Genomic DNA, 40,640 nt, shown 5'->3' on the forward strand with positions numbered 1-40,640 from the left:
GGTTTTGTTCGCATCAAAAGCAACTCGCGAAGTATGATTCAAGGCATCGCGATAAGCCAAGGTAGTCTGAGACACCAGAGCTTTTTGCTCGGCATTCAGGTTTAGCTTTAACTTGGCGGTGATTATTTGAGGCATTACTTTCACGAACTATGGGAAAATTCTATCTCGTGAAGACACCAAAAGCAAGTGGTGTAGTAAAAATCATCTGTTCGCTCATCGACCGCCCCTCACCTTCCGACACATAAAGTCATCGGTTTGGTTCGGGGCGGCTCTCTTCGCTCACGCCAATTCCTCCCGACGCTCACCTGGGTACAGGTAGAGCGCGGGACTCCTTTGGGTTTAGTTGAAATACGAGAGAAAATGTGAGGTTCCGGGGCAGTCTACACAAAGACTAAAAACCCGGTTTCTGGGGAGAAACCGGGTTTTTAACCTCAAATTTGGTGTTTTCCATTCTTTTAACGAGTTTACTGGTCGTAGCTGCCGCCGACGCCGATTTGGGTATTGTAGATTTTTGCATCAGTGATGGTCATATCTTCCATTGATGCGCCCGATACGTCAGCGGTGTTAATGATAGCCGCGGTCAGATTTGCCCGATCGAGGTTTGCGTCATTTAAACTAGCATTAGTCAGGAAAACTTTAGTTAAGTTAGCACCCGTCAAGTCAGCACCCGTCAAGTCAGCACCTTCGAGGTTTGCCTGAGATAGGTTTGCTCCTCGTAAATTTGCTTCTCTCAAATCAGCACCAATTAAATGAGCTCCCGTTAAATCGGCTCCCGACAAGTCGCACTTAAAACAGTGCCTGGTTGACAATAACTGTTCGACGTGAACGGGATTTTCAGCGCGAGCCGGGCCTGCCAACACTAGGGGAGCAATTAAAAAAGTAGCGGCTAATAGATTGCGTTTCATAATCTCTTTTCCTCACAGACTCTGTATTCAAGTTCTTGTCTTGATATCTACAATCGTACCATGGTTGTTTTCGCAACTTGCGATCTAATTCACACATTGGCTGTGATATCGATTGCCCTCAACAACGCATACATGGTCTCGACCAGCTTGCCAAACTTAATTTTGCAAAACTTAACACTGCCGAACTTAATACAGTGCCTTTTTGTAGTAACCTTTTCTAGGTTAGCTAATACAGCAAACAGATGCGTCTTTCTGAAGAGGGAGATGATTCGCAATGCTATGGATGATTTTAGCCGGTAATCTTATCGCAAAAAGTTCACAACAAATACATTATTTTTAATAAATGTGTCACGGGATAGAAAATTTAACTTAAAATAAAGATAAGCTTCTAACTTTATAGGTAGAAGAAAAGCAGTCACTGGCCCGATCCCCAGCCCAAGCTCTGCTGCATTTTTAACAATAAATTTTAATTAGGTCTCACCAGCGCCGTAAAAATCCACCTAGTGCTTGGAAATCAGCACTTTTTTGGAATGTCGCAGAGTCCACGCGATCGCAAAACTCAATTAAATATGCTCAAAAACGATTCATCCAAGTATCTGCCAACCTTAGCTCAAGTAATAGACCGCTACCCCTTGACAGTGGCGCCCGATACCCCACTAGCAGAAGTAATTACCCTGATGGGCCAACGGCGCCCAAGTTGCTCTCTAAACGCAGTCATTCCAACCGATATCTATCAGCCACTAACAGAAATCGTAAATCCGCCCACTAAGAGTGCATTCAGAGACGCGACAGGTGTCTGCGTCTTTGTCGTGGAAAAATCACTCTTAAAATTATCCTCGCCTTGTGCTCCACATTCTCAATTGCAAGGAATCTTCACAGAAAGGGATCTTGTCGATTTGATTGCCTCGGGCAAAAACTTAAAAGGTGTCACCATCGCACAAGTGATGAGGCAGCCGACAGCAACTCTGACAAAATCCGAGACTCAAGACATTTTCAGCGCCCTAATTCTGCTGGGGCAACGAAGAATTAAGCATCTGCCAATATTGGATAGTGAAGGTCAACTCTTAGGAGTAATTACGCCGGAAAGCATCCGCCAAGCCATGCTCAAACCGGCAAATATCTTAAAAATGCGGCGCGTGAAAGAAGTAATGACCGCACAAGTCATTCAAGCACCTCGCTCCGCGTCAGTTAGGAGTTTAGCTGAGTTGATGGCGCAGCACCGCGTTAGCTGCGTGGTAATTACAGAATCAACAGAATTATCGATGGATTTACCGTTCCCCATTCCAGTAGGTATAGTCACAGAACGGGATATTGTGGAATTTCAAGCTTTAGATATAGATTTGTCGCAAACGATCGCCCAAACTGTGATGAGTACCCCCTTATTTAGCCTCAAGCAAGAAGACTCGCTGTGGGTAGCTCATCAGGAAATGCACCAGCGTTTAGTCCGCAGGTTGGTAGTAACGGGAGAATGCGGAGAACTGCTGGGAATAGTTACTCAAACCAACATACTGCGCGTACTTGACCCGATGGAAATGTCCGGGGCGATCGATGTTCTGCACGATTCAGTGGCAGAAAGAACTAGGGAATTGGAAAAAGCGATCGCATCCCTCAGCTTGACTAACGCCAGACTAGAAAGCGAAATTGCTATCCGCGTTAGGGCCGAGGCCAGACTCCACCTTTTAGAATCTGCTGTAGTGAACGCTAACGACGCAATCGTGATTATGGATGCCGGAGACAGCGATATCTCCGACCCCACCATCATCTATGCCAACGAAGCTTTTACCCAAATGACGGGCTACCTACCCCAAGAAATCATCGGACAAACCCCCAGTTGCTTGCGCGGCCCAGAAAGCGACCCCACCCAAGTCGCTAAAATTCGCCGTGCTTTCTCTCGCCGAGAACCCCTACGCCTAGAATTGATTAACTACCGCAAAGACGGTTCAACTTATTGGGTGGAACTCAACAGTGTACCCATTGCCGATACCTCCGGGAACGTTACCAACTGGGTGTCGGTGCAGCGAGATATTACCGATCGCAAGCGCATGGAACAAGCATTTTTTGAAGAAAAAGAACTCGCGTTTGTTACTCTACAATCGATCGGCGATGCCGTCATCACTACTGACGCCGACGGCTGTATTTCCACCCTGAATCCAGTTGCCGAAACACTCACGGGTTGGTCTACCTCGGAAGCTAAGGGTTTGCCCCTGGCCAGCGTGCTGAGAATAGTTGACGAAACTACCAGGCTGCCGATCGAAAATATCGCCGAAATCGCTTTGTGCGAAGGTCGGATTGTTGACCAAGGGCGCAACAATTTGCTGATTGCCCACAACAACACCGAATTTGCGATCGACCACTGCGTCGCCCCCATCCACGCTAGCAGCGGCGAAATTGTCGGGGCCGTTGTTGTGTTCCGAGATGTCACCCAAGTGCGAACTCAAGCGCGGCAACTCACCTGGCAGGCAACTCATGACCCCCTGACGCAATTAGTCAACCGCCGGGAATTTGAGTACCAGCTAGAGCACGCCCTACACGGCGCTCAAGGTTACGGCCAAGAACACGTGATGCTTTACCTGGATCTCGATCGCTTCAAAATAGTTAACGACACCTGCGGTCATGCTGCTGGGGACGAACTGCTGCGCCAAGTCAGCCAGCTATTTAAAAGCAATATCCACAAAACCGATATTTTGGCGCGTCTCGGCGGCGATGAATTTGCCGTACTCCTGTACAATCGTCCCGTCGAACGAGGATTGAATGTTGCGGAAACGCTGCTGCGAAGCATTCAGGGCTTCCGCTTTGCGTGGCAGGACAAAACTTTTTCGATCGGCGTCAGTATTGGTTTGGTAGCAATCAATCCCAAAACAGCCTCGACATCTGCGATTTTGAGCGCCGCCGATATGGCCTGCTACGCTGCTAAAAATAAAGGTCGCAACCGGGTACAGGTTTATCAAGCCGGCGATCAAGAATTAATCAAACAGCACGGCGAAACCGAGTGGGTGGTGCAAATTCATCAAGCTTTAGAAGAGAATCGCTTTTGCTTGTACTCTCAGCCGATCGTACCTTTGCTCAATTCTCCAACCACCGGAACCCACTGCGAAATCCTCCTGCGCCTCCAGTTGGAAACTGGTGAGTTGGTGTCGCCGATGGCGTTTATTCCGGCTGCAGAACGCTACAACTTAATGCACGCGATCGACCGCTGGGTAATTAGCACGTTATTTAGCAATTTATCTAAAATTTTCACGGCAAATTTATTAGTTCAAAACCCCGGGGTAGGCAGCGATAAAATAGTTACCTTCCCTGCTTGCTCTCTTTTGTCTGATCTGCAATCGTCATTTGGCAAATATCCTAACCTTTATTCAATTAACCTTTCTGGGGACAGCCTCAACGAAGAAAAGTTTATCGAGTTTATTCAGGAACAGTTTTCTATCCATCAAATACCGCCGCAAATAATTTGTTTTGAGATTACCGAAACCGTGGCGATCGGTAATCTCAGCAAGGCAGCCAGCTTGATTTGGCAACTTAAGGAACTAGGCTGCCAGTTTGCCTTGGACGACTTCGGCAGCGGGATGTCTTCCTTTGCTTACCTGAAAAGCTTGCCGGTTGATTATCTCAAAATAGACGGCAATTTTATTAAGCATATTGTAGACAATCCTATTGATGTCGCCATGGTGGAAGCTATTACCAAAATCGCTCACGTCATGGGAATTAAAACTATTGCCGAGTATGTTGAAAATCAAACAATTATGGATAAACTCAATGAACTTGGGGTAGATTACGCTCAAGGTTATCATTTGGGCAAGCCTCAACCTTGTAACTTCACATCTCCGATTTTAGAGGAAGTTTTGGGGGAGTTTCCTGTTAATTCTTTGGCTTTTGAGGCTAAGCTGGCTTGTTGAAGAAGGATGTGGGGCAATCGATTGTCTAACGGATTTAACAGATGGATGTTGAGGGAAGAAGGAAAAGGGAGATGTTAAGTTGTGATCTCAATTCCCCATTCCCCATTACCCATTACCCATTACCTTCTACAATTGTTTCTGCCGCTTCAATGTACTGACTGTCTAACAGAAAAGCACCTTTTTCAAAGCGAATTCCCCAATAATTGCCGGGACGCCGATCGATCACAACGCCTTCAGCGCCGATCGCAATTAAATTCGCAGGCCGCAGCATCGGCATCGGTTCGGCAGTTTTGACGTAAGGCGGCATCGCCACAACTCTGACTTTTTGACCGATTGTAAATTCTTTTTCCATGAGTTTTATTCCTTTTGCCGATCGGCATAATCTAATCGTAACTGGGAGTGCGATCGAGAGCGATGAAATTTCAGACAGTATCTTTCATGCGTTTAGCCAACAAACAATCCTCAAAGCTAAAGGATTCTTCGTCTAAAAAGCTGGAGATTGCCATTTCAATCGCGGCTTCGAGAGAACATTCAAGTTCAGCGGACTTGGACAAGAGGGCAGCTTTTATATAGTCAGGCAAATAATCGACCAACTGATGAATAGCTTCTGGAGAAAGGTGTTGCGTGGCGATTGTTTGATTCATGATTCTCTGATTTCAAGTTCAGATTCTTTACTTGCCTCGCCCCGGTTTGCAATCGGCAAAACCAAGTGCTTCGCTATCGAGGAAATTAGCAATTGCCATTTCCACAACAATTTCGATCGGATATTCAATTTCCGCAGCATGGGCGATGAGGGCGGCACGAATTCGTTCTGGAAGGTATTTTAGGATGGCTTCGGCATCGGCAGCAGATAGTTGTTCCAGAGTTGTCGATCGCATGAGTCTAGTTTTCCGGTGGGATTGGAACGTTTTAGGGCGGCTCAGTTGCTCTCAGAATAATGGCTTCTAGCTCTAATAATAACGCAGGGTTGCTCCATGTTTCAGTCCCAGCACAAGAAAAATATTGTGTATGACTTTTTATTTTAAATATTCCTGCAAGAATTTCCAAGCCATTTGAGTACCCTCGCCTGCGTTGACTTTCCCAAAATCTACATCTTTTCTCAAAACTACAAAACCCACACCTTCTTTGATTTCTATTTGCTCAAAATTCCTAATCCTAGCCAAAAATAAGTGATTTTCCTGTATAACTTTTTGATTATTTTGGGTTTTTTGGTGTAGAAAAGTTGTGATAAATTCTATTGTGTAATTGGTTTCGAGGCAAGTTTCTTCCTCCAGTTCTCGCACCGCTGCCTGCTTTGGACTTTCTCCAACGTCCACGCCACCACCAAAAGTAGAAAGCATCCCTTGACTTGCAATACCTACAATATTATCTCGCAGTTGTGCCACAATCTGACCGTTGGGGAGAATTAGAAAAATGCGAACAATTGACTTAGGAATATTCATATTAGATGTTTTAAAATGTATAGTTTAGTTAAACTTGGTTTACTTTGTTTCAGTCCCCTCGCCGGCAAAAAGTAGAGCATAACACGGATGAACACGGATACACGGATGACTTGAGTCATCTGACTGTTTGCACAATTGGCTAACTTGACTATCCTCCTTGTATTCGTGTGCATCCGTGTCGTGCTGATTCTCATTTTTTCCCCTGATCGCCCGTAAAACCCCTGACCGATCGCGCTACAATTATGGATCGGGATAAAAACGGCTGATTAGGAAAGTAGGGGATAGTTTCTATGGCTACAAATCGTCGCATTGAGCGTGTAGCTTCACTGATTAAACGGGAAGTCAGCCTGATGTTGCTGAATGGAATCAAGGACGACCGTGTAGGTGCTGGTATGGTTAGCGTTACCGACGTAATTGTTTCGGGAGACCTTCAGCATACAAAAATTTTTGTCAGCATCTACGGTACTGATGAGGCAAAGGCAGAGACTATGGAGGGTTTGAAATCTGCTACTAGCTACGTCCGCAACCAGTTGGGTCAACGGGTGCAACTGCGCCGGACACCGGAAGTGATATTTCTAGAAGACCGTTCTTTGGAACGGGGCGATAAAATGTTGATACTGCTGAATCAGCTTTCTGCCGATCGCAAACCGGATACTTTAGATCCCGATGAAGAATTCGCTGAGGATGAAAGTCCCGATTGAAGCGAGAAGGAAGAAGGAAGAGGGAAGAAGGAAGAGGGGAAGAGAAGGAGATAGGGAAAATTCCCAATGCCCGATTCCCGATTCCCGATTCCCGATTCCCGATTCCCAAATCTAAAATCTAAAATCTAAAATCTAAAATCTAAAATCTAAAATCTAAAATCGAATGATTGACAATCTTTCCTTACCAGAACTGGTGGCCCAGATGTTCGTGGTGCGCGCTTCTGGCTGCTTGTTCGACCACCAAATTCGCTATCGGGAATGGGAACCAACTGCTAGCAAACTCCGCTATTATCTGGAAAATTTGGGCGTCGGTGGGGTGATTTTGGTGGGGGGAAGTGCTGCGGAGTTGGCAGTTCGATCGCACCAATTGCAGTCTTGGGCCAAGTTTCCGCTGCTGCTGGCGGCTGATATTGAAGAAGGTGTCGGCCAGCGGTTCGCGGGGGCGACTTGGTTCGGGCCGCCGATGGCGATTGCCGAGGTGGCGCGACAGGATGCAGGTAAAGCCGATCGATATGCTGAACAAATGGGCGCTGTCACTGCGATCGAAGCTAGGGCGATCGGTCTAAATTGGATTCTCGCACCGGTGGTTGATGTTAACAACAATCCCGACAATCCTGTGATTAACGTCCGCGCTTTTGGCGAGACACCGGAAATTGTCGGGAAATTAGCCGCTGCTTTTATCCGGGGCGCAGGCCAACACCCGGTTTTGACTACAGCTAAGCATTTTCCTGGTCACGGGGACACGGCGGTTGATTCTCACTTGGAATTGCCGGTTTTGCCGCATTCCCCAGCGAGATTAGCCCAGATTGAGTTGCCTCCTTTTGTTGAGGCGATGGCTGCTGGGGTAGATGCTGTGATGAGTGCTCACTTGCTGATTCCGGCTTGGGATGCGGAGTTTCCTGCTACTCTTTCTCGCAAAATTTTGATCGGGAAGCTGCGAGAAGAGTTGGGATTTGAAGGTTTGATTGTGACGGATGCTTTGGTGATGGGTGCGATCGCCAATAAGTACGGCGCTAATGAAGCTGCTGTTTTGGCTGCTGAGGCTGGTGCTGATGTTTTGCTGATGCCGCTTGACCCGGAAGGGGCGATTTTGGCTGTCTGCGAAGCTGTCACTCAAGGGCGGATTTCCATATCACAAATTAAGGAATCTGTCAAGCGGATTTGGTCGGCTAAAGCTAAAGTCGGTTTGTTAGTCAAGGAAAAGGAAAAAGCAGTAAATTCAACATTGATCGAGTCGATGATCGATTTAAGTTTGCTGGCAACTCCTGATGCCAGGGCAACTGCTGCCGATATTTTGCGAGATTCTTTGAAATTTGGCGGCAATATACCTTTGCAGGTTGCAAAACCCGCAGAAAACCAGCTTTTGCGGAATTTGATTGTTGTAGATGATGTTTTGGGGTGCGAGTTTTTGGGCAACCACACTCCGGCGATCGCCATTCCCGAACAGTTTGGTTACGAATTGCAACTGATTGACGATCGCACAGGGGCGATCGCTGAAAATACAGGTGCAGAGCATTTTTCTCCGACACTGCTGCAAATTTTCATTCGCGGCAATTGCTTCCGAGGCAGTGCTGGTTTGACCCAAGCAGCTCAAGATTGGTTTAAGAAATTATTAAAAACGGGAGAACTGCAAGCTGTGTTAATTTACGGCAGTCCCTACGTTTTAGAGCAATTTTTGCCACACTTGCCTCCGAGTCTTCCTTATGTATTTTGTTTTGGCCAGATGCCGACAGCGCAATCTCTCGTTCTAGAAGTGCTATTCGGCATTGACGCCACTGGTAATGATTGAGTTGCGCGACTTCTGAATCTTTCCTTTGCTGCTTGCTGCGTTAGGAGTTAAATTTATCAACCCGGTTTCTCGCGAGAAATTCTGCCTTTGGTGGCGAAGTATCCAGAAACCGGGAATTGGAGGCGGGTTCCTAAGTTCTCAATAGAGCTTTCCAGCAGATCCGCTTGCTACTGAGGAAAATGTGCTGCGTCTGAAAATCCCAAGACTGATCCCATCACTTACCGATCATTCCTATAATTTTTTTAAATGGACGGCAGTGAATTGTATAGCTGTATACGGACAAAATTTAACTTCCATATTCGTAAGTTTGGACTATATTATTACCAGGGCCATAAATTTTTTTAGTAAAACATTGAGGGCGCATTATGATTCACTCCACTATTCCCCAAATCCAATACTCTTTAGATGTGATCCAAGATGAAGCGCGTCACCTTGTCCACGAGGGTGTGCTGAGCCGCCAACAGCCTATCTACACGCTTTGCCAATTCATTCCGCCTCGGGAATGGGCTTGTGTAGAGTGCGAATTAGAAAAATGCGACTTCTTGCTGCGCGATCGCATCGCCGACCTGATCGGTTCTGAAAAATGGGACAATGACTAAAGTTTGGTTCTGTTAAATTAAGTTGGCAAGTAAACTCCGGCTGTGTTAAAGACTCTTGATTCTTTAATACTGGGAATTTTCGGCGCGCAAATTTTCCAACTCGGCCCTTAGCGCTGCCATCTGTGCAGTTAATTCTTGAATCTCTAGCTTTACGTTAGGCTGTACAACCGACTCGGGAGGAGCATCAGTCGCTGCATCTGATTGCTTGGGCGAGACAGATTCACTGTCTGCATTCTCCCGATCGCCCGGTTGAGAGAAAATAGTATCTACAAAATTCCGGGCTTCTCGCTCAGTCATTTCTCCTTTTTCCAGCAGATCATCGGCTAGCTGGCCAAAATCTGACTTCAGTTTGTCAAGATTTTCTTCTCGCTTCAGAGGATCTTGCAATGTCTCAATTAAAAAAGAAGTTGCACCTAAAGTTAGGTGAAATCCTGTTTGCAGCATTTGAGGCAGGTTGTCGGGATTCATCTAAAAATGCCGCTAGAACGTTTTTCTGAGTTTTTGGTTCGCTAGTTGCTCCCAAGTCGGAGCGCAAAGCCGCTTTTTAGCGCGAAGATGCTGGCGTTGTGGGTCGCGATCGCCCCGATTCAGGAAATATCAACTTTTGGGGGGAGGTTTTACCGTTGTGCCAATACTAATCGTATCATTACTGCGTAAATTAATAAATGTCAAGTGTAAATTTTTGTAACTACGAATCGAGACTTTCCCACAGGAGGGCTCAGTCTATTTTAGATTTTAGATTTTAGATTTTAGATTGAAGAGGACTTAGGCACGGCGACTAAAAAAACCCCGGTGGCTGATTACCCGTGCGTAAGTCATGTTCAAGCCCGTTAAGGATACAGCGCCTCACCGGTGGAAGGGTCAAATATAAATAGTCGATCGAAGTCAAGCTGTACCTTTAGCCGATCGCCCGATCGCAAGCGAACACTTGCAGGTATTTGTAACTGTACAGTAGTTTCAGCACTCAACAACGGCAAACTCGCGCGAATTAAAGTTTCTCGCCCCAGAGGTTCAACTACTTTTACCTCTACATCAAGGGGGACTTTTTCTAAGGCCCAAACATCGCTTTTCAAATCATCATCTTCTACTGTTTGTGGCCTAAAGATTTCTATATTTTCTGGACGGATGCCCAAATCAAATCCTTGTCCTTCTCTCGCCTGCAATTTTTTCTGAATCGAGGGCGGACAGGCTAAAGATTGATCTCCTACTTGAAAGGAGTCGTTAGTATAAATTGCCGGCAAAATGTTCATGGCGGGATTGCCTAAAAATGTCGCAACCATGCGGTTAGCTGGTTTGGCGTAAATGCTTTGCGGGTCTCCAATTTGTTGAATTTTTCCCCCATTTAAGACTACAATCTTATCAGCTAAAGTCATCGCTTCCACTTGGTCGTGGGTGACATAAATTGTGGTAATTCCCAGCCGTTGATGCAGTTGTTTGAGTTCTGCTCTAGTGTCGTCTCGTAGTTGAGCGTCGAGGTTAGAAAGCGGTTCATCTAAAAGAAATACTTTCGGTTCGCGGGCGATCGCCCTTCCCAGTGCTACCCGCTGCTGCTGTCCGCCTGATAGCTGTTTGGGCTTACGCTTGAGGAGGTGGTCGATCGAGAGCGATCGGGCGACTGTTTCGACTCGTTCTTGAATTTTAGTCGGGTCAACATTCCGCATCCGCAATCCAAAAGCCAGGTTTTCTGCGACAGTCATGTGCGGATAAAGCGCGTAATTTTGAAACACCATTGCAACGTCCCGCTGTCTAGCAGGAATGTTGTTAACTAAATTATCTCCGATGTAAAGATTGCCGGAAGTTGCGGTTTCTAAACCTGCAATTGTCCGCATAATTGTGGATTTTCCGCAGCCGGATGGCCCGACTAATACCCAAAATTCCCCGTCCGGGATTTTGAAGCTGATGTTTTCGATCGCGGTGACGTTTTGGTAGCGTCGGGTAATATTTTCTAAGCGAACATTTGCCATTTTGTGACTGTAATTGGTAATTGATAATTAGTGATTTTTACCTTCAGTGTTCAGCCTTCAGAAAACTGTTCCAATTCTAAAACTGTGCGATCCAATTCTTCAACTATAGGCGTTAACTCAGCTTTGCGGAATGCTTCTACTAAAGAACGATAATACCAGAGAGAACCATCTTTGCCACCTTTGAAGCGTTCCCAAACAGTATCTCCTAATTGACGGGAATCTTTCAGGATCGATCGAGCATTATAAAGTTTATCAGCAGCCGAGACTAATCTCACTGAGGCAGAAGCTGTAGAAATGCGATCGATATAAGCTTGTTTTCGCTGTCGCCAAGGGGGTTTCGGCGTCTCGTCACTGTCGGTACAGCCGTCTACAATCGCTGTGACGGTATCGCCAAAGCGGTGGCGGATGGCTTCGCGGGTGGTGGCGCCGCCTTGATCTTCGATCGCATCGTGAAGCAAAGCTGCGATCGCCTCATCTTCATTTGCCCCATATTCTAAAGCTATACTAGCAGTGCCCAACAAATGGGCAATGTAGGGAACGCCGGAACCTTTGCGAACTTGGGTAGCGTGCAATTCGGCGGCATAGGTGAGGGCTTCAGAAAAACGGTTTGAGAGAATCATGAAAGTCACCTTTGTGAATTGCTATGATATATAAATTGTCGGGCTAAGTTGAAAAGACAAAATCTACCAAGTTCAATCATGTCATCGAGTGCGATCGAGAGCGATCGCTTGTACAATTATAATCGTTAACAAGAGGTTTCTAGCATGACAGCTACTATAATTATACCCAAAGATACCGCTCAAAACTCAGAGCCAGAATCACATCCAAACTTAGAAAATATACCCGAAATTTACCCCGAATCTCAGCCAGAAAAAGTCATATCTCTCGAAGAGTTTTTAGTCAAGCCTGCTGATAGAATGGAATGGGTTGACGGCAACTTAGTGGAGAAAACAGGAATGACATTCAAGCACGGTCTCGCTCAATCTAAACTATCTACATCCTGGAGAAATTACAAAAATTCCAGCGGACAGGGAGGAGAAGTTCTTACAGAAGTCCTTTGCCGCACTAACAAACAGGGTCGCCGTCCCGATGTTGCTTACATTACTCCTGAATTATTGCCACAATCAGGCAATTTTACAGCATTTTCCCAAAGTTTTCCTTTGATAGCGGAAGTTGCTTCCCCGGAAGATAGCGGCGAAGAGTTATTCGCCAAAGCTCAGGAATATTTGGAATCGGGATGTTTAGAAGTTTGGTTGCTGTTTCCTGAAGCTAGATTAATATTTGTGAATGCAGGGCAACGCTGGCGGTTGTTAAATGCCGATGAAGTTGTGAACACTCAAAGTGTGCTTGCAGGTTTTAGCGTAGCTGTGAGTGAATTGTTGGCTTGAGGAATTTGTTAAAACAAAATTATCAAAGATTCTGCAGTATTGATATAGTAGTACGCGGTGCAAAAAACGGTAAACCATGACAGCCACAAATCTCGTCAATAAATTTGAGTACAAACCCCTATACAAACCGAATCAATTAATTTGCGGAACGGGGCAAACAGCCATTGTCAGCGGCTGGACAGTAAAAAGTGCGATCCTTTCCAAGGGCTGCGCTAACGGCAAAAAATTACAACCCAACGAGTTTGCTGTCATCGGACAACTTTACTCGCCTACTCGCGGCATCAACTTCTTAATTAGAAACTTGCTGTGCAATCCCCACGTCCGCTTTTTAGTAATTCTCAACGCTACTAAAGAAGACCGCAACTCCGGTGCAGCAGCGTGCCTAATCGACTTTTTTCGTAACGGCTTTGAAGCAGGCAAAAGCGATACAGGTAGAGATTGCTGGTTAATTAAATCTTCAATATTTGGCTACATTGATATTGAAATAGCAGCAGAAGCCTTAGAACTATTGCGTCATTCAATAGAATGGAAAGAAGCCCAAAATATAGCCGATACAGTGACCTGTGTCAAGTCTTTTGCCCAAAAAGAATCTGTGGAACCTTGGGGAGAACCCGTAACTTTTCCGCTAGTCGAAATCGTCCCCACCGTACTCCCCGGCCAGAAATACGGACACAGAATCGAAGGCAAAACTATCGCCGAAACTTGGGTAAAAATCATCCACCGAATTAAGACCACTGGCACGCTGCGGCCGACTGGTTATGACGGACAGTGGCAAGAATTAATTGACTTAATGGCCGTGATTACAGATGAACCTGCGGAGTTCTATTTTCCAGAACCGAATTACTTACCAATCGACCGCGATTTCCTCGAACAGTACAAACCGCAAATGCTGGAAGATGCCCCGTATAACGAAGGCATTAAATATACCTACGCACAGCGGATGCGGTCGTGGTTTGGACGAGATCAAATTGAAGAAGTTATTGCCAAACTAATTAAGGAAATTGACGCGGCAAGTGCTGTAATTAGTCTGTGGGATGCGGGCGGAAATGTTAACAGAAGACCTGACGGTTCCTCAGACCACCAGCACAGCGGCAGTCCTTGTTTAAATCACATTTGGGTGCGAGTTGTAGACGGTGAAATATCGCTAACTGCAACTCTCCGCAGTAACGATATGTTTGCGGCTTGGCCGGCTAATGCCATGGGTTTGCGGGCTTTGCAGCAGCACATTCGAGATGAAATTGCGAGGCGTTCCGATTATAATTTGACGATGGGCCCGTTGGTAACGCTGAGTCAATCGGCTCACTTGTATGACGATACCTTTGAAAATGCCGATCGACTAATTCAAACCCAATATGCTAAAATCTGCGAAGATCGAGACTTTTTCGATGCAGCAGGCAATTTTTTAGTTGAAGTAGCCGACAATCAAATAGTTGTCACGCAAACCACCCCCGGCAGTGGCGAAGTTGTCACCTGTTATTCTGGAAAAAACCCTCTCAAGTTAGTGCGAGAAATTTGTGCGGCTTCCCCTGCCATCCAACCCGATCATATTGGTTATTTGGGAATAGAATTGCAAAAGGCGGCCGAGTGTCTGAAAACCAGCAACCAATACATTCAGGATAGAAAATGAATCTAGAAGAAGAAAGACCGACGTGGGACGAATACTTCTTAATGTTAGCAAAATTGGCCGCTACTCGATCGACTTGTTTGGCTTTTCCTGTAGGCGCGGTGATCACTAAAAACAGGCAAGTTTTAGCAACGGGTTACAACGGTTCGCCGTCTGGTTCGGCACACTGTACTACTCAAGGCTTCTGCTATCCCGGTTTGAGTAGTTGCGACGCCAGTAAAACTTTGCCCTCAAGGGCGGTTCACGCGGAAGCAAATGCGATCGCCAAAGCTGCTAAACACGGTATATCTACTGCTGGGGCAAGTATTTACGTCACTTTAGAACCCTGCATCTATTGTTTGAAATTAGTCATTGCGGCTGGAATTAGAGAAGTGTTTTACGAAACGAGTTTTAACAGCGGAGAAAAAGCTGCTTTGAGAGATACTTTTATCAGTGAAGGTATTGTTGAGTTAAAACAAATTCAGCTATCTGAAGAGACAGCAAAAAAGGCGGCGTTGTTTTTGTTGCATCCTACATCTGTGGCCAAAAATTTAGTATAGGATGAATTCTCCCCGTGGTTGTCGCAGCCACAGGAAATAACTGTGCTGTGTCCCTATAAATGATATTTATTTGCTGGCAATTTGTAGGGATACGGCACTGCCGTATCCTAAATACCGCGTGATACACAGGATATTATGTCCGGTCCCTAATACGGTAGGGGCGGGTTCACCAAAAATATCTGCCAATAATTGACAATCTCAAAAACCCGCCCTTTTAATCGCTCGATCAGACATCATATGATATTTATTTTACCCTTTGCAAAGACACAGCACTGCCGTGTCTTTACAACAAATAGAGATGGCAATTAACCAAAAAACGGCCTGACAAATTATGAATACGGTGTAGTTCAATCAATCAAACTCATTCACCACTTGCAAATAGTCGATCGCCGCATCTATCCTCGAAGAATACTTAAAAGCAAACTGATCGAACCAATATCCCTCATCGGAATTCTTATCCAACTTTTTCAGCCAAACCTGAGCTTGCCTAACTTTCTGTCTGTGCGTTTGTACCTCCAACTGCGGCACCGCGACTTTTTCTGCTGGCTGCGGTTCCAGTGAAGCTACTTCCTGAGCTTTATTTGGTGCTTCGTGCTCAGCCTTAAGCGGTTGCTGTGAAGCCACTTCTTGAGCTTTATTTTGCGCTTCGTACTCAGCCTTAATTTGAGCTAAATCCTTGTCCAAAGGACTAGCATACAAATTTATATCTGATGTTTTAAATGTTGGATTTGCCGGCGCTTGTGCTTGCACCGGCGCCTGAGTTTTCAACTCAGCATTTTTTTGAGATGCTTGATACTCTGCCTTAAGTTCACCTAACAGGCGTTCGATAGATTCCATAACTTAAACCCCCCTAAAAAATGCTGCTGGGCTAACTAGCCCAAATATAATCGCGTGAACTTCGCCCGCCTCCTCAATCAGTTATTGCATTCAGCAATACCTCTGTCAGGGTCATTCCTTCAATATCATCCATGGTGACAGTATCAACGATATCAAATTTAGCCCCGGCGCTTTGCAGTTCGTCATCCAATATTTTGAGAAACTTAGTAGCTTCCGGCGCATTTCCTACTTGAATGAAAGAAATCGCCAACTCTTCATCTCGATCGAGCTTCCGGGAAGCCTCTATAATCGTTTTCATCACTTCTTTGCGATCGTCCGGTTCCCCGTCCGTCACCACTAATATTGTTTCCCCATTTTGCTTGGTCTTACCGGATGCTTTGCGCTGAAAATAACTGTTCAAGGCGTCTTGCAGAACAGCAGCTAAATTCGTAGTTCCCGAAGGTTCGTTTTCTTGGAAAATTTGCACGACTTTAGCTGATGTTACGTTGTCATAGCGCTTGAAGCGACCGGAAAACACATAAACTGTTATGCCATCAGGATCAAGTTCTTCGCATTTATTCGCTAATGCGATCGTCGATTCTTGCATGAGCGCCCACCGGCTTTTACCGCCCATCTGGTCTTTTGTGTACATACTGCCGCTTTTGTCAATGATGATGGTATAATCGCGATTCTGAAGCATAAGATTTTTCCTGTTAATTAAGTTTTTCCCAAAAATATCAAAACCAGCGAGCAGAAGCTGTTGAGCTTTAGTTGCTCGCTGCGTTTTTTTAGTTGATTTGCGATCGCAAATACCGGAATTTAAGCTGCAACTAAAGCATCTTTAAGTGGCTTCCAGCTAAAAGCTCGATCGCCCCCCATCTCAACTGCTATTTTAACTCGCGGTTCTAACGTCGGCAAAACAGTCAAATACTCAATCTCCTGACTCGACAAAATCTGCCCTTCAATAATCCACAGCACCAGTCCTTTTGCTTTAGGTGGCAAATTGTCTAATTGAGTTTTCAACATCGGCGGCACGTAGTACGTATAACCCACAGCCCCTTCATTGCCAGTAGTTTTCTTGCCCAAATGGGGCGGCCGCACCCCGTGAACCCCCGTTAAATACATCGCCAAATCGCCCAAACCCCGCGCCGTAATCGTGTACCCACCGTAGCCCGCAGCCCTCAGCCTGCGGAGGTAGCGCCCCTCAAATCCTCCTTCTAAAGGAACGTACAGGGCCAGCGACCCCGACTTTTCCAAATCCCGAATCAGATCAGATCCCGTCGTAATCAGTCCCATAAATTTGTGTTTCCTGCTGTATCAAAATTTGGTCGATCGCTGCTTGCGAGCTGGAAATATTATAAATCCTAAAGTTGAGGCGAAAAATTCTCATCGCGGCCTTGACAAACGGCAAACACTTCATGTACTATTGTGAATTGTCGCCGTCAAGGATACTGAGTGGTTTGCTGCTCAAGTCCTGGCACAAAAAAGCAAGACCGAGACAAAACTCGGAGATATAGTAGGTAAAAAGCCGCGAATCTCAACCCTTGCAAGACTTCCACAAGCTCGCTCCCAAATTTAAAACTCAAATTTTAAACACCGAGGAAGGCTGTTGGTTGATAACAGTTAATTGCAGGAACACTGAAATAAATGTTTCTGCACAAGAGCAAGCGGATTGACGTAAATTTCGCAATCCGAAACCTCTTGCGTAAATAAAAGGAAGAAAATCCGTGTCTGTAGGCATTCTTGGCACTAAACTAGGCATGACTCAAGTGTTTGACGACCAAGGGAGAGCCATCCCCGTCACCGTCATACAAGCAGGGCCTTGTACAGTAACTCAAATCAAAACCAAACAAACTGACGGCTACGGTGCCGTTCAAGTTGGATACAACGAAGTCAAACCAAAGGCTCTAAACAAGCCAGAACTAGGACACCTTGCCAAGTCGGGGGCGAATCCATTGCGCCACTTGCAGGAATACCGCTTGGAAGACACCAGTTCCTTTGAATTAGGTCAACAACTAAAAGCAGATACCTTTACACCGGGACAAATAGTAGATGTCATCGGTACAAGCATCGGTAAAGGTTTTGCAGGTTTTCAAAAGCGCCACAACTTTAAACGAGGCCCCATGTCTCACGGTTCCAAGAACCACCGCGAGCCTGGATCGATCGGACCTGGAACTACTCCTGGTCGCGTTTATCCTGGGAAAAGAATGGCAGGACGTATGGGCAACGTTCAAGTCACCGTCCGCAAACTAACAATTGTCCGGGTGGATACAGAGCAGAATTTGCTGCTAATTAAGGGAGCAGTTCCCGGCAAAGCTGGCGCCTTAGTCAATGTTGTGCCTGAGAAAAAAGTAGGACGTTAGTCAGTAGTCATTAGTCAGTAGTCAGCAGTCAGTAGATAGTGGTTGGTCGTTAGTAGCAAGCAATAACTAAGAACTAAAAGCTGAAAACTAAAACCCAAAACTAAGACCTGAAAACAGACAACAGACGACAGACAACAGACAACAGACAACTAACAACAGACAACTAACAACAGACAAAGGACAAAAGATATGGTTAATTGTGTAGTGCGAAATTGGCAAGGCGAAGAAGTTGGAGAAACAACTTTAGAACTGCGCGTAGCCAAAGAAGAAAATGCGTCTCACATCGTTCACAGAGCATTGACGCGGCAACTGAATAACGCTCGTCAAGGAAATGCTTGCACCAAAACTCGATCGGAAGTCAGAGGCGGTGGCCGCAAACCCTGGCGTCAAAAAGGCACCGGCCGAGCCAGAGCAGGTTCAATCCGTTCTCCGCTGTGGCGGGGCGGCGGTGTCATCTTCGGGCCAAAACCGAGAGACTTTGAAGTCAAAATGAACAAAAAGGAACGCCGTCTCGCTTTGCGGACAGCATTCCAAAGTCGCACCGAAGACATCATTGTGGTTGAAGAATTTGCAGAGCAATTTCCGAGACCGAAAAGCAAAGAATTGCTGAGTGCGATCGCCCGCTGGGGTATCGAACCCGATACAAAAGTTCTGTTAATCTTGCCAGAACCGCAACCAAACGTCTACTTATCCGGACGCAACATCGAATTAGTAAACGTCATCTTGGCAACCTCCCTGAATGTTTACGACGTTCTCGCGGCTGACAAAATTATCGTCACATCTACAGCCATAGCTAAAATTCAGGAGATTTACGGTGAGTAAAATCGACCCCCGCGACTACGCAGATTTGATCCAGCGTCCGATTCTCACCGAGAAAGCTACCCGAATGATGGAATTAAATCAATTCACATTCGACGTAGCTCCCAAAGCGACGAAGCCTCAAATCAAAGCTGCAATCGAAGAACTATTTAAGGTCAAAGTCATCGGCGTCAACACCCAAAACCCGCCGCGCAAAAAGCGTCGAGTTGGCAAATTCGTCGGCTTTAAACCTTGTTACAAGCGAGCAACCGTAACTCTGACCGACGGAGACTCGATCCGCAAACTCCTATTCCCAGAAGTCTAGACGATTTTGGATTTTAGATTTTAGATTTTAGATTTTAAATTGCGGTTAACTGGTGAAAATTCTCGAACCAGAAAACTCGTAAGTTAACCAAATATCGCCAATCTTCAACCTAAAATCTAAAATCGATAAACGTCAAATCCAAAATCCAAAATCCAAAATCTAAAATAGATCGATTATGGGCATCCGTTCTTACCGACCTTATACCTCCAGCACCCGAGAACAAACCGTCTCGGACTTTGCTGAAATTACCAGATCAGAGCCAGAAAAGTCTCTAACCAGCAACAAGCACACCAAACAAGGCCGCAACAACCGAGGCGTCATCACCTGTCGCCACCGGGGAGGCGGTCACAAACGGCTGTATAGAGACATCGACTTCCGCCGCGACAAACACAGCATTCCCGCTACCGTCAAGGCGATCGAATACGACCCCAATCGCAACGCCCGCATCGCCCTGGTGTTCTACAAAGACGGCGAAAAACGGTACATCCTGCACCCGCTCAACTTAAACGTCGGTACAGTAATTGTCTCAGGCCCGGACGCGCCGATCGAAATCGGTAACGCCCTCCCCCTGAAGAACATTCCCCTCGGTACAAGCATCCACAACGTCGAGCTAGTACCCGGAAAAGGCGGACAAATCGTTCGCTCCGCCGGCTCCAGCGCTCAGCTAATGGCAAAAGAAGGTAGCTACGTCACCCTCAAACTGCCATCCGGCGAACAGCGCAAAGTCCGTGCCGACTGCTACGCCACCATCGGTCAAGTCGGCAACACCGACGCCAGAAACATCAGCCTGGGTAAAGCAGGTCGCACCCGCTGGAAAGGTCGCAGACCCACCGTTCGCGGTAGCGTCATGAACCCGGTAGACCACCCGCACGGCGGTGGCGAAGGCAGAGCTCCTATTGGGCGTCCGGGGCCTGTCACTCCTTGGGGTAAACCAGCATTGGGTGCAAAAACTCGACGCAAAAACAAGCGCAGCGACGCTTTAATCGTCCGGCGCCGCCGCAAAGCTTCCAAGCGCGGCAAGGGCGGCAGACAAAGCTAGTCATCAGTCAGCAGTCTTCAGTGCTTAGTTATTAACTGCTAACTAATGACTGAGGACTGATGACCAATGACTGCTTAATTCTGACTAATGACTCCTGAATTACTAAAAAAATCATGTCTCGATCGCTAAAAAAAGGCCCCTTTGTCGCAGATCATCTGATGACAAAAATCGAAAAGCTCAACGCCGCCGGCCAAAAACAAGTAATTAAAACTTGGTCGCGCTCTTCCACAATCCTGCCCCAAATGGTAGGTCACACGATCGCCGTTCACAACGGCAGACAGCACGTACCAGTCTACCTCACCGACCAAATGGTAGGTCACAAACTCGGAGAATTTTCCCCCACTCGCACCTTTAGAGGTCACGCGAAAAGTGGTGATAAAAAGGCAAAAAGATAGCCGAATTAGGTGACAGGTAATAGGTAATCGGACAAACTTTTTCCCAATTACCACTTACCTTTTTCCCAATTACCAATTACCAATTACCCAAATCGAAATGGTTATAGATACCACATCCGAAATTAAGGCGATCGCCCGTTACATCCGGACATCCCCCTTCAAAGTGCGCCGAGTCCTCGACCAAATTCGCGGCAAAAGCTACCAAGAAGCGCTGATTTTACTCGAATTCATGCCCTACCGCGCCTGCGAACCAATCGTCAAAGTTTTGCGATCGGCAGTAGCAAACGCCGAACACAACGCAGGATTGGATAAATCCAAGCTAGTAGTGTCTCAAGCTTACGCAGACCAAGGCCCAGTCCTCAAACGCTTTAGACCCCGCGCTCAAGGTCGCGCCTACCAAATCCGCAAGCCAACCTGTCACATTACCGTAGTAGTAGCTCCGCTCCTAGAAAACTAAACCAGGGAAAAACGTAATAGGTAATAAACAGCTTAAAGTTGAAAAAAATGGGTAATCACCAATTACCAATTACCAATTACCAATTACCAATTACCAATTAACTCATCAACTATTATGGGCCAAAAAATACATCCAATTGGTTTTCGCCTCGGCATTACCCAAGAGCACCGCTCTCGCTGGTTTGCTGATCCCAAAAACTATCCAGAACTCTTGCAAGAAGACTATAAAATTCGCAAGTACGTTCGTAAAACCCTCAGCAATGCTGGGATTTCCTCGGTCAGAATTGAGCGGAAAGCCGATCAAATCGACCTAGAAGTGTTCACCGCCAGACCAGGCGTTGTCGTAGGCCGCGGCGGAGCAGGCATCGAAACCTTGCGCGTCGGTTTGCAGCAGCAACTCGGTAGCAACCGCCAAATCCGCATCAACGTCGTCGAAGTCCAGCGAGTAGACGCCGATGCCACACTGATCGCGGAATACATCGCTCAGCAACTAGAACGGCGCGTATCCTTCCGCCGAGTAGTCCGCCAAGCAATCACCCGCGCCCAAAAAGTCGGCATCCAAGGCATCAAAATTCAAGTCAGCGGACGCCTCAACGGTGCAGAAATTGCCCGTACCGAATGGACGCGCGAAGGAAGAGTCCCCTTGCACACGCTGCGGGCAGACATCGACTACTCCTACTGCACTGCTCAAACCATCTACGGTATTCTGGGCATTAAAGTTTGGGTTTTCAAAGGCGAAATTATTCCCGGACAGGAACAAGAAGCTGCACCAAATGCAGCAGTGCCCCGCACCAAACAAAAGCGCCGCCGCCAGAACTTTGAAGATCGATCGAACGAAGGCTAGCTAATTGTTAACTGTTAGTTGTCACTTGTTAATTGTCAGTTGTTCCAAACCAATTAGCAATTAGCAATCACCAATTACCAATTACCAATTACCAATTACCCAACTCCCTTTCGCCATGTTAAGCCCTAAAAGAACCAAATTCCGCAAACAACAGCGCGGGCGAATGAGCGGTGTTGCCACCCGCGGCAACACAGTTAGCTTTGGCGACTTCGCGCTCCAAGCCGTCGAACCCGCCTGGATCACTTCCCGCCAAATAGAAGCCGGACGGCGCGCCATGACCCGTTATATCCGCCGGGGTGGCAAAATCTGGATTCGCATTTTTCCCGACAAACCAGTCACCCAGCGCGCAGCAGAAACCCGGATGGGTTCTGGTAAAGGCTCACCTGAGTTTTGGGTTGCCGTGGTCAAACCGGGCCGGGTAATGTTTGAAATTGGCGGCGTAAGTGAAGAAACTGCCCGCGAAGCAATGCGTTTGGCATCTTTCAAATTACCAATTAAAACCAAGTTCATCACTCGCGAAGAAGACCAGTCATAGCGAAGAGCGAAGGTAGAATTAGGTCTGTATTAATCAGCATTTTAAACGGCTACAGCATTTTAAAATCTGGCTTTCATAACTTTTCTTTCCTTCGACCTTCAGCCAAGCGAGACAATTCTGTCTTCTGTCATACCGCTCGCTAACGATAAAGCACACAATTATGTCTTTGACCAAGATTAAAGAAGCTAGAGAATTAAGCGATGCCGCAGTAGCAGAGCAAATTTTAGCCGTCAAGCGCCAACTAATGGAATTGCGGCTCCAGCAAGCTACCGGCCGCATGGAAAAGCCTCACCTGTTCAAGCACGCCAAACACCGGCTAGCTCAATTGATGACAGTTGAACGCGAGCGCCAAATCCTTGCTGAGAAAGAAGCGGCAGCAAAATCAGCCCCAGCTAAAGAAACAGCAGATTCTGCTCCCAGCCCAGAAGTCAGCCCAGAGTGAGCAGCAGCCTAGCCTCGGCTCGCACAGTAGCTAAAAACAAGTCAATTGCACAACAAAAATAGGTAGCTATGGCAATTAAAGAACGAGTTGGCGTAGTAGTCAGCGACAAGATGGATAAAACCGTCGTGGTAGCAATCGAAAACCGCTCCTCCCACACCAAATACGGCAAAATCGTAGTCCGCACCAAGCGGTACAAAGCTCACGACGAAGAAAATCAGTGCAAATCCGGCGATCGCGTCCGCATCACTGAAACTCGCCCACTGAGCAAAACCAAACGTTGGACGGTTGCTGAGATTTTTGGGACAAAAAACGGCTAAGAGTTAATTGCGATCTCGCGCTCGCCCGATCGGTACTTGATTAATCAATTAGCCGTCAACAGTCAACAGTTAACAGTCAACAGTTAACAGTCAACAGTTAACAGTCAACAATCACCATGATTCAACCCCAGACATACCTCAATGTCGCCGACAATAGCGGAGCCCGCAAACTGATGTGCATCCGCGTATTGGGAGGCGGCAACCGTCGCTACGGCGGAGTCGGCGATGTCATCATTGCCGTCGTCAAAGACGCCATCCCCAATATGGCCGTCAAAAAATCAGATGTCGTTCGGGCTGTCATTGTCAGAACCCGCAAAGGTTTGCGCCGCGACAGTGGCATGAGCATTCGTTTTGACGATAACGCCGCCGTTATTATCAACGTAGACGGCAACCCCAAAGGCACTCGCGTCTTCGGCCCCGTCGCCCGCGAATTGCGCGACAAAAACTTTACTAAAATCGTTTCCTTAGCCCCGGAGGTACTTTAAAATGTACGGAAAAAAGGGTAAACCAACTAGCGAGCCGCAGCGCTACAGAATGCACGTCAAAGCAGGCGACACCGTGCAAATAATTACTGGCAAAGAGAAAGGAAAAGTCGGAGAAATCTTAAAGACATATCCTAAAGTCAGCAAAGTAATTGTTAAAGGTGTAAACATCAGAACAAAGCACGTCAAGCCCCAGCAAGAGGGAGAGTCCGGGAAAATACTCACGTTTGAGGCTCCCATTCACAGCTCCAATGTCATGCACTATTCCGAAAAAGAAAAAATAGCTAGCCGCGTTTGCTATACATTTAGCGAAGACGGTCGGAAACTGCGACAGCTCAAAAAAACTGGAGAAATCATCGATCAATAGTGATTTGTTATCAGTCATCGGTCATTAGTCCGCCTTCTGACAAGTGACTTTTAAACTCATAACTAACAGCTAACATCGGTGGGACGGACAATCGACAAATTCCCTGACCAAGCCCAGGGACAGTTAACGAAACACAAAAACTATGCCGGACAAACTCAAAGTTCTTTATCAAGGAAAAATCGTTCCCACACTGATGGATCAGTTTAAATATACTAATATCCATCAGGTTCCTAAACTCGTCAAAGTCACAGTGAACCGCGGTTTGGGAGAAGCATCTCAAAACGCTAAGGCACTGGATTCGTCGATCAACGAAATTGGCATCATCACCGGTCAAAAACCAGTGGTGACGCGGGCGAAAAAAGCGATCGCAGGCTTCAAAATCCGCAAAGGAGTACCCGTCGGCGTTATGGTGACGCTGCGCGGCGATCGGATGTACGATTTTCTCGATCGGCTGATCAACCTCGCACTTCCCCGCATCCGCGACTTCCGCGGCATCAGCCCCAAAAGCTTCGACGGGCGCGGCAACTACAGCTTGGGTCTGAGAGAACAGCTAATTTTTCCAGAAATAGAATATGACCGCATCGATCAAATTCGAGGCATGGACATTTCAATTATCACCACAGCAAACACCGACGAAGAAGGACGCGCCTTGCTTAAAGAAATGGGAATGCCGTTCCGGGACAACTAAGCACTAGAGTAAGAAGCAAAAGATGGCAGCTAACGATACCATAGCAGATATGTTGACGCGCATTCGCAATTCTTGCATGGCGCGCCACCAAACAACGCAAATTCCAGCTACAAAAATGACCCGCAGCATCGCCCAAGTCCTCAAAAGTGAAGGCTTCATCGGCGAATTTGAAGAAGCAGAAGCAGAAGGGGTCAAGCGACATTTAGTGCTTTCTCTAAAGTACAAAGGTAAAACTCGCAAGCCCATTATCACGGCACTTAAGCGAGTCAGCAAACCAGGACTGCGCGTTTACTCGAACCGTAAAGAATTGCCCAGAGTATTAGGCGGAATTGGCATTGCCATTATTTCTACCTCCAGCGGCATTATGACGGATAGAGAAGCTCGACGCCAAGGTTTGGGCGGTGAAGTGCTTTGTTATGTTTGGTAGTCATTAGTCATTAGTCATTAGTCACTGGTCGTTGGCAACAGACTCAAAAATCAATCACTAAGGACTAATAACTAAGCACTAATAATCAAGGACTAATAACTAAAAACAAAGGACCAAAAAACTATGTCGCGAATTGGCAAGCGTCCGATTAGCATCCCCACGAAAGTCACCGTCACCCTAGACGGTCAAAAAGTAGCCGTCAAAGGCCCTAAAGGTGAACTTTCCCGAGTTATCCCAGCCGAAATCCTCATGGGAATTGAAGGCGAGACTTTACTCGTTACCCGCCGAGACGAATCTCGCGTCGCCAGACAACTGCACGGCTTGTGCCGCACCCTCGTCGCCAACATGGTCGAAGGTGTATCAGAAGGTTTTCAGCGGCGTCTCGAAATTATCGGCACAGGTTATCGGGCACAGGTTCAAGGACGGAACCTGATTTTAAACGTCGGTTACAGCAAACCCGTTGAAATGCCCCCTCCAGAAGGCATCACAATGGCAGTTGAAGGCAACACCAACGTCATTGTCTCCGGCATTGACAAAGAACTCGTAGGCAATACAGCAGCCCGCATCCGCGCGGTGCGTCCGCCCGAAGTCTACAAGGGCAAAGGCATTCGCTACAGCGGCGAAGTTGTCCGGCGCAAAGCTGGTAAAACAGGCAAAACAGGTAAGAAGTAACAATGAAGCTTACTCGCAAAGAATCAGTCCAGCGCAGACACCGCCGTGTTCGGCGCAAGGTGTTCGGCACCGCCGAACGTCCCAGACTAGCGGTATTTCGCTCAGATCAGCACATCTACGCTCAAGTCATCGACGACACCGCCCAGCACACTTTGGCCGCCGCGTCAACCCTCGATCCCGAATTGAAGTCAACTCTCAGTTCTGGCGGCAACTGCTCCGCGAGCGTGCAAGTCGGTCAGTTGATTGCCAAACGCTGTTCCAGCGCTGGCATAGTCAAAGTCGTATTCGATCGCGGGGGCAACCTCTATCACGGTCGTGTCAAAGCCCTCGCAGAAGCAGCTCGCGAAGCGGGGTTAGACTTCTAGAGGGGGTAATGGGTAGCGGGTAATGAGTAATTAAAAAGTAAAAAGTCAAAAGTTGAAAGTTAAAAGGCAAAATCCAGATTTCTTCTATTTTTACTTTTTACTCAAACAATTACCACTTGCCGATCGCCTTTCACCAATTACTAATTCCCACAGGACAAAACTATGGCAGAACAAAAAGAACAGCGCAACAAGAAAAAAAGCAGCAGCAGCAACAACAAAGGGCGCGAAAAAGAATCCGAATGGCAAGAACGGGTTGTTCAGATTCGGCGCGTTACCAAAGTAGTCAAAGGTGGTAAAAAACTCAGCTTCCGCGCCATAGTCATTATCGGCAACGAACGCGGTCAAGTAGGAGTAGGAGTCGGCAAAGCTAGCGACGTAATCGGTGCCGTTAAAAAAGGCGTCGCTGACGGCAAAAAGCACCTAATTGAAGTCCCCCTCACCAAATCTAACTCCATCCCTCACCCCATCAACGGTGACGGTGGCGGAGCTAAAGTGATGATGCGGCCGGCCGCTCCAGGAACCGGGGTAATTGCAGGGGGAGCAGTGCGAACTGTTCTCGAACTAGCAGGAGTCCGCAATATCTTAGCCAAACAGCTAGGTTCTGGAAATCCCTTAAACAACGCCCGAGCCGCAGTCAATGCCCTCTCCACCCTCCGCACCTTGTCCGAAGTTGCTCAAGAGCGCGGAATTCCAGTAGAAAATCTCTACGGTTAGGGCACGCGAGAATGGGAAACTGTAAGTTTTGAGTGTTAAGTGCTTGCGGTGAAAATAAAAAAATCCGCAACTTAAAACTCACGCACTCAAAACTACTGCGTACCCCCTCTCTAAATACCAATTACCAATTACCAATTACTAAAACTATGAGATTGCAAGACGCCCGACCCAAAGCAGGCTCCCAAAAGCGCCCCCGACGCTTGGGCAGAGGTATTTCTGCCGGTCAAGGCGCGAGCTCCGGCAAAGGGATGCGCGGTCAAAAATCTAGAGCCGGTAGCGGCACTAGACCCGGTTTTGAAGGAGGTCAAAATCCTCTCTACCGCCGTCTCCCCAAGTTGAAAAGCTTCCCTCTAGTGAACCGGAAAGAGTACACTACCATTAATGTAAGTAAATTAGCATCGCTGCCAGCAAACACCGAAGTTACTCTCACCTCTCTGATCCAAGCAAAAATTGTCACCACAGACGACGGGCCGCTGAAAATCTTAGGAGATGGCGAACTGAATGTACCTTTGCAAGTGCGCGCCTCGGCTTTTACCGCAGGTGCTCGCACCAAAATTGAAGCTGCAGGCGGAAGTTGCGAATTAGTTGCGTGAAGATTTGAGGTTTGAGAGTCTGTCCAAATCTCAAATCCTCAAGCTTGCTATCAGAAAATGATTTAGTCGAAAATCCCAAATCTAAAATCCAAAATCGTAACTATGGACGTTAGTAGAGAGAAAGCGCCAACTGCACAAGAGACGTTCATGCAGATGGCTCAAGCTGCTGGTTTGCGAGGCCGCATCCTCGTAACCGTTGGCTTACTGATTTTAGTACGCCTGGGTGTCCACTTGCCAGTCCCCGGCATCGATCGAGTCGCCTTTGCCCAAAACGTCCAAAATAGCCCTTTAATTGGCTTTCTGGATTTGTTCTCAGGAGGCGGCTTGTCAGCGTTGGGGATTTTCGCGTTGGGGATTTTGCCCTACATTAATGCTTCAATTATTGTGCAACTTCTAACTGCGGCTCTGCCAAGCTTAGAAGACTTGCAAAAAAATGAAGGGGAAGCGGGGCGGCGCAAGATTTCTCAAATTACTCGCTACGTTTCATTGGGCTGGGCAATTCTGCAAAGTATTGGCATTGCGATTTGGGTCAGCCCTTTTGCTCAATCTCCAGCGCCTTTATTCATAGCAGAAACTGCTTTGGCTCTGACAGCCGGCTCAATGTTTGTGATGTGGATATCGGAAGTGGTGACGGAACGAGGTATCGGGAACGGAGCTTCCTTGTTGATTTTTATCAATATTGTGTCGGTATTGCCACGCTCTTTGGGACAAACTTTTGAATTGGCTCAAAGTGGGGACACGCAAGTTGTCGGCCGCGTAGTCGTTCTACTGCTGGTCTTTTTGGTGACGATTGTCGGGATTGTTTTTGTTCAGGAAGGTACTCGCCGCATTCCGATTATCTCTGCCCGGCGCCAAGTCGGCCGCAAAGTTTATCGGGAGAGCCGGAGTTATCTGCCCCTGCGCTTGAATCAAGGCGGAGTGATGCCGATTATTTTTGCATCTTCGGTGTTGATTGTGCCTTCTTTCCTCGCTCAGTCTCTCAATAACCCGTTTTTGGTTCAAGTTGCTAATGTTTTGAGTCCGAACGGCCCAGCCCCTTGGGCTTACGCGCTGTTTTATCTGACTTTGATTCTATTCTTCAGCTATTTCTACGCTTCGTTGATTGTCAACCCCGTAGATATGTCTCAGAACTTGAAGAAAATGGGCGCTAGCATTCCGGGAATTCGTCCGGGTCAGAAAACGAGTGATTATGTGGAGAAGGTTTTGAACCGTTTGACTTTCTTGGGAGCGATTTTTCTAGGTCTGGTGGCCATTGTACCAACTGCTGTAGAAAGCGCGATCGGAGTGCAAACTTTTAGAGGTTTTGGCGCAACTTCCCTACTGATTCTAGTAGGTGTCGCGATCGAAACTGCTAAGCAAATTCAAACTTACGTCATCTCCCAGAGATATGAAGGAATGGTGAAGTAATCGTAATGCAATTTATTTTCATGGGGCCTCCAGGGGCGGGAAAGGGAACTCAGGCTCAGATATTAGGCGCTCTCTGGAAAATACCCCACATTTCTACCGGCGAAATCCTGCGCGCCTGCGTGGTGGCGAAAACTGCCTTGGGTCTAAAGGCGCAAGCCTACATGGACAGGGGTGAGTTGGTTCCCGACCAATTGCTGATGGATATCGTGCAGGAACGCTTGAATGAACCGGACGCTAATGCGGGCTGGATTCTCGACGGCTTTCCCCGCACTGTTACCCAGGCAACTTTTTTAGACAAACTGCTGCACGAGCTTAGCGGTGCCGAGGGGAGTACATCGAACCCAAAATGTGGTCTCAAAGCTGTTAATCTCGACGTTCCTGACGACATTTTGGTGTCTCGCCTGCTGTCGCGGGGCCGGCAGGATGACAATGAGGAGACGATCCGCCGTCGGTTGCAAGTTTATCGCGAGCAAACTGAGCCTTTGATTGATTTTTACAGCGGCCGTCAACAGTTAGTTGCGGTTGATGGCGATCGAGCAATGGAATTAGTCACCGCAGAACTGCAACAATCTCTCTCGATCGACTCTTGAACCCTCTCAATACAGCTTGTTACTCACAAGCTTTTGCTAAGATATGTTAACTAGGAGCTTTTTGTGCTATCAGGTTTTGTGAGGGTTGCTAGAGACCGGATTGAACTCGATACTAATTGCCACAACTTTACTCAAGTAAAGCTAAAACAAGCGGTTGGTTGAGTATTAAAGTCGATCGAGGCGCCCTAATTATTGCCCCCCGTTCCCGTTTGACTCCTTCCAGTAAATAGGTTTTGAGGCCAACGCCGGGACACTCCTAGTTAATCAAATGTAGAGTTGAGGTAAATACCAAATTGTCTAAGCAAGATTTAATTGAAATGGAAGGGACAGTGACGGAATCCCTGCCCAATGCGATGTTTCGCGTTGACCTAGATAATGGGTTTAACGTGCTGGCTCACATTTCCGGCAAGATCCGCCGCAACTACATCAAAATTCTGCCTGGCGATCGCGTCAAAGTCGAATTGACTCCCTATGACTTGACCAAAGGCAGGATTACATATCGCCTTCGGAAAAAATAGGCTTAGATAAAACTTTCTAAAAACTAATTCTAAGTTTAATTTAGAGAGAATTTGGTAAAAAGCTTCAAATTTATGCTATAATGCTACGTTTGTAGTGTTGCCGAGAAGGGCGTCAACAACCTACCGGTGTATCGGGTTAAGTCATTGTTACACCGTAAAAACATCGCTCGCCACCACTCTGGCGCAGGCGAACTTTACCCAGCAATGGGAGTGGGTGCAAGCGGGCTCCTTCATGAAACAACCCGCACTTTATACAATTTAATCGAGGAGAGGTCTACACCTTGCCCAGCCTCTCCTCCCACCGCTCTACGGGCAGTCCCAGCGTGCCTGTTCTCCGCTAGAGCGGGGTTCTCCAGGCAGGAAGAAAGATGAAAGTTCGAGCATCTGTCAAAAAAATTTGTGAGAAATGTCGCGTCATCCGCCGTCGCGGTCGAGTGATGGTGATATGCACTAACCCGAAACACAAACAACGCCAAGGTTAGAAAAAAAGAAGATTGGGCACTGCACGCAGGTGCATCCTAATTGAACATTGTAGCCAAACAGGAAAACTAGGGAGAGAAAAAGTGTGGCACGGATTGCCGGGGTAGACCTTCCACGCGATAAGCGCGTCGAAATAGGTCTGACATACATTTACGGAATAGGCTTGTCGCGAGCCCAAAAAATTATCGCTGCAACAGGCGTAAATCCTGACACTCGCGTCAAGGATTTAACAGAGGCCGACGTGACAGCTCTGCGGGCTCATGTAGAAACAACATACCAAATCGAAGGAGACCTCCGGCGCTGGGAGTCAATGAACATCAAGCGCCTGATGGACATCGGAACTTATCGCGGTCGGCGTCACCGTTTGGGTCTGCCGGTGCGGGGACAACGAACCCGTACCAACGCCAGAACCCGTCGTGGCGTCCGCCGAACAGTTGCGGGCAAGAAAAAGGCACCTTCCAAGAAGTAACATCTTTTTGGGAAAAATACGCTGGGGGCTGCTGGCTCCTAGCGCTTCGGGACATTAGTTGAGAGAAACGTTAAAGAGACTAATATGGCGCGACCACAAACAGGCAAGAAATCTGGTGCAAAAAAGCAGAAACGGAATGTACCCAATGGGGTAGGCTACATCCAGTCTACCTTTAACAACACGATTGTAACTATTACCGACCTCAACGGCGAAGTGATATCCTGGGCATCGGCAGGTTCCAGCGGTTTTAAAGGAGCTAAAAAGGGAACTCCCTTTGCCGCTCAAACAGCAGCAGAAAGTGCTGCCCGCAGAGCCAACGACCAAGGAATGCGCCAAATAGAAGTAATGGTGAGCGGGCCTGGAGCAGGTAGAGAAACTGCAATCCGGGCGCTGCAAGGGGCGGGACTGGAAATCACCCTGATTAGAGATGTTACCCCAATTCCTCACAACGGCTGTCGCCCTCCCAAGCGGCGTAGAGTCTAAAACGATTTGAGATTTTAGATTTTAGATTTTGGATAATGGCTAACTGCTTAAAGTCAAAAACTAATGGTTCTAACTGTGGCCCCGTCCATCCAAAATCCGAAATCCGTTCAGGGGTATGCTCTGCAATCTAAAATCCAAAATCAAAAATCCAAAGTGGAAAAGGGAGGTCACTCCGTGGCGCAGTTTCAAATTGAATGTATAGAGTCTAACACTGACAAAGACCGCAGTCAGTACGGAAAATTTGTCCTGGAACCGCTCGATCGCGGTCAAGGAACAACTGTTGGGAATGCGCTTCGGCGAGTTTTGCTGTCAAATTTGGAAGGAACAGCAGTAACTTCAGTCCGAATCGCGGGCGTCAATCACGAGTTTGCCACGATCGAAGGGGTACGTGAGGATGTTCTAGAAATTCTCCTGAACATGAAAGAGGTCGTCCTCAAAACTCATTCTCAGCAGCCCCAAATCGGCAGGTTGCGGATTGAGGGGCCTGTCACAGTAACGGCCGATAGATTCGATTTGCCCTCTGAGGTGGAATTGATCGATCGTTCCCAGTACATTGCAACTCTCTCCCCAGGCTCAGTTCTGGAAATGGAATTCAGAATTGAAAAAGGCATCGGATACCGAGCAGTAGACCGCAGTCGCGATGATGGGTCGGCTTTGGATTTTCTCCAAATTGACGCCATCTTTATGCCGATTCGCAGAGTCAACTACAGCGTTGAAGATGCTAGGGTAGGCGGTACTGTCGAGAAAGACCGGCTGATTATGGAAATCTGGACTGATGGCAGCGTGACTCCTCAAGAAGCTTTGAGTCAATCTGCCAACATCCTGGTAGATTTATTTTCACCTCTCAAAGACATCACCCAAGATTCTCTCAAACCAGAGTATCCAGGTGAAGCCGATCCTACTAGCCAAATTCCGATCGAAGAATTGCAGTTGTCCGTCCGGGCTTACAACTGTCTCAAGCGGGCTCAGATCAACTCAGTCGCAGACTTATTGGATTATACCCAAGAAGACTTGCTCGAGATCAAGAACTTCGGGCAGAAGTCTGCTGAAGAAGTGATTGAAGCTTTACAAAAACGCTTGGGCATTACCTTGCCACAGGAAAAATCAGCTAAAAGTTAATCAACGGGTAACGGGTAAAAAAGTTCTGAATTTTAAGTAGGTGAGTTTTTAAGTTAAAGAAATCACCGCTCAAAACTCGCGGACTATCCCGGCACCCAATTACCAATTACCAATTACCAACTGCCATGCGTCACCGCTGTCGCGTTCCCCAACTCAGCAAACCGGCTGACCAGCGCCGCGCCCTACTGCGCTCGCTGACCACCGAATTAATCCGCCACGGTAAAATCACTACCACTCTCGCCCGCGCCAAAGCGCTGCGCTCAGAGGCGGACAGGATGATTACCCTGGCCAAAGATGGCTCCTTAGCCTCTCGCCGCCAAGCTATGGGCTATATCTACGATAAACAGTTAGTACACGCCCTGTTTGAGGCTGCCCAAGAACGGTACGGCTCGCGCAACGGCGGCTACACCCGCGTAGTGCGAACTGTCCCCCGTCAAGGAGACAATTCCGAAATGGCGATCGTTGAACTGGTTTAATTCAATTTTGGGTTGGAGATTTGTGATTTATGACTGACAATCCAAAATCCCCAATCGAAAATCCCCAATCGATACAGCGCGTTGCTCTAGTAATCCAATACCTCGGCACTAACTTTCACGGTTGGCAGCGACAGCCGAACCAGCGTACAGTACAAGAAGAAATTGAAACAGCAATATCGACTGTTCTGGAACGCCCGGTAACGCTGCACGCTGCTGGGAGAACCGATGCGGGAGTTCACGCTGCTGCTCAAGTAGCCCATTTTGATGCCCACGGCCCAATTCCGGCTCACCGCTGGGCAAGCGTTCTCAACTCTCGACTGGCAAAAGATATTTTAATTCGAGCTTCGGCAAAGGTGGAACCTACCTGGCACGCTCGGTTCTCAGCCAGTTGGCGGCGCTATCGCTACACCCTTTATACAGACCCGACCCCTAATTTGTTTGTGCGTCCTTTTGCTTGGCACTGCTATCACGCCCCTGTGGATGAATCTTTGATTCAGACAGCTTTGACACCGCTCATCGGGCGGCATCACCTGGCTGCTTTCCACCGCGCGGGTTCTGCCCGCCCCCATTCCTGGGTGGACGTGCAAGCGGCCGAGTGTCAGCGTTCTGGGCCTCTTATCTATATTGAGGTTCAGGCGAGCGGGTTTCTGTACGGGATGATGCGGCTGCTGGTGGGGTTGCTGGTGCAGGTGGGTCGCGGGGAAAGGCCGATCGACAATTTCACCGATATCTGGGTCAACGAACGCCGAGAAATGGTAAAATATGCCGCTCCCGCTCAAGGTTTGTGCCTGCTGCGGGTTGGCTATTCAGAATTTCCCTTTCCCCCAGAGGTCTGGTACGACACCCAGCCAAAATTAGTCATTAGTCATTAGTCATTAGTCATTAGTCATTAGTCATTAGGTAACTACTAATAAAAAACTAAGGACAACTAACAATTAAAAACTGACAACTGACAACTGACAACTGACAACTAACAACAGTTAACAGTTAACAGACAACTAACAACAAACAATGAACAAAACTTACGTCCCTACTCAAGACTCCCTAGAGCACAAGTGGTACGTGGTCGATGCCGCTGACCAGCGGCTGGGCCGTCTGGCAACAGAAGTTGCCATGTACCTCCGGGGGAAACACAAACCGACTTACACTCCTTCTATGGATACCGGCGACTTCGTAATTGTCATCAATGCGGACAAAATCGCTGTTACTGGCAAAAAACGAACCCAGAAAATCTACCGCCGTCATTCTGGAAGACCGGGTGGGATGAAAACAGAAACTTTTGCCAAATTGCAAGCACGTTTGCCCGAAAGAATTGTCGAAGAAGCTATACGAGGAATGCTGCCTCACACTTCTCTGGGCAGACAACTGTTTACTAAGCTGAAAGTGTACGCTGGCCCTAACCATCCACACGCAGCTCAAAAACCAGAAGAATTAATTGTTCACACGATTCCGGGAGGAAATGAGTAATGCAAGCAACAGATACCGGTCGCGCTGTGTACTGGGGTACCGGCCGCCGCAAGTGTTCCGTGGCGCGGGTACGTTTGGTTCCCGGCACTGGCATACTGACAGTCAATGGTAAAGAGGGGGATTTGTACCTGCAATTCAACCCTACTTATTTGGCTCTGGCTAAGGCCCCTCTGGAAACTTTGGGTCTGGAAAATGAGTACGACATTTTGGTAAAAGTCGAAGGCGGTGGCTTGACAGGTCAGGCTGACTCGATTCGCTTGGGTGTCGCTAGAGCACTTTGTCAATTAGACCCGGACAACCGCAAGCCTCTGAAGACTGAGGGCTATTTGACTCGCGACCCGCGGGCAAAAGAACGGAAAAAGTACGGTTTGCGGAAAGCTCGCAAAGCTCCTCAATACTCGAAGCGGTAATCCAGGGAAGAAGGAAGAGGGAAGAAGGAAGAAGGCAAAATTATCCAGATTCTATCTTCCTTTTTTTTTCAAGTCTATTTCCTACGATCGATCGCTGGTTCCAACAGATATAAGGCAAAATTCGTGCTGTTGTTGGTGTACAAGTCCTTCGGCAGCTAAAATGGTTGTAAAGTCAAAAATTAGAGAGTAAAAAACAATGGCAAAAGAAGGCATTCACCCTGAGTGGTATCCCGAATCTCAGGTTTATTGCAACGGCGAACTTGTGATGACTGTGGGATCAACTAGACCAAAGCTTCAAGTTGATGTCTGGTCGGGAAATCATCCATTCTATACTGGCACTCAGAAGATTATTGATACTGAAGGTCGTGTGGAGCGCTTTATGCGGAAATACGGCATGACCGAGGTAGAAATGCCGAAGGCAGATGCTTCCTCTGGACCGCTGAAAATGGAAGATCCGAAAGCAGATGCTGCTAAGGCGGCTGGTAAAGGCAAAAAGAAGAAGTAGCCGGATTGTCATTTGTCCGCAGTTTGTTGAGAGTAGTTCTTTCTACTGGCAACTTACCGCCCTCGGATTTTAGATTTTAGATTGAAGACTTCGCTAGGCAGGCAGTTGAGTTCTATCGCGTAGAGTTCGATCGACATTCTATCCTAACTGCTCTTGAGTTCTAAAATCTAAAATCTAAAATCTAAAATCTAAAATCGATCCGCCCTCGGATAGGAGAGTTTAGATTGAAGACTTCGCTATGCAGGCAGTTGAGTTCTATCGAGATTCTATCCCGACTGTTCTTCAAATCTAAAATCTAAAATCTAAAATCTAAAATCTAAAATCGATTGACAAAGGACAACTGACAATGGCTGAATCTTATTTGCTGGATAAATTGAAGTCGGTAGAGCAAACTTTTAATGAGTTGACTCGCCGCATGGCTGACCCGGATGTGGCTAGGGACAATCAAGAGTTTCAACGGGTAGCGAAAGCTCGATCGTCCTTGGAGGAAGTGGTCGATACTTTTGCGCTGTGGAAAACCACTCAGGAAGATTTGGTGAGCACGCGACAGGTTCTCAAGGAAGCCGCGGGCGATCGAGATATGCAAGAAATGGCTGCGCTCGAAGTTCAGGAACTTGAGTCGAAGCTGGAGAGTTTGGAAAGTCGTTTGAAGGTTTTGCTGCTCCCCCGCGACCCGAACGATGACAAGAATATTATGCTGGAAATTCGGGCCGGTACTGGCGGAGATGAGGCTAGTATTTGGGCGGGAGATTTGCTGCGGCTGTATTCGCGCTACGCTCAAACTCAAGGCTGGCAGGTGAAGTTGGTGAGCGAGTCGCTGGCGGAAATGGGCGGCTTTAAAGAGGTGATTCTGGAAGTTACGGGCGACAGCGTTTACAGCAAGCTGAAGTTTGAGGCTGGGGTACACCGGGTGCAGCGAGTGCCTGTGACTGAGGCTGGCGGCCGGGTGCATACTTCGACGGCGACGGTGGCTGTGATGCCGGAGGTTGATGATGTGGAGATTCACATCGATCCGAAGGATATTGAGATGAGTACGGCTCGATCAGGCGGCGCTGGCGGCCAAAACGTGAACAAGGTGGAAACTGCTGCGGATTTGTTTCACAAGCCGACGGGAATTCGGATTTTCTGTACTGAGGAGCGCAGTCAGTTGCAGAATAAGGAGCGGGCGATGCAGATTTTGCGGGCTAAGCTCTATGAGATGAAGTTGCGGGAGCAGCAGGATGAGGTGAAGTCGCGGCGTTTGGCTCAGGTTGGTACTGGTTCGCGATCGGAGAAGATTCGCACGTACAACTATAAGGACAATCGGGCTACCGACCACCGTTTGGGGGAAAATTTCTCGCTCAATAGTGTTTTGGAAGGGGATATTGAGGAGATTATTCAAACTTGCATTTCTCAGGATCAGCAGGAACGTTTGGTTGAGTTGGCTGCTTCTACTAATTGATGGAGTGATGGGGGACTAGGCGCATTGTTTGCTCAGCCTCAGTTCCCTTGTTACGCGGGAGATATGGTTGAGTAGGGCTTCCCAAATTGCATCGGCGATCGCCACTGGATATTTGAAATGTTCGAGGTCGTATTGTACAATGACTTCTAGGGGTGCTAGGATTTGCTGGTTTCGACAACTGGCAATTGCTGCGATCGTCTCTTGTTGCCATCTGGCAAATAGTCTGTAGCTGAAAAAAGAACTGCATTTTTGTCCTTTCTTGTTCAGGTAAACGACTATTACTTGATGTTGTTTGGGGTAGACTTTGACTATCCGGGTGACGGGCATTCTCAGGGCTTCGGCTGCTTCCATTTTGGAGATTTGCCAGCACTGGGGTTTTAGCCAACCGGAGGCTGTGAGGCTTTGACGGGTGTTGCGTGTCTTGCGAGTCATTTTTACTGCCCCTGATTGGCTACAAATACAATTATGATTTCAAAAGTATTTACACTCTAACTGGTAAACTTTTTGCTGTCAAGCAAGAAAGACAGATTTTTTGGTAGATAAGTAAACTAGGAGTTGTGTTGATCTGGTGACTAATACTGTGGACACAGAAGCTAGGAAGAAACTGAGCGAAGTTGTGAAGCTAGCCCGTGGCGACCTGAGTTTTAGCGCTTTTGGTAGGCTATTGGGAGTCTCTGGGTCTGCTGTTCAGTATTGGGAAAAGGGCCAGGTACTCCCGGATACGAAAAATTTGACTCAGATTGCGGCAAGAGCGGGCTTTACGATGGAAGAGTTAATGGCTCATCTCGAAGGCAAACCAATGCCGGAACCTGTCAATACCAACGAGCTCCTTAAAAAAATCCAATGTATGCCACTGAGTGACTTAGCAGTGATTGTTAGAGCTGGTATGGAACGACTGGCTGCTGCTGCTGTAGCTTCTGGGAAGTATGGTTGATGTTCTGTAAATTGGGAATTGTGGTTATCTGGTGGCTGATACCGTGGACGCAGAAGCTAAGAAAAAACTGAGTGAGGTTGTTAAATTAGCGCGGGCTTCGATGAGCTTGAGCGCTTTTGGCAGAATGTTGGGAGTTTCTGCTGCTTCTGTTTTGTATTGGGAAAAAGGCCAGGTACTTCCAGATACGAAAAATTTGACTCAGATTGCTACCAGAGCAGGCTTTACGATGGAAGAGCTAATGGCTCACCTCGAAGGCAAGCCAGTCCAGGAACCTCTGGATACTAACGACCTACTGAAAAAAATTCAGTGTATGCCGATTAGTGAGTTGGCAGTCATTGGTAGAGCTGTGATGGATAGACTCGCTTCTGCTGCTGAGTCTTCTGGGTAAGGACTGTTGATGTACATAGACCAGTTTACTTGTAGGTAAGGTCGAGTAGCTTGTAAGTGGTGAACATCCAAAATAGACAAAAACTTAGTGAAATTATCAAAACTGCTCGTGGAACAATGAGTCAGCGAGCGTTTGGTAAGCTTTTGGGCGTTTCCGCTACCGCTGTTCAGCTTTGGGAAAGGGGCGATACGGTTCCTGATACTGAAAACTTGGCTAAGCTCGCTGCGAGAGCTGGTTATTCGCTGGAAGAACTGCTGAGATTTTTGGATGGGAAGCCAGTTTCAGATCCGTTAGATATTCAAGATATTGTCAATAAAATTAGGTTCTTGCCTCTGAGTCAGGTGGCGCTAATTGGCAAAGCTGTAGCGGAGAGATTCGCAGCGTCGGCTGAGGCTGCTGGGGAATGAGTTAGGATCGATCGCGATCGCCCGTTTTGCAGAAGTAGATCCCGATCGCCCTTAAAAATTTCCACCACTCGTGCATATCACAAATCGAGTAATTTGTCAAGGCAAAATCTACTTTGTTACGGAGTGCGATCGCGCTTATGCACTTATGCACTCCAAGCAAAGAAACCGGGTTTTTTACCGAATCTGCGGGATACAACGAAGTATTATCCTAAAGAACCCGGTTTCTGGGTCCCTATACGATCGCGCGTTTCATCTGTCCAATCTGCAAATTTTAATTTTTATGGTGCTGCCCGATCGCCGATCGATACAATGATAGATATCCTAAATCTGTGTTGACGATGAACGTTATTCTTGCGATACCAGAAGAGCTGCAAACCTATATTGAGGCTCAAATTCAGGCAGGGGCTTATGCCAGTGCGGTAGAGTATTTTCTAGATTTGGTGCAGCAAGATCGCCAGCGGAAACGGGCACAAGCCAAACTAGAAGGTTTACTGCAAGAGGGTTTAGACTCGGATGGAGAACCCGTTACGGCTGCGTACTGGCAGAATTTGCGGGCATCGGTTTTGGGTGGCGATTCACAACCAGTATGAGCGATCGATTAATTGTCAAAAATCGTGCCACGCAGGATCTCAGACAACAGGCAAACTATATTCTGCTCAATGGAAATGCTCGTGCCGCGGAGCGATTTCTGGAGTTAGCCGAAGCCACTTTTGCCCAATTAGCGACGCTACCGGGAATGGGAAAAGTCGTGCGATTGGTCTCTTCTGGGATGGGGGAGATTCGTCAGTGGCGAATTAAGGATTTTCAAGATTATCTAATTTTTTACCGGCTTCAAGACGATCAGGTGGAGGTTCTCCGCGTTTTGCATGGTGCTAGGGATTTGGAAGATATTTTGTCTAATCTTGATGAAGAAGTTTAAGGCTCCTATAAGACGTGTTCGATCGCCGATCGATACAGGAATTACGTTTTAACTAAATGCGATCGCCCTATCCCTGACTCAATATGTCTAAAAACTCTTGGACAATGCGATCGGGTTCTTCTGTGCATCTGTGAGCGTCGCAGTAGTGGATGATGCTGATACCGTGAGATGCAAACAGTCGAGCGCGCGTTTCATCTTTTTGTGTGTCGGGATGCGATATTTCCAGAATACCCCATTTGCCTTGGTGGAATATGAGGAAATCTGGTTCTTGGTTTTGTCGGCCTGCGGGTGTTGTGAGGCGGGCTTTGGAGTTGGGGAAGAATAGGGTGTTTGTGCGATCGAGGGCTTCGGCTATTTTTACTTCTTCTTCGCAGCGAAAGCGCAGATCGTTCCAGTGATAAATCCGTTCTTTTGTGCTAGACAAAATTCCCTGGTTATGCACGTCTTCAGCCTTGATAATTTCATCTGATGCCGTCTTATTATCAGATATAATTGCACCGTGTAAATCTGCTGATGAATCAGATTCACTTAAGTTTGCGAATAATATTCTGGCTCCGGTTAAATTAGCACCGCTGAGGTTAACTCCGATAACTTGAGTTCGATGTAATGTCACTTGATGTCGCCGCAAGTATCGTTTAAAAACAGAGCGTAAATTATTTTTTTTTACTTTTTCATCAAAAGCCTCTGAGAGTTGTTTCCAGAGTTTAGCCGCCAGCGCTTTTATGTATTCATCATTATATTGAGAGAGTTGAGAAATTTCTTCATAGGAATGTCTGCCTTCCCAGCATTGTCTGAAGATGAGCTCTTGTACGTCGTTTAAGCCTTCGCCATCGAGGAGAGTTTCTGCGATCGCGATTGCTTCATCAACGGTCATGGCTTAAGTTTCCTTAAAGTGTATATATCTGGTGAAGTTTTGACAATAATACCATTTTTTTATGATGCTGTATAGAATCCGATCCCCCCTAAAGAGGGCGGGCGGGCACGGGGAGTAGGGGTCGCACCGCCCCTACAATGGGGGGACAAGACTCTTCTCAAAGTCAACCCCTACTCCCCTTCTTAAGGGGGATTTAGGCAGGGTGGATTAATTGTCCCCAAGTAAATTATAATAGTCGAGCGCGAGCGGCTCGAGTCCGCTCGCGCTCGCC

At 47.3% G+C, this 40,640-nt stretch carries 57 protein-coding genes; 43 read left to right on the forward strand and 14 right to left on the reverse strand.

Annotation, left to right across the window (positions count from 1 at the left end):
- Positions 1-464: 464 nt before the first annotated feature.
- Positions 465-905 carry a pentapeptide repeat-containing protein gene (locus QUB20_RS17520; RefSeq protein ID WP_333245923.1) on the reverse strand — a complete coding sequence of 147 codons (441 nt, stop codon included), beginning with the start codon at positions 903-905 and terminating at the stop codon, positions 465-467.
- A 530-nt stretch (positions 906-1,435) separates the two neighbouring features.
- On the opposite strand from QUB20_RS17520, the gene QUB20_RS17525 reads away from it, so the two are divergent.
- A complete protein-coding gene (locus tag QUB20_RS17525) occupies positions 1,436-4,798 on the forward strand; it encodes an EAL domain-containing protein (protein WP_333245921.1) in 3,363 nt (1,120 codons plus the stop codon).
- Between the two features lie 112 nt (positions 4,799-4,910).
- Here the strand turns inward: QUB20_RS17525 and sipA are convergent, their stop codons facing one another.
- From sipA to QUB20_RS17545, 4 genes are all read right to left on the reverse strand, one after another.
- Positions 4,911-5,150, reverse strand: a complete 240-nt coding sequence (sipA, locus tag QUB20_RS17530; protein ID WP_333058291.1) for a regulatory protein SipA — start codon at positions 5,148-5,150, stop codon at positions 4,911-4,913.
- Positions 5,151-5,220: 70 nt separating this feature from the next.
- Complete coding sequence (locus QUB20_RS17535; RefSeq protein WP_242719660.1) at positions 5,221-5,442, reverse strand: hypothetical protein; 222 nt, start codon at positions 5,440-5,442, stop codon at positions 5,221-5,223.
- Between the two features lie 27 nt (positions 5,443-5,469).
- A complete protein-coding gene (locus QUB20_RS17540) occupies positions 5,470-5,676 on the reverse strand; it encodes a hypothetical protein (RefSeq protein WP_333239144.1) in 207 nt (68 codons plus the stop codon).
- Positions 5,677-5,814: 138 nt separating this feature from the next.
- Positions 5,815-6,240: an NUDIX domain-containing protein gene (locus QUB20_RS17545; protein ID WP_333239146.1), complete on the reverse strand. Its 426-nt coding sequence runs from the start codon at positions 6,238-6,240 to the stop codon at positions 5,815-5,817.
- A 290-nt stretch (positions 6,241-6,530) separates the two neighbouring features.
- Here QUB20_RS17545 and rbfA point away from each other — a divergent pair, with 290 nt between their 5' ends.
- The 3 genes from rbfA (at position 6,531) to QUB20_RS17560 (ending at position 9,329) form a co-directional block, all read left to right on the forward strand.
- A complete protein-coding gene (rbfA, locus tag QUB20_RS17550) occupies positions 6,531-6,941 on the forward strand; it encodes a 30S ribosome-binding factor RbfA (protein WP_333239148.1) in 411 nt (136 codons plus the stop codon).
- 163 nt (positions 6,942-7,104) lie between these two features.
- Positions 7,105-8,730, forward strand: a complete 1,626-nt coding sequence (locus tag QUB20_RS17555; protein ID WP_333245917.1) for a glycoside hydrolase family 3 N-terminal domain-containing protein — start codon at positions 7,105-7,107, stop codon at positions 8,728-8,730.
- A 365-nt stretch (positions 8,731-9,095) separates the two neighbouring features.
- A complete protein-coding gene (locus QUB20_RS17560) occupies positions 9,096-9,329 on the forward strand; it encodes a DUF4327 family protein (protein WP_333057778.1) in 234 nt (77 codons plus the stop codon).
- Positions 9,330-9,392: 63 nt separating this feature from the next.
- Here the strand turns inward: QUB20_RS17560 and QUB20_RS17565 are convergent, their stop codons facing one another.
- From QUB20_RS17565 to QUB20_RS17575, 3 genes are all read right to left on the reverse strand, one after another.
- Positions 9,393-9,797, reverse strand: coding sequence for a hypothetical protein (locus tag QUB20_RS17565; protein ID WP_333101815.1), 405 nt, complete (start codon positions 9,795-9,797; stop codon positions 9,393-9,395).
- Between the two features lie 362 nt (positions 9,798-10,159).
- Entirely contained in the window at positions 10,160-11,293 is a 1,134-nt protein-coding gene (locus tag QUB20_RS17570; protein ID WP_333245915.1) for an ABC transporter ATP-binding protein, read from the reverse strand.
- Positions 11,294-11,343: 50 nt separating this feature from the next.
- Entirely contained in the window at positions 11,344-11,913 is a 570-nt protein-coding gene (locus tag QUB20_RS17575) for an HD domain-containing protein (protein ID WP_333245913.1), read from the reverse strand.
- A 144-nt stretch (positions 11,914-12,057) separates the two neighbouring features.
- Here QUB20_RS17575 and QUB20_RS17580 point away from each other — a divergent pair, with 144 nt between their 5' ends.
- From QUB20_RS17580 to QUB20_RS17590, 3 genes are all read left to right on the forward strand, one after another.
- Positions 12,058-12,681, forward strand: coding sequence for a Uma2 family endonuclease (locus QUB20_RS17580; RefSeq protein WP_333245911.1), 624 nt, complete (start codon positions 12,058-12,060; stop codon positions 12,679-12,681).
- A gap of 76 nt (positions 12,682-12,757) precedes the next feature.
- On the forward strand, positions 12,758-14,308 hold the full coding sequence (locus QUB20_RS17585; protein ID WP_333245909.1) for a thymidylate synthase: 1,551 nt from the start codon (positions 12,758-12,760) through the stop codon (positions 14,306-14,308).
- A complete protein-coding gene (locus QUB20_RS17590; RefSeq protein ID WP_333212636.1) occupies positions 14,305-14,844 on the forward strand; it encodes a dCMP deaminase family protein in 540 nt (179 codons plus the stop codon). The genes QUB20_RS17585 and QUB20_RS17590 overlap by 4 nt, the downstream gene beginning before the upstream one ends.
- Before the next feature lie 351 nt (positions 14,845-15,195).
- Here QUB20_RS17590 and QUB20_RS17595 read toward each other — a convergent pair whose 3' ends face one another.
- The 3 genes from QUB20_RS17595 to QUB20_RS17605 form a co-directional block, all read right to left on the reverse strand.
- Positions 15,196-15,681 (reverse strand): salt stress protein, Slr1339 family, encoded by a 486-nt coding sequence (locus tag QUB20_RS17595; protein WP_333245907.1) that lies wholly within the window; start codon positions 15,679-15,681, stop codon positions 15,196-15,198.
- A gap of 73 nt (positions 15,682-15,754) precedes the next feature.
- Positions 15,755-16,360, reverse strand: coding sequence for a VWA domain-containing protein (locus QUB20_RS17600; RefSeq protein ID WP_333057785.1), 606 nt, complete (start codon positions 16,358-16,360; stop codon positions 15,755-15,757).
- A gap of 119 nt (positions 16,361-16,479) precedes the next feature.
- Positions 16,480-16,956 carry an NAD(P)H-quinone oxidoreductase subunit N gene (locus tag QUB20_RS17605; RefSeq protein WP_333239162.1) on the reverse strand — a complete coding sequence of 159 codons (477 nt, stop codon included), beginning with the start codon at positions 16,954-16,956 and terminating at the stop codon, positions 16,480-16,482.
- A 431-nt stretch (positions 16,957-17,387) separates the two neighbouring features.
- Between QUB20_RS17605 and rplC the strand changes: the two genes are divergently transcribed.
- The 31 genes from rplC to prfA all read left to right on the forward strand — a co-directional run bounded on the left by rplC (position 17,388) and on the right by prfA (position 36,847).
- The gene (gene rplC, locus QUB20_RS17610; protein WP_190657996.1) at positions 17,388-18,023 is read left to right on the forward strand and encodes a 50S ribosomal protein L3; all 636 of its coding nucleotides are present in this window, start codon (positions 17,388-17,390) and stop codon (positions 18,021-18,023) included.
- A 189-nt stretch (positions 18,024-18,212) separates the two neighbouring features.
- The gene (gene rplD / locus QUB20_RS17615) at positions 18,213-18,845 is read left to right on the forward strand and encodes a 50S ribosomal protein L4 (protein ID WP_190657994.1); all 633 of its coding nucleotides are present in this window, start codon (positions 18,213-18,215) and stop codon (positions 18,843-18,845) included.
- Positions 18,838-19,146: a 50S ribosomal protein L23 gene (locus tag QUB20_RS17620; RefSeq protein ID WP_006634999.1), complete on the forward strand. Its 309-nt coding sequence runs from the start codon at positions 18,838-18,840 to the stop codon at positions 19,144-19,146. Before rplD ends, QUB20_RS17620 begins: the two co-directional genes overlap by 8 nt.
- A 175-nt stretch (positions 19,147-19,321) precedes the next feature.
- A complete protein-coding gene (rplB, locus tag QUB20_RS17625; protein WP_333045754.1) occupies positions 19,322-20,185 on the forward strand; it encodes a 50S ribosomal protein L2 in 864 nt (287 codons plus the stop codon).
- Positions 20,186-20,298: 113 nt separating this feature from the next.
- Positions 20,299-20,580, forward strand: a complete 282-nt coding sequence (gene rpsS / locus QUB20_RS17630) for a 30S ribosomal protein S19 (protein ID WP_041623488.1) — start codon at positions 20,299-20,301, stop codon at positions 20,578-20,580.
- A 97-nt stretch (positions 20,581-20,677) separates the two neighbouring features.
- Positions 20,678-21,037 (forward strand): 50S ribosomal protein L22, encoded by a 360-nt coding sequence (gene rplV / locus QUB20_RS17635; RefSeq protein WP_333160378.1) that lies wholly within the window; start codon positions 20,678-20,680, stop codon positions 21,035-21,037.
- A gap of 114 nt (positions 21,038-21,151) precedes the next feature.
- Positions 21,152-21,880 (forward strand): 30S ribosomal protein S3, encoded by a 729-nt coding sequence (rpsC, locus tag QUB20_RS17640; protein WP_242719701.1) that lies wholly within the window; start codon positions 21,152-21,154, stop codon positions 21,878-21,880.
- Between the two features lie 115 nt (positions 21,881-21,995).
- Positions 21,996-22,415, forward strand: coding sequence for a 50S ribosomal protein L16 (gene rplP / locus QUB20_RS17645; RefSeq protein ID WP_333057788.1), 420 nt, complete (start codon positions 21,996-21,998; stop codon positions 22,413-22,415).
- Between the two features lie 160 nt (positions 22,416-22,575).
- Complete coding sequence (gene rpmC, locus QUB20_RS17650) at positions 22,576-22,857, forward strand: 50S ribosomal protein L29 (RefSeq protein ID WP_333057789.1); 282 nt, start codon at positions 22,576-22,578, stop codon at positions 22,855-22,857.
- A 68-nt stretch (positions 22,858-22,925) separates the two neighbouring features.
- A complete protein-coding gene (gene rpsQ, locus QUB20_RS17655; RefSeq protein WP_006634992.1) occupies positions 22,926-23,174 on the forward strand; it encodes a 30S ribosomal protein S17 in 249 nt (82 codons plus the stop codon).
- A gap of 116 nt (positions 23,175-23,290) precedes the next feature.
- Positions 23,291-23,659, forward strand: coding sequence for a 50S ribosomal protein L14 (gene rplN, locus QUB20_RS17660; protein ID WP_006634991.1), 369 nt, complete (start codon positions 23,291-23,293; stop codon positions 23,657-23,659).
- A gap of 1 nt (position 23,660) precedes the next feature.
- Positions 23,661-24,023 carry a 50S ribosomal protein L24 gene (gene rplX, locus QUB20_RS17665; protein WP_242719707.1) on the forward strand — a complete coding sequence of 121 codons (363 nt, stop codon included), beginning with the start codon at positions 23,661-23,663 and terminating at the stop codon, positions 24,021-24,023.
- A 142-nt stretch (positions 24,024-24,165) separates the two neighbouring features.
- Positions 24,166-24,711, forward strand: a complete 546-nt coding sequence (gene rplE / locus QUB20_RS17670) for a 50S ribosomal protein L5 (RefSeq protein WP_006634989.1) — start codon at positions 24,166-24,168, stop codon at positions 24,709-24,711.
- Positions 24,712-24,733: 22 nt separating this feature from the next.
- Complete coding sequence (gene rpsH, locus QUB20_RS17675; RefSeq protein ID WP_190657976.1) at positions 24,734-25,138, forward strand: 30S ribosomal protein S8; 405 nt, start codon at positions 24,734-24,736, stop codon at positions 25,136-25,138.
- A gap of 123 nt (positions 25,139-25,261) precedes the next feature.
- Positions 25,262-25,810, forward strand: a complete 549-nt coding sequence (gene rplF / locus QUB20_RS17680) for a 50S ribosomal protein L6 (RefSeq protein WP_333057791.1) — start codon at positions 25,262-25,264, stop codon at positions 25,808-25,810.
- A 2-nt stretch (positions 25,811-25,812) separates the two neighbouring features.
- Positions 25,813-26,175, forward strand: a complete 363-nt coding sequence (rplR, locus tag QUB20_RS17685; protein ID WP_333202670.1) for a 50S ribosomal protein L18 — start codon at positions 25,813-25,815, stop codon at positions 26,173-26,175.
- Positions 26,176-26,337: 162 nt separating this feature from the next.
- Positions 26,338-26,889, forward strand: coding sequence for a 30S ribosomal protein S5 (gene rpsE / locus QUB20_RS17690; protein WP_333239169.1), 552 nt, complete (start codon positions 26,338-26,340; stop codon positions 26,887-26,889).
- Positions 26,890-27,035: 146 nt separating this feature from the next.
- Positions 27,036-27,482, forward strand: coding sequence for a 50S ribosomal protein L15 (rplO, locus tag QUB20_RS17695; RefSeq protein WP_006634984.1), 447 nt, complete (start codon positions 27,036-27,038; stop codon positions 27,480-27,482).
- Positions 27,483-27,584: 102 nt separating this feature from the next.
- Positions 27,585-28,889 (forward strand): preprotein translocase subunit SecY, encoded by a 1,305-nt coding sequence (gene secY, locus QUB20_RS17700; RefSeq protein WP_333057793.1) that lies wholly within the window; start codon positions 27,585-27,587, stop codon positions 28,887-28,889.
- Between the two features lie 5 nt (positions 28,890-28,894).
- A complete protein-coding gene (locus QUB20_RS17705; protein ID WP_333209323.1) occupies positions 28,895-29,479 on the forward strand; it encodes an adenylate kinase in 585 nt (194 codons plus the stop codon).
- A gap of 293 nt (positions 29,480-29,772) precedes the next feature.
- A complete protein-coding gene (gene infA / locus QUB20_RS17710) occupies positions 29,773-29,997 on the forward strand; it encodes a translation initiation factor IF-1 (protein ID WP_006276978.1) in 225 nt (74 codons plus the stop codon).
- A 368-nt stretch (positions 29,998-30,365) separates the two neighbouring features.
- On the forward strand, positions 30,366-30,479 hold the full coding sequence (gene rpmJ / locus QUB20_RS17715; protein WP_015178722.1) for a 50S ribosomal protein L36: 114 nt from the start codon (positions 30,366-30,368) through the stop codon (positions 30,477-30,479).
- 83 nt (positions 30,480-30,562) lie between these two features.
- Positions 30,563-30,946: a 30S ribosomal protein S13 gene (gene rpsM / locus QUB20_RS17720; RefSeq protein ID WP_006634981.1), complete on the forward strand. Its 384-nt coding sequence runs from the start codon at positions 30,563-30,565 to the stop codon at positions 30,944-30,946.
- Positions 30,947-31,030: 84 nt separating this feature from the next.
- A complete protein-coding gene (rpsK, locus tag QUB20_RS17725; RefSeq protein WP_332978136.1) occupies positions 31,031-31,429 on the forward strand; it encodes a 30S ribosomal protein S11 in 399 nt (132 codons plus the stop codon).
- Between the two features lie 174 nt (positions 31,430-31,603).
- Positions 31,604-32,548 carry a DNA-directed RNA polymerase subunit alpha gene (locus QUB20_RS17730; RefSeq protein WP_333057810.1) on the forward strand — a complete coding sequence of 315 codons (945 nt, stop codon included), beginning with the start codon at positions 31,604-31,606 and terminating at the stop codon, positions 32,546-32,548.
- A gap of 125 nt (positions 32,549-32,673) precedes the next feature.
- Entirely contained in the window at positions 32,674-33,024 is a 351-nt protein-coding gene (gene rplQ, locus QUB20_RS17735; RefSeq protein WP_006634978.1) for a 50S ribosomal protein L17, read from the forward strand.
- A gap of 29 nt (positions 33,025-33,053) precedes the next feature.
- Complete coding sequence (gene truA, locus QUB20_RS17740; RefSeq protein ID WP_333057795.1) at positions 33,054-33,896, forward strand: tRNA pseudouridine(38-40) synthase TruA; 843 nt, start codon at positions 33,054-33,056, stop codon at positions 33,894-33,896.
- A gap of 139 nt (positions 33,897-34,035) precedes the next feature.
- Positions 34,036-34,491, forward strand: coding sequence for a 50S ribosomal protein L13 (gene rplM / locus QUB20_RS17745; RefSeq protein ID WP_333149649.1), 456 nt, complete (start codon positions 34,036-34,038; stop codon positions 34,489-34,491).
- Positions 34,491-34,901, forward strand: a complete 411-nt coding sequence (gene rpsI, locus QUB20_RS17750; protein ID WP_106147490.1) for a 30S ribosomal protein S9 — start codon at positions 34,491-34,493, stop codon at positions 34,899-34,901. Before rplM ends, rpsI begins: the two co-directional genes overlap by 1 nt.
- A gap of 196 nt (positions 34,902-35,097) precedes the next feature.
- Complete coding sequence (gene rpmE / locus QUB20_RS17755) at positions 35,098-35,406, forward strand: 50S ribosomal protein L31 (protein ID WP_333057796.1); 309 nt, start codon at positions 35,098-35,100, stop codon at positions 35,404-35,406.
- Between the two features lie 346 nt (positions 35,407-35,752).
- Complete coding sequence (prfA, locus tag QUB20_RS17760) at positions 35,753-36,847, forward strand: peptide chain release factor 1 (RefSeq protein ID WP_333245903.1); 1,095 nt, start codon at positions 35,753-35,755, stop codon at positions 36,845-36,847.
- A 15-nt stretch (positions 36,848-36,862) separates the two neighbouring features.
- Here the strand turns inward: prfA and QUB20_RS17765 are convergent, their stop codons facing one another.
- On the reverse strand, positions 36,863-37,279 hold the full coding sequence (locus QUB20_RS17765; RefSeq protein WP_333245901.1) for a hypothetical protein: 417 nt from the start codon (positions 37,277-37,279) through the stop codon (positions 36,863-36,865).
- A gap of 136 nt (positions 37,280-37,415) precedes the next feature.
- Here QUB20_RS17765 and QUB20_RS17770 point away from each other — a divergent pair, with 136 nt between their 5' ends.
- From QUB20_RS17770 to QUB20_RS17780, 3 genes are all read left to right on the forward strand, one after another.
- A complete protein-coding gene (locus tag QUB20_RS17770) occupies positions 37,416-37,781 on the forward strand; it encodes a helix-turn-helix transcriptional regulator (RefSeq protein ID WP_333057801.1) in 366 nt (121 codons plus the stop codon).
- A gap of 31 nt (positions 37,782-37,812) precedes the next feature.
- Positions 37,813-38,169, forward strand: a complete 357-nt coding sequence (locus QUB20_RS17775) for a helix-turn-helix domain-containing protein (RefSeq protein ID WP_333245899.1) — start codon at positions 37,813-37,815, stop codon at positions 38,167-38,169.
- Positions 38,170-38,285: 116 nt separating this feature from the next.
- Entirely contained in the window at positions 38,286-38,576 is a 291-nt protein-coding gene (locus QUB20_RS17780; protein ID WP_333082080.1) for a helix-turn-helix domain-containing protein, read from the forward strand.
- Between the two features lies 1 nt (position 38,577).
- Here QUB20_RS17780 and QUB20_RS17785 read toward each other — a convergent pair whose 3' ends face one another.
- Positions 38,578-38,772, reverse strand: coding sequence for a hypothetical protein (locus tag QUB20_RS17785; protein ID WP_333291525.1), 195 nt, complete (start codon positions 38,770-38,772; stop codon positions 38,578-38,580).
- Between the two features lie 142 nt (positions 38,773-38,914).
- Between QUB20_RS17785 and QUB20_RS17790 the strand changes: the two genes are divergently transcribed.
- Together QUB20_RS17790 and QUB20_RS17795 are read left to right on the forward strand one after the other, a co-directional pair.
- Entirely contained in the window at positions 38,915-39,166 is a 252-nt protein-coding gene (locus tag QUB20_RS17790) for a hypothetical protein (RefSeq protein ID WP_333057804.1), read from the forward strand.
- A complete protein-coding gene (locus QUB20_RS17795) occupies positions 39,163-39,495 on the forward strand; it encodes a type II toxin-antitoxin system RelE/ParE family toxin (RefSeq protein WP_333245897.1) in 333 nt (110 codons plus the stop codon). The genes QUB20_RS17790 and QUB20_RS17795 overlap by 4 nt, the downstream gene beginning before the upstream one ends.
- A 67-nt stretch (positions 39,496-39,562) precedes the next feature.
- On the opposite strand, the gene QUB20_RS17800 is transcribed toward QUB20_RS17795, so the two are convergent.
- The gene (locus QUB20_RS17800; protein WP_333245896.1) at positions 39,563-40,369 is read right to left on the reverse strand and encodes a pentapeptide repeat-containing protein; all 807 of its coding nucleotides are present in this window, start codon (positions 40,367-40,369) and stop codon (positions 39,563-39,565) included.
- Positions 40,370-40,640 lie beyond the last annotated feature (271 nt).

The organism is Microcoleus sp. B4-C2 (genome assembly GCF_036705265.1).
Lineage (GTDB): Bacteria > Cyanobacteriota > Cyanobacteriia > Cyanobacteriales > Microcoleaceae > Microcoleus.

Excerpts from the sequence above, each read along its gene's own strand:
- QUB20_RS17520 (WP_333245923.1), bottom strand. The coding sequence starts at position 905 with ATGAAACGCAATCTATTAGCCGCTACTTTTTTAATTGCTCCCCTAGTG.
- QUB20_RS17525 (WP_333245921.1), top strand. The coding sequence starts at position 1,436 with ATGTCGCAGAGTCCACGCGATCGCAAAACTCAATTAAATATGCTCAAA.
- sipA (WP_333058291.1), bottom strand. The coding sequence starts at position 5,150 with ATGGAAAAAGAATTTACAATCGGTCAAAAAGTCAGAGTTGTGGCGATG.
- QUB20_RS17535 (WP_242719660.1), bottom strand. The coding sequence starts at position 5,442 with ATGAATCAAACAATCGCCACGCAACACCTTTCTCCAGAAGCTATTCAT.
- QUB20_RS17540 (WP_333239144.1), bottom strand. The coding sequence starts at position 5,676 with ATGCGATCGACAACTCTGGAACAACTATCTGCTGCCGATGCCGAAGCC.
- QUB20_RS17545 (WP_333239146.1), bottom strand. The coding sequence starts at position 6,240 with ATGAATATTCCTAAGTCAATTGTTCGCATTTTTCTAATTCTCCCCAAC.
- rbfA (WP_333239148.1), top strand. The coding sequence starts at position 6,531 with ATGGCTACAAATCGTCGCATTGAGCGTGTAGCTTCACTGATTAAACGG.
- QUB20_RS17555 (WP_333245917.1), top strand. The coding sequence starts at position 7,105 with ATGATTGACAATCTTTCCTTACCAGAACTGGTGGCCCAGATGTTCGTG.
- QUB20_RS17560 (WP_333057778.1), top strand. The coding sequence starts at position 9,096 with ATGATTCACTCCACTATTCCCCAAATCCAATACTCTTTAGATGTGATC.
- QUB20_RS17565 (WP_333101815.1), bottom strand. The coding sequence starts at position 9,797 with ATGAATCCCGACAACCTGCCTCAAATGCTGCAAACAGGATTTCACCTA.
- QUB20_RS17570 (WP_333245915.1), bottom strand. The coding sequence starts at position 11,293 with ATGGCAAATGTTCGCTTAGAAAATATTACCCGACGCTACCAAAACGTC.
- QUB20_RS17575 (WP_333245913.1), bottom strand. The coding sequence starts at position 11,913 with ATGATTCTCTCAAACCGTTTTTCTGAAGCCCTCACCTATGCCGCCGAA.
- QUB20_RS17580 (WP_333245911.1), top strand. The coding sequence starts at position 12,058 with ATGACAGCTACTATAATTATACCCAAAGATACCGCTCAAAACTCAGAG.
- QUB20_RS17585 (WP_333245909.1), top strand. The coding sequence starts at position 12,758 with ATGACAGCCACAAATCTCGTCAATAAATTTGAGTACAAACCCCTATAC.
- QUB20_RS17590 (WP_333212636.1), top strand. The coding sequence starts at position 14,305 with ATGAATCTAGAAGAAGAAAGACCGACGTGGGACGAATACTTCTTAATG.
- QUB20_RS17595 (WP_333245907.1), bottom strand. The coding sequence starts at position 15,681 with ATGGAATCTATCGAACGCCTGTTAGGTGAACTTAAGGCAGAGTATCAA.
- QUB20_RS17600 (WP_333057785.1), bottom strand. The coding sequence starts at position 16,360 with ATGCTTCAGAATCGCGATTATACCATCATCATTGACAAAAGCGGCAGT.
- QUB20_RS17605 (WP_333239162.1), bottom strand. The coding sequence starts at position 16,956 with ATGGGACTGATTACGACGGGATCTGATCTGATTCGGGATTTGGAAAAG.
- rplD (WP_190657994.1), top strand. The coding sequence starts at position 18,213 with ATGGTTAATTGTGTAGTGCGAAATTGGCAAGGCGAAGAAGTTGGAGAA.
- rplB (WP_333045754.1), top strand. The coding sequence starts at position 19,322 with ATGGGCATCCGTTCTTACCGACCTTATACCTCCAGCACCCGAGAACAA.
- rpsS (WP_041623488.1), top strand. The coding sequence starts at position 20,299 with ATGTCTCGATCGCTAAAAAAAGGCCCCTTTGTCGCAGATCATCTGATG.
- rplV (WP_333160378.1), top strand. The coding sequence starts at position 20,678 with ATGGTTATAGATACCACATCCGAAATTAAGGCGATCGCCCGTTACATC.
- rpsC (WP_242719701.1), top strand. The coding sequence starts at position 21,152 with ATGGGCCAAAAAATACATCCAATTGGTTTTCGCCTCGGCATTACCCAA.
- rplP (WP_333057788.1), top strand. The coding sequence starts at position 21,996 with ATGTTAAGCCCTAAAAGAACCAAATTCCGCAAACAACAGCGCGGGCGA.
- rpmC (WP_333057789.1), top strand. The coding sequence starts at position 22,576 with ATGTCTTTGACCAAGATTAAAGAAGCTAGAGAATTAAGCGATGCCGCA.
- rpsQ (WP_006634992.1), top strand. The coding sequence starts at position 22,926 with ATGGCAATTAAAGAACGAGTTGGCGTAGTAGTCAGCGACAAGATGGAT.
- rplN (WP_006634991.1), top strand. The coding sequence starts at position 23,291 with ATGATTCAACCCCAGACATACCTCAATGTCGCCGACAATAGCGGAGCC.
- rplX (WP_242719707.1), top strand. The coding sequence starts at position 23,661 with ATGTACGGAAAAAAGGGTAAACCAACTAGCGAGCCGCAGCGCTACAGA.
- rplE (WP_006634989.1), top strand. The coding sequence starts at position 24,166 with ATGCCGGACAAACTCAAAGTTCTTTATCAAGGAAAAATCGTTCCCACA.
- rpsH (WP_190657976.1), top strand. The coding sequence starts at position 24,734 with ATGGCAGCTAACGATACCATAGCAGATATGTTGACGCGCATTCGCAAT.
- rplF (WP_333057791.1), top strand. The coding sequence starts at position 25,262 with ATGTCGCGAATTGGCAAGCGTCCGATTAGCATCCCCACGAAAGTCACC.
- rplR (WP_333202670.1), top strand. The coding sequence starts at position 25,813 with ATGAAGCTTACTCGCAAAGAATCAGTCCAGCGCAGACACCGCCGTGTT.
- rpsE (WP_333239169.1), top strand. The coding sequence starts at position 26,338 with ATGGCAGAACAAAAAGAACAGCGCAACAAGAAAAAAAGCAGCAGCAGC.
- rplO (WP_006634984.1), top strand. The coding sequence starts at position 27,036 with ATGAGATTGCAAGACGCCCGACCCAAAGCAGGCTCCCAAAAGCGCCCC.
- secY (WP_333057793.1), top strand. The coding sequence starts at position 27,585 with ATGGACGTTAGTAGAGAGAAAGCGCCAACTGCACAAGAGACGTTCATG.
- QUB20_RS17705 (WP_333209323.1), top strand. The coding sequence starts at position 28,895 with ATGCAATTTATTTTCATGGGGCCTCCAGGGGCGGGAAAGGGAACTCAG.
- rpmJ (WP_015178722.1), top strand. The coding sequence starts at position 30,366 with ATGAAAGTTCGAGCATCTGTCAAAAAAATTTGTGAGAAATGTCGCGTC.
- rpsK (WP_332978136.1), top strand. The coding sequence starts at position 31,031 with ATGGCGCGACCACAAACAGGCAAGAAATCTGGTGCAAAAAAGCAGAAA.
- rplQ (WP_006634978.1), top strand. The coding sequence starts at position 32,674 with ATGCGTCACCGCTGTCGCGTTCCCCAACTCAGCAAACCGGCTGACCAG.
- truA (WP_333057795.1), top strand. The coding sequence starts at position 33,054 with ATGACTGACAATCCAAAATCCCCAATCGAAAATCCCCAATCGATACAG.
- rplM (WP_333149649.1), top strand. The coding sequence starts at position 34,036 with ATGAACAAAACTTACGTCCCTACTCAAGACTCCCTAGAGCACAAGTGG.
- rpsI (WP_106147490.1), top strand. The coding sequence starts at position 34,491 with ATGCAAGCAACAGATACCGGTCGCGCTGTGTACTGGGGTACCGGCCGC.
- rpmE (WP_333057796.1), top strand. The coding sequence starts at position 35,098 with ATGGCAAAAGAAGGCATTCACCCTGAGTGGTATCCCGAATCTCAGGTT.
- prfA (WP_333245903.1), top strand. The coding sequence starts at position 35,753 with ATGGCTGAATCTTATTTGCTGGATAAATTGAAGTCGGTAGAGCAAACT.
- QUB20_RS17765 (WP_333245901.1), bottom strand. The coding sequence starts at position 37,279 with ATGACTCGCAAGACACGCAACACCCGTCAAAGCCTCACAGCCTCCGGT.
- QUB20_RS17780 (WP_333082080.1), top strand. The coding sequence starts at position 38,286 with ATGAGTCAGCGAGCGTTTGGTAAGCTTTTGGGCGTTTCCGCTACCGCT.
- QUB20_RS17790 (WP_333057804.1), top strand. The coding sequence starts at position 38,915 with ATGAACGTTATTCTTGCGATACCAGAAGAGCTGCAAACCTATATTGAG.
- QUB20_RS17795 (WP_333245897.1), top strand. The coding sequence starts at position 39,163 with ATGAGCGATCGATTAATTGTCAAAAATCGTGCCACGCAGGATCTCAGA.
- QUB20_RS17800 (WP_333245896.1), bottom strand. The coding sequence starts at position 40,369 with ATGACCGTTGATGAAGCAATCGCGATCGCAGAAACTCTCCTCGATGGC.